The organism is Actinoallomurus rhizosphaericola, from assembly GCF_024055675.1.
Lineage (GTDB): Bacteria > Actinomycetota > Actinomycetes > Streptosporangiales > Streptosporangiaceae > Actinoallomurus > Actinoallomurus soli.
In genome coordinates, this window is record NZ_JAMXMW010000011.1 from 227,875 (window position 1) to 282,764 (window position 54,890).

General features: G+C 73.0%; 59 protein-coding genes and 2 riboswitches (2 of these 61 only partly in view). Of the genes, 39 read left to right on the forward strand and 20 right to left on the reverse strand.

Annotated features, from left to right (window positions below):
• From metK to NE234_RS24705, 8 genes are all read left to right on the forward strand, one after another.
• Nucleotides 1-497: the end of a methionine adenosyltransferase gene (gene metK / locus NE234_RS24670; protein WP_252782946.1), read on the forward strand. The gene continues 697 nt to the left of window position 1, outside the view; 497 of the gene's 1,194 nt are visible here — the last part of the coding sequence; its start codon lies off the left edge, out of view; the stop codon is at nt 495-497.
• Nucleotides 498-538: 41 nt separating this feature from the next.
• Nucleotides 539-2,044, forward strand: coding sequence for a cytochrome P450 family protein (locus NE234_RS24675; protein ID WP_252782948.1), 1,506 nt, complete (start codon nt 539-541; stop codon nt 2,042-2,044).
• A gap of 78 nt (nt 2,045-2,122) precedes the next feature.
• Nucleotides 2,123-2,320 (forward strand): hypothetical protein, encoded by a 198-nt coding sequence (locus NE234_RS24680; RefSeq protein ID WP_252782949.1) that lies wholly within the window; start codon nt 2,123-2,125, stop codon nt 2,318-2,320.
• A 35-nt stretch (nt 2,321-2,355) separates the two neighbouring features.
• Nucleotides 2,356-2,697 carry an MmcQ/YjbR family DNA-binding protein gene (locus NE234_RS24685; protein WP_252782950.1) on the forward strand — a complete coding sequence of 114 codons (342 nt, stop codon included), beginning with the start codon at nt 2,356-2,358 and terminating at the stop codon, nt 2,695-2,697.
• Nucleotides 2,698-2,808: 111 nt separating this feature from the next.
• Complete coding sequence (locus NE234_RS24690; protein WP_252782951.1) at nt 2,809-5,097, forward strand: primosomal protein N' family DNA-binding protein; 2,289 nt, start codon at nt 2,809-2,811, stop codon at nt 5,095-5,097.
• Nucleotides 5,098-5,164: 67 nt separating this feature from the next.
• Nucleotides 5,165-5,710, forward strand: a complete 546-nt coding sequence (def, locus tag NE234_RS24695) for a peptide deformylase (RefSeq protein ID WP_252782952.1) — start codon at nt 5,165-5,167, stop codon at nt 5,708-5,710.
• 19 nt (nt 5,711-5,729) lie between these two features.
• Nucleotides 5,730-6,656, forward strand: coding sequence for a methionyl-tRNA formyltransferase (gene fmt, locus NE234_RS24700; protein WP_252782953.1), 927 nt, complete (start codon nt 5,730-5,732; stop codon nt 6,654-6,656).
• Nucleotides 6,656-8,041, forward strand: coding sequence for an RsmB/NOP family class I SAM-dependent RNA methyltransferase (locus NE234_RS24705; RefSeq protein ID WP_252782954.1), 1,386 nt, complete (start codon nt 6,656-6,658; stop codon nt 8,039-8,041). Before fmt ends, NE234_RS24705 begins: the two co-directional genes overlap by 1 nt.
• A gap of 198 nt (nt 8,042-8,239) precedes the next feature.
• Here the strand turns inward: NE234_RS24705 and NE234_RS24710 are convergent, their stop codons facing one another.
• A complete protein-coding gene (locus NE234_RS24710; RefSeq protein ID WP_252782955.1) occupies nt 8,240-8,854 on the reverse strand; it encodes a hypothetical protein in 615 nt (204 codons plus the stop codon).
• 439 nt (nt 8,855-9,293) lie between these two features.
• Nucleotides 9,294-10,577 (reverse strand): pyridoxal phosphate-dependent aminotransferase, encoded by a 1,284-nt coding sequence (locus tag NE234_RS24715; protein ID WP_252782957.1) that lies wholly within the window; start codon nt 10,575-10,577, stop codon nt 9,294-9,296.
• Nucleotides 10,578-10,705: 128 nt separating this feature from the next.
• Between NE234_RS24715 and NE234_RS24720 the strand changes: the two genes are divergently transcribed.
• Both NE234_RS24720 and rpe read left to right on the forward strand, forming a co-directional pair.
• Nucleotides 10,706-11,632: a LysR family transcriptional regulator gene (locus NE234_RS24720; RefSeq protein WP_252782958.1), complete on the forward strand. Its 927-nt coding sequence runs from the start codon at nt 10,706-10,708 to the stop codon at nt 11,630-11,632.
• A gap of 13 nt (nt 11,633-11,645) precedes the next feature.
• A complete protein-coding gene (gene rpe / locus NE234_RS24725) occupies nt 11,646-12,311 on the forward strand; it encodes a ribulose-phosphate 3-epimerase (protein WP_252782959.1) in 666 nt (221 codons plus the stop codon).
• A gap of 1 nt (nt 12,312) precedes the next feature.
• Here rpe and NE234_RS24730 read toward each other — a convergent pair whose 3' ends face one another.
• Nucleotides 12,313-13,338, reverse strand: a complete 1,026-nt coding sequence (locus tag NE234_RS24730; protein WP_252782960.1) for an MBL fold metallo-hydrolase — start codon at nt 13,336-13,338, stop codon at nt 12,313-12,315.
• A gap of 187 nt (nt 13,339-13,525) precedes the next feature.
• A riboswitch (FMN riboswitch) is annotated at nt 13,526-13,656 on the forward strand.
• A gap of 67 nt (nt 13,657-13,723) precedes the next feature.
• Here NE234_RS24730 and ribD point away from each other — a divergent pair.
• From ribD to NE234_RS24765, 7 genes are read left to right on the forward strand one after another with little or no spacing between them, the layout of a single operon-like run.
• Complete coding sequence (gene ribD, locus NE234_RS24735; protein ID WP_252782961.1) at nt 13,724-14,866, forward strand: bifunctional diaminohydroxyphosphoribosylaminopyrimidine deaminase/5-amino-6-(5-phosphoribosylamino)uracil reductase RibD; 1,143 nt, start codon at nt 13,724-13,726, stop codon at nt 14,864-14,866.
• On the forward strand, nt 14,867-15,466 hold the full coding sequence (locus NE234_RS24740) for a riboflavin synthase (protein WP_252782962.1): 600 nt from the start codon (nt 14,867-14,869) through the stop codon (nt 15,464-15,466).
• Entirely contained in the window at nt 15,463-16,110 is a 648-nt protein-coding gene (gene pnuC, locus NE234_RS24745) for a nicotinamide riboside transporter PnuC (protein ID WP_252782963.1), read from the forward strand. Before NE234_RS24740 ends, pnuC begins: the two co-directional genes overlap by 4 nt.
• Entirely contained in the window at nt 16,107-17,315 is a 1,209-nt protein-coding gene (locus NE234_RS24750) for a bifunctional 3,4-dihydroxy-2-butanone-4-phosphate synthase/GTP cyclohydrolase II (protein ID WP_252782964.1), read from the forward strand. The genes pnuC and NE234_RS24750 overlap by 4 nt, the downstream gene beginning before the upstream one ends.
• A 13-nt stretch (nt 17,316-17,328) precedes the next feature.
• A complete protein-coding gene (gene ribH / locus NE234_RS24755) occupies nt 17,329-17,841 on the forward strand; it encodes a 6,7-dimethyl-8-ribityllumazine synthase (RefSeq protein ID WP_252782967.1) in 513 nt (170 codons plus the stop codon).
• 47 nt (nt 17,842-17,888) lie between these two features.
• Complete coding sequence (gene hisG / locus NE234_RS24760; RefSeq protein ID WP_252782968.1) at nt 17,889-18,764, forward strand: ATP phosphoribosyltransferase; 876 nt, start codon at nt 17,889-17,891, stop codon at nt 18,762-18,764.
• 19 nt (nt 18,765-18,783) lie between these two features.
• Complete coding sequence (locus tag NE234_RS24765; RefSeq protein ID WP_252782970.1) at nt 18,784-19,212, forward strand: PH domain-containing protein; 429 nt, start codon at nt 18,784-18,786, stop codon at nt 19,210-19,212.
• Nucleotides 19,213-19,557: 345 nt separating this feature from the next.
• Here NE234_RS24765 and NE234_RS24770 read toward each other — a convergent pair whose 3' ends face one another.
• Entirely contained in the window at nt 19,558-20,169 is a 612-nt protein-coding gene (locus tag NE234_RS24770) for a TetR/AcrR family transcriptional regulator (RefSeq protein WP_252782972.1), read from the reverse strand.
• Nucleotides 20,170-20,292: 123 nt separating this feature from the next.
• Between NE234_RS24770 and NE234_RS24775 the strand changes: the two genes are divergently transcribed.
• Nucleotides 20,293-20,679, forward strand: a complete 387-nt coding sequence (locus tag NE234_RS24775; protein ID WP_252782973.1) for a nuclear transport factor 2 family protein — start codon at nt 20,293-20,295, stop codon at nt 20,677-20,679.
• Nucleotides 20,680-20,984: 305 nt separating this feature from the next.
• Here the strand turns inward: NE234_RS24775 and NE234_RS24780 are convergent, their stop codons facing one another.
• Nucleotides 20,985-21,827 (reverse strand): helix-turn-helix transcriptional regulator, encoded by an 843-nt coding sequence (locus NE234_RS24780; protein WP_252782975.1) that lies wholly within the window; start codon nt 21,825-21,827, stop codon nt 20,985-20,987.
• A 248-nt stretch (nt 21,828-22,075) separates the two neighbouring features.
• Between NE234_RS24780 and NE234_RS24785 the strand changes: the two genes are divergently transcribed.
• Nucleotides 22,076-23,098 carry an aldo/keto reductase gene (locus tag NE234_RS24785; protein ID WP_252782976.1) on the forward strand — a complete coding sequence of 341 codons (1,023 nt, stop codon included), beginning with the start codon at nt 22,076-22,078 and terminating at the stop codon, nt 23,096-23,098.
• A gap of 117 nt (nt 23,099-23,215) precedes the next feature.
• Here NE234_RS24785 and NE234_RS24790 read toward each other — a convergent pair whose 3' ends face one another.
• Nucleotides 23,216-23,770, reverse strand: coding sequence for a NuoB/complex I 20 kDa subunit family protein (locus NE234_RS24790; RefSeq protein ID WP_252782977.1), 555 nt, complete (start codon nt 23,768-23,770; stop codon nt 23,216-23,218).
• Nucleotides 23,771-23,854: 84 nt separating this feature from the next.
• Between NE234_RS24790 and NE234_RS24795 the strand changes: the two genes are divergently transcribed.
• Nucleotides 23,855-24,754 carry a LysR family transcriptional regulator gene (locus tag NE234_RS24795; RefSeq protein WP_252782979.1) on the forward strand — a complete coding sequence of 300 codons (900 nt, stop codon included), beginning with the start codon at nt 23,855-23,857 and terminating at the stop codon, nt 24,752-24,754.
• 112 nt (nt 24,755-24,866) lie between these two features.
• Here NE234_RS24795 and NE234_RS24800 read toward each other — a convergent pair whose 3' ends face one another.
• Complete coding sequence (locus NE234_RS24800) at nt 24,867-25,253, reverse strand: PPOX class F420-dependent oxidoreductase (protein WP_252782980.1); 387 nt, start codon at nt 25,251-25,253, stop codon at nt 24,867-24,869.
• A gap of 103 nt (nt 25,254-25,356) precedes the next feature.
• Here NE234_RS24800 and NE234_RS24805 point away from each other — a divergent pair, with 103 nt between their 5' ends.
• Nucleotides 25,357-25,809 (forward strand): winged helix-turn-helix transcriptional regulator, encoded by a 453-nt coding sequence (locus NE234_RS24805; protein ID WP_252782981.1) that lies wholly within the window; start codon nt 25,357-25,359, stop codon nt 25,807-25,809.
• A gap of 24 nt (nt 25,810-25,833) precedes the next feature.
• On the opposite strand, the gene NE234_RS24810 is transcribed toward NE234_RS24805, so the two are convergent.
• Complete coding sequence (locus tag NE234_RS24810) at nt 25,834-26,460, reverse strand: NADPH-dependent F420 reductase (protein ID WP_252782983.1); 627 nt, start codon at nt 26,458-26,460, stop codon at nt 25,834-25,836.
• Between the two features lie 65 nt (nt 26,461-26,525).
• Here NE234_RS24810 and NE234_RS24815 point away from each other — a divergent pair, with 65 nt between their 5' ends.
• The 7 genes from NE234_RS24815 (at nt 26,526) to NE234_RS24845 (ending at nt 31,456) form a co-directional block, all read left to right on the forward strand.
• Entirely contained in the window at nt 26,526-26,891 is a 366-nt protein-coding gene (locus NE234_RS24815; protein WP_252782984.1) for a winged helix-turn-helix transcriptional regulator, read from the forward strand.
• 44 nt (nt 26,892-26,935) lie between these two features.
• Entirely contained in the window at nt 26,936-27,847 is a 912-nt protein-coding gene (locus NE234_RS24820; RefSeq protein ID WP_308206921.1) for an AAA family ATPase, read from the forward strand.
• 2 nt (nt 27,848-27,849) lie between these two features.
• Nucleotides 27,850-28,950, forward strand: a complete 1,101-nt coding sequence (locus tag NE234_RS24825) for a vWA domain-containing protein (protein WP_252782986.1) — start codon at nt 27,850-27,852, stop codon at nt 28,948-28,950.
• Nucleotides 28,943-30,040, forward strand: coding sequence for an XdhC family protein (locus NE234_RS24830; protein ID WP_252782987.1), 1,098 nt, complete (start codon nt 28,943-28,945; stop codon nt 30,038-30,040). Before NE234_RS24825 ends, NE234_RS24830 begins: the two co-directional genes overlap by 8 nt.
• A 128-nt stretch (nt 30,041-30,168) precedes the next feature.
• Nucleotides 30,169-30,306 (forward strand): hypothetical protein, encoded by a 138-nt coding sequence (locus tag NE234_RS24835; protein WP_252782989.1) that lies wholly within the window; start codon nt 30,169-30,171, stop codon nt 30,304-30,306.
• A gap of 98 nt (nt 30,307-30,404) precedes the next feature.
• Nucleotides 30,405-30,989 (forward strand): nucleotidyltransferase family protein, encoded by a 585-nt coding sequence (locus tag NE234_RS24840; protein ID WP_252782990.1) that lies wholly within the window; start codon nt 30,405-30,407, stop codon nt 30,987-30,989.
• A gap of 143 nt (nt 30,990-31,132) precedes the next feature.
• Nucleotides 31,133-31,456: a hypothetical protein gene (locus NE234_RS24845; RefSeq protein ID WP_252782992.1), complete on the forward strand. Its 324-nt coding sequence runs from the start codon at nt 31,133-31,135 to the stop codon at nt 31,454-31,456.
• A 19-nt stretch (nt 31,457-31,475) separates the two neighbouring features.
• On the opposite strand, the gene NE234_RS24850 is transcribed toward NE234_RS24845, so the two are convergent.
• From NE234_RS24850 to NE234_RS24860, 3 genes are all read right to left on the reverse strand, one after another.
• Nucleotides 31,476-32,672, reverse strand: a complete 1,197-nt coding sequence (locus NE234_RS24850) for a DUF6986 family protein (RefSeq protein WP_252782993.1) — start codon at nt 32,670-32,672, stop codon at nt 31,476-31,478.
• Between the two features lie 153 nt (nt 32,673-32,825).
• Complete coding sequence (locus NE234_RS24855) at nt 32,826-33,731, reverse strand: aldose 1-epimerase family protein (RefSeq protein ID WP_252782995.1); 906 nt, start codon at nt 33,729-33,731, stop codon at nt 32,826-32,828.
• Nucleotides 33,732-33,758: 27 nt separating this feature from the next.
• On the reverse strand, nt 33,759-34,691 hold the full coding sequence (locus NE234_RS24860) for an oxamate carbamoyltransferase subunit AllH family protein (RefSeq protein ID WP_252782997.1): 933 nt from the start codon (nt 34,689-34,691) through the stop codon (nt 33,759-33,761).
• 225 nt (nt 34,692-34,916) lie between these two features.
• On the opposite strand from NE234_RS24860, the gene NE234_RS24865 reads away from it, so the two are divergent.
• The 3 genes from NE234_RS24865 (at nt 34,917) to NE234_RS24875 (ending at nt 38,726) form a co-directional block, all read left to right on the forward strand.
• Nucleotides 34,917-36,656, forward strand: coding sequence for a PucR family transcriptional regulator (locus NE234_RS24865; protein WP_252782999.1), 1,740 nt, complete (start codon nt 34,917-34,919; stop codon nt 36,654-36,656).
• 95 nt (nt 36,657-36,751) lie between these two features.
• Nucleotides 36,752-38,158: a uracil-xanthine permease family protein gene (locus NE234_RS24870; RefSeq protein WP_252783000.1), complete on the forward strand. Its 1,407-nt coding sequence runs from the start codon at nt 36,752-36,754 to the stop codon at nt 38,156-38,158.
• A gap of 169 nt (nt 38,159-38,327) precedes the next feature.
• On the forward strand, nt 38,328-38,726 hold the full coding sequence (locus tag NE234_RS24875) for an NUDIX hydrolase (protein ID WP_252783001.1): 399 nt from the start codon (nt 38,328-38,330) through the stop codon (nt 38,724-38,726).
• A gap of 109 nt (nt 38,727-38,835) precedes the next feature.
• Here NE234_RS24875 and NE234_RS24880 read toward each other — a convergent pair whose 3' ends face one another.
• The 4 genes from NE234_RS24880 to NE234_RS24895 form a co-directional block, all read right to left on the reverse strand.
• Nucleotides 38,836-39,576, reverse strand: a complete 741-nt coding sequence (locus NE234_RS24880) for a sulfite exporter TauE/SafE family protein (RefSeq protein ID WP_252783003.1) — start codon at nt 39,574-39,576, stop codon at nt 38,836-38,838.
• Between the two features lie 16 nt (nt 39,577-39,592).
• The gene (locus NE234_RS24885) at nt 39,593-40,066 is read right to left on the reverse strand and encodes a GNAT family N-acetyltransferase (RefSeq protein ID WP_252783004.1); all 474 of its coding nucleotides are present in this window, start codon (nt 40,064-40,066) and stop codon (nt 39,593-39,595) included.
• 167 nt (nt 40,067-40,233) lie between these two features.
• Nucleotides 40,234-41,241 (reverse strand): LysR family transcriptional regulator, encoded by a 1,008-nt coding sequence (locus NE234_RS24890; RefSeq protein WP_252783006.1) that lies wholly within the window; start codon nt 41,239-41,241, stop codon nt 40,234-40,236.
• 127 nt (nt 41,242-41,368) lie between these two features.
• Nucleotides 41,369-42,853: an MFS transporter gene (locus NE234_RS24895; protein WP_252783007.1), complete on the reverse strand. Its 1,485-nt coding sequence runs from the start codon at nt 42,851-42,853 to the stop codon at nt 41,369-41,371.
• Between the two features lie 528 nt (nt 42,854-43,381).
• Between NE234_RS24895 and NE234_RS24900 the strand changes: the two genes are divergently transcribed.
• From NE234_RS24900 to NE234_RS24920, 5 genes are all read left to right on the forward strand, one after another.
• Nucleotides 43,382-44,233, forward strand: coding sequence for an oxidoreductase (locus tag NE234_RS24900; RefSeq protein WP_252783008.1), 852 nt, complete (start codon nt 43,382-43,384; stop codon nt 44,231-44,233).
• Between the two features lie 143 nt (nt 44,234-44,376).
• Nucleotides 44,377-44,460, forward strand: a riboswitch (ZMP/ZTP riboswitch).
• A gap of 23 nt (nt 44,461-44,483) precedes the next feature.
• Nucleotides 44,484-45,362, forward strand: a complete 879-nt coding sequence (locus tag NE234_RS24905) for a bifunctional 5,10-methylenetetrahydrofolate dehydrogenase/5,10-methenyltetrahydrofolate cyclohydrolase (protein ID WP_252783009.1) — start codon at nt 44,484-44,486, stop codon at nt 45,360-45,362.
• A 150-nt stretch (nt 45,363-45,512) separates the two neighbouring features.
• Nucleotides 45,513-46,457 (forward strand): deoxyribose-phosphate aldolase, encoded by a 945-nt coding sequence (gene deoC, locus NE234_RS24910; protein ID WP_252783011.1) that lies wholly within the window; start codon nt 45,513-45,515, stop codon nt 46,455-46,457.
• Nucleotides 46,458-46,461: 4 nt separating this feature from the next.
• Nucleotides 46,462-47,886, forward strand: coding sequence for an aldehyde dehydrogenase family protein (locus NE234_RS24915; protein ID WP_252783012.1), 1,425 nt, complete (start codon nt 46,462-46,464; stop codon nt 47,884-47,886).
• Nucleotides 47,883-48,737: an aldehyde dehydrogenase family protein gene (locus NE234_RS24920; protein WP_252783014.1), complete on the forward strand. Its 855-nt coding sequence runs from the start codon at nt 47,883-47,885 to the stop codon at nt 48,735-48,737. The genes NE234_RS24915 and NE234_RS24920 overlap by 4 nt, the downstream gene beginning before the upstream one ends.
• 98 nt (nt 48,738-48,835) lie before the next feature.
• Here the strand turns inward: NE234_RS24920 and NE234_RS24925 are convergent, their stop codons facing one another.
• From NE234_RS24925 to NE234_RS24940, 4 genes are all read right to left on the reverse strand, one after another.
• Nucleotides 48,836-49,399 (reverse strand): PadR family transcriptional regulator, encoded by a 564-nt coding sequence (locus NE234_RS24925; RefSeq protein WP_252783015.1) that lies wholly within the window; start codon nt 49,397-49,399, stop codon nt 48,836-48,838.
• Nucleotides 49,400-49,481: 82 nt separating this feature from the next.
• Nucleotides 49,482-50,339, reverse strand: a complete 858-nt coding sequence (locus NE234_RS24930) for a polysaccharide deacetylase family protein (RefSeq protein ID WP_252783016.1) — start codon at nt 50,337-50,339, stop codon at nt 49,482-49,484.
• Between the two features lie 97 nt (nt 50,340-50,436).
• On the reverse strand, nt 50,437-51,258 hold the full coding sequence (locus tag NE234_RS24935) for a polysaccharide deacetylase family protein (protein ID WP_252783018.1): 822 nt from the start codon (nt 51,256-51,258) through the stop codon (nt 50,437-50,439).
• 105 nt (nt 51,259-51,363) lie between these two features.
• Nucleotides 51,364-51,945: a TetR/AcrR family transcriptional regulator gene (locus tag NE234_RS24940; protein WP_252783020.1), complete on the reverse strand. Its 582-nt coding sequence runs from the start codon at nt 51,943-51,945 to the stop codon at nt 51,364-51,366.
• Nucleotides 51,946-52,050: 105 nt separating this feature from the next.
• On the opposite strand from NE234_RS24940, the gene NE234_RS24945 reads away from it, so the two are divergent.
• Nucleotides 52,051-52,686: an NAD(P)-dependent oxidoreductase gene (locus NE234_RS24945; protein ID WP_252783023.1), complete on the forward strand. Its 636-nt coding sequence runs from the start codon at nt 52,051-52,053 to the stop codon at nt 52,684-52,686.
• Between the two features lie 72 nt (nt 52,687-52,758).
• Here the strand turns inward: NE234_RS24945 and NE234_RS24950 are convergent, their stop codons facing one another.
• Nucleotides 52,759-53,133, reverse strand: coding sequence for an FKBP-type peptidyl-prolyl cis-trans isomerase (locus NE234_RS24950; RefSeq protein WP_252783025.1), 375 nt, complete (start codon nt 53,131-53,133; stop codon nt 52,759-52,761).
• Between the two features lie 106 nt (nt 53,134-53,239).
• On the opposite strand from NE234_RS24950, the gene NE234_RS24955 reads away from it, so the two are divergent.
• Together NE234_RS24955 and NE234_RS24960 are read left to right on the forward strand one after the other, a co-directional pair.
• On the forward strand, nt 53,240-53,857 hold the full coding sequence (locus NE234_RS24955) for a DsbA family oxidoreductase (RefSeq protein WP_252783026.1): 618 nt from the start codon (nt 53,240-53,242) through the stop codon (nt 53,855-53,857).
• A 301-nt stretch (nt 53,858-54,158) separates the two neighbouring features.
• Nucleotides 54,159-54,890: the 5' portion of an APC family permease gene (locus tag NE234_RS24960; protein ID WP_252783028.1), read on the forward strand. It continues 642 nt past the right edge of the window; 732 of the gene's 1,374 nt are visible here — the first part of the coding sequence; the start codon lies at nt 54,159-54,161; its stop codon lies off the right edge, out of view.

Below are 54,890 nucleotides of genomic sequence, written 5' to 3' on the forward strand. Positions count from 1 at the left end.
ACCGCCTGCTGGTCAACCCGACCGGCCGCTTCGAGATCGGCGGCCCGATGGGCGACGCGGGCCTCACCGGCCGGAAGATCATCATCGACACCTACGGCGGCATGGCCCGCCACGGCGGCGGCGCCTTCTCCGGCAAGGACCCGTCCAAGGTGGACCGCTCCGCCGCGTACGCCATGCGCTGGGTCGCCAAGAACGTCGTCGCCGCCGGTCTCGCCGACCGCTGCGAGGCCCAGGTCGCCTACGCGATCGGCAAGGCCCACCCGGTCGGCCTGTTCATCGAGACCTTCGGCACCGAGAAGCTCCCGGTCGAGAAGATCCAGGAGGCCGTCCTCGAGGTCTTCGACCTCCGCCCGGCCGCGATCATCCGCGACCTCGACCTGCTGCGCCCGATCTACTCCCAGACCGCGGCGTACGGCCACTTCGGCCGCGAGGAGCCGGACTTCTCCTGGGAGCGCACGGACCGCGCCGACGCCCTGAAGTCTGCCGCCGGTCGCTGACCCGCTCCGCTCTCGTACGAGGCCGCTCCGGACACCCGTCCGTGGCGGCCTCGCCGTTTCCGGGCCGGAAGGGCCCGGCGGACGGCTCCGGAGTCGTCGCCGTGGGCCGCCGCCCGCACATTCCCCTGCCCGATCACGTCGGCCGCGACCGAGATCGAGGCGAGGCTCCGAAACGGTCGGTCACCGCCCTCGCCACGGGCCCGAAGCTTGAGGGCCGGTCCGGGCGGGGAGACCAGGTCGTACGGGCGGCGGACCTCGCCGTCGTGACCGGGTCGGGGGGCCGGATGAGCGAGTCGATCGTGTTCCCGTACGAGGATCCGGCCTTCGTGGCCGACCCGTACCCGTTCTACCGCCGGCTCCGCGAGGGCGGCCCGGTCCGCCGGGTCGTCACCGTGCGCGGGCTGGAGGCGTGGCTGGTCACCCGCTACGACGACGCGCGCGAGGCGCTCACGGACCCTCGGCTGAGCAACGACCTCCGCCTGGCGACGGACCCCCGGCTCCTGGAACAGCTGCCCGCCGCGGAGCGGGACGGCGCGATGCGCAGCATGATCCGCCTCGACCCGCCCGATCACACCCGGCTGCGCCGTCTCGTGTCCCAGGCGTTCACGGCACGCCGGGTCGCGGAGCTCGAACCACGCGTGCAGGAGATCGCCGACCGGCTGCTGGACGCGATCGTGCCGGCCGGGCACGCCGACCTGATCGAGGACTTCGCGCTGCCCCTGCCGGTCACCGTGATCAGCGAACTGCTCGGCGTGCCTCCGGAGGACCGTGACGGTTTCCAGGAGTGGACGAACGTCATGCTCGCCCAGCACCCCGACCGGCCCGACCTCGCGGCGATGGACCGGGCCTGGCGGCGCATGTGGTCGTACCTGGAAGGGCTCCTGGCGGCCAAACGGAACGATCCCGCCGACGACCTGCTCGGTGCGCTGATCACCGCCAGGGACCAGGACCGGCGGCTCGACGAGGACGAACTGGTCGCGATGGCGTTCCTGCTGCTGGTCGCCGGCTACGTCACGACCGTGAACCTGATCGGGAACGGGATCGCGGCACTGCTCGCCCACCCGGGTCAGCTCAAGCTCCTCCGCGACGACCCCGCTCTGCTGCCGGGCGCCGTCGAGGAGTTCCTGCGCTGGGACGGGCCGGTGGACCCGGGCGTCCTGCGCGTCGCGGCGGAGGATCTGGAGATCGGCGGAGTGCGCGTTCCACGGGGCGCGACGGTCATCGTCGCGACGGCGATCGCCGACCGCGACCCCGTCGAGTTCCACGACGCGGACCGCCTCGATGTCGCACGTCAGGCCGGCGCCCATCTGGGGTTCGGGCACGGCGTCCACTACTGCCTCGGCGCGCCCCTGGCCCGGCTGGAGGGGCGGATCGCCATCGGGACGGCGCTGCGCCGGCTCGACGATCTCGCCCTCGCCATGCCGTACGGGGAGCTGCCCCGCCAGGTCGGCGGCCTGCGCGGCCTGCGGCAGCTGCCCGTGACGTTCACGGCGTCCCGCGAGAAGAAGACTGAAGATTCATTCACTTATCGGAATATCCACGAATGATCTTGTGCTGTGGGGTATTAGAGACACATGTGACCCCTTTGTGGTCGCTGTGACGTTCCCCACCCCTGGAGGTCATCGGTGAACAGCAGCATCCCCGAGCGCCGGACCCGGTCGGGCGGCCCCCGACAGAGTCTGGTGAGAACGCACTCCCTGCGGGCGCTGGCCGTCGCCGCCCGGCTCGAACGGCCTCACGTCCCGGAGGGACCGCCGGGCCGGTCCCGCGTCGACGAGGCCGCGCAGGACGTCGAGCTGACCTGCGCCGCGCCGGACTGTTAGCCCGAAACGGACCGTGCGGGAGAGGCGGGGCGGGATTGGTCACGGTCGAGGACGTACGGCGCGTCGGGTCGGCGCTGCCGCGCACCGAGGAACATCTCATCAGGGACCGCGTGAAGTTCCGCGTCGGGAGGATCGTGTACGTCGCGATCTCCGCCGACGAGGAGTGGATGGGCTTCGCGTTCCCGAAGGAGGAGCGCGCCGCCCTCGTCGCGGGCGAGCCGGAGAAGTTCCGCCTGCCCCGCCTCTCCGACCAGCGTTTCAACTGGGTCGAGGTAAGCCTGGCCGTGATCGACGAGCGGGAGATGCGCGAGCTCGTCGTCGATGCCTGGCGCATGGTCGTGCCCAAGAAGCTGGCCGCCTCCGTCTCGGGCGGCTGACCGGACCCGGGACGCGCCCGGCGCGCGGCGCCGGGTACGCCCGGGGTCTGGTAGGACGGGGGAGTGGCGAACGACGGCGGGGGCTCCGGGACCACTCCCCAGATTCCCGGCATGGACGGCCTGACGGCCGTCGTCCGGCCGCCCGGGCGTAAGAGCTCCGGAAAGGCACGGAAGGGCGCGCGGCGGCCCGCGGAGACGCTCAAGGTCGCCAGGGTGGTCGTGGACGTGTCCCTGCCGCACCTGGACCGGCCGTTCGACTACCTGGTCCCGTCCGACCTGGACGAGAAGGCCGTGCCCGGCTGCCGGGTGCGCGTGCGGTTCGCCGGCCAGCTGGTCGACGGGTTCCTGCTGGAGCGCGCCGAGGACAGCGACCACGACGGGCGGCTGTCCTTCCTCGAACGCGTGATCTCTCCCGAGCCGGTGCTCACCCCCGAGATCGCCGCGCTCGCCCGCGAAGTGGCCGACCGGTACGCGGGCACCCTGTCCGACGTGCTGCGCCTGGCCGTCCCGCCCCGGCACGCCCGCGTCGAGGCGGAGCGCCCCCCCGCAGTCGCCCGCCCCGAGACCGCGGGCCCGAACGCGGAGACGCCGGGCACTGACGCCGACCCCGCGGGCCCGGACGGGGAGACCGCAGACCCGGCCGCCGCGATCGGAGGTCCGGTCGCCGCGACCGCGCACCTGGACGCGGAGACCGTACGCCCGGACACCGCGATCGCGGGTCCCGTCACCGAGGGCGCGGGTCCGGCCGCCGAGGCCGTCGTCTCGGACGCGGGGACCGTACGCCCGGACGCCGCGACCGCGGGTCCCGTCGCCGAGATCGTCGCCTCGGATGCCGACGGCGCGGGCGTGACCGGTGACGATGGGCTCGGGGCGTGGGAGGCGTACCGGGCGGGGCCGTCGTTCCTCGCCGCCCTGAGGGAGGGGCGCGCGCCTCGCGCGGTGTGGACCGCGCTGCCCGGCGCGGACTGGACCGGCGCCGTCGCACGCGCCGCGCGCGCCACCCTGGACGGCGGTCGCGGAGTGCTGATCGTGGTCGCCGACGGCCGCGACGTCGCGCGGGTCGACGCGGCCCTCGGGACCATCCTGCAGCCGGGCCGTCACGTCGCGCTCACCGCCGAGCTCGGCCCGGCCGAGCGCTACCGCCGCTGGCTCGCCGTCCTGCGCGGCGAGGCGACCGCGGTCGTCGGAACGCGCGCCGCGATGTTCGCCCCGGTGCGGGACCTCGGCCTCGTCGTGCTCTGGGACGACGGCGACGACGTCCATGCCGAGCCGCACGCGCCGTACCCGCATGCCCGCGAGGTGCTCGCGCTGCGCGCCCACCGGGCCGGGGCGGGCGCGCTGATCGGCGGGTTCACACGCACCACCGACGCCACGCAGCTCCTGGAGACCGGCTGGGCGCATCCGCTGGTCCCGGACCGGGACCGGCTGCGGCGGTCGATGCCGTACGTCCGGCCCGCCGGGGACGACGCCGAGCTCGCCCGCGACGAGGCCGCCCGCACGGCGCGGCTGCCGCACCTGGCGTTCCGGACGGCCCGGCAGGGGCTTGAGAAGGGGCCGGTGCTCGTGCAGGTGCCGCGCCGCGGCTACGTCCCGGCCCTGGCCTGCGCCCGCTGCCGGGGGCCGGCGCGCTGCCCGGAGTGCGAGGGGCCTCTCGCCCTGACCTCGGGGCACGCCGCGCCGTACTGCCGGTGGTGCGGCCGCATCGCCGGGGCCTGGCGCTGCCCGGAGTGCGGGAGCGGGCACGTGCGGGCGGTCGTGGTGGGCGCCCGGCGGACCGCGGAGGAGCTGGGCCGGGCGTTCCCCGGCGTGCCGATCCGCACCTCGGGGCGGGACGGCGTGCTCGCCACCGTGGGCGCCGAGCCCGCGCTGGTCGTCGCGACCCCCGGTGCGGAGCCCGTGCCGGCGGAGGGGTACGCGGCGGCGCTCCTGCTCGACGGCTGGGTGCTGCTCGGCCGCGCCGACCTGCGGGCCGGTGAGGAGACGCTGCGCCGGTGGACGGACGCCGCCGCCCTCGTACGCCCCGGCGGCCCCGTCGTCGTGCTCGCCGACGGCGCCCTGGCCCCGGTGCAGGCGCTGATCCGGTGGGACCCCGCGACGTTCGCCGAGCGGGAGCTGGCCGAACGCCGGGAGCTCGGCTTCCCGCCCGCCGTCCGCATGGCGTCCGTGACCGGCACGCCGCAGGCCGTACGGGACCTGCTGGAGGCGGCGGCCCTGCCGCCGGAGGCGGAGGTGCTGGGGCCGGTCGAGGTCGGTGACGGTCAGGAGCGCGCCCTCGTCCGGGTGGACCGCGCCCGCGGCGCCGTGCTGGCCCGGTGCCTCAAGGCCGCCCAGGCCGCGCGGAGCGCGCGCAAGGTCACCGAGGCCGTTCGCGTGCGGATCGATCCGCTGGAGCTGATCTGAGCGCTTCCGGTGGCGCGACCTCCGTAGACTGGATCCTCCAGCCCCAGAACGTCGAACGGAGCCGTACGTGGCAGTCAAGCCCATCCGCCTCTTCGGTGACCCGGTCCTGCGGACCCCGGCGGATCCGGTGAAGGACTTCGACAAGGAGCTCCGGACGCTGGTCAAGGACCTGTCGGACACCATGCTCGATGCTCCGGGTGTCGGGCTGGCCGCGCCGCAGCTCGGTGTCGGCCTGCGGGTCTTCACCTACTACGTCGACGATCAGCTCGGCCATGTCGTGAACCCGACGCTCGACCTGTCGGAGGAGCAGCAGGACGGCGACGAGGGGTGCCTGTCGCTGCCCGGGCTGGTCTTCCCGACCAAGCGCGCCTTCGGCGTGGTCGCCAAGGGCTTCAACATGTACGGCGAGCCGATCGTGCTGGAGGGCACCGAGTTGCTGGCCCGCTGCGTCCAGCACGAGACCGACCACCTCGACGGCATCATCTTCATCGACCGGCTCGACCCGGAGCAGCGCAAGGCCGCGATGAAGGCGATCCGGGAGGCCGAGTGGTTCGGCGAGCCGAAGCCCATCGTGAAGGACTCCCCGCACCGCACGTTCGGCAAGGCCCTGTGAGCGCGGACGGAGACCGCTAGTGCGCCTGGTATTCGCCGGAACCCCGGACACCGCGGTGCCCGCCCTCGAGGCGCTGCTGGAGTCCCGCCACGAGGTCGTCGCGGTCGTCACCCGCCCGGACGCGCCCGCCGGGCGCGGGCGCCGGCTCACGCCGAGCCTGGTCGCGCAGCGGGCGGCCGAGGCGGGCGTGGAGGTGCTCAGGCCCGCCAAGGTGAAGGACCCGGAGTTCCTCGACCGGCTGCGGGAGATCGCGCCGGACTGCTGCCCGGTCGTGGCGTACGGCGCGCTGATCCCGCGTTCGGCGCTGGACATCCCGCGGCACGGCTGGGTCAACCTGCACTTCTCGCTGCTGCCCGCCTGGCGCGGTGCCGCACCCGTCCAGCACGCCGTGCTGCACGGCGACGACATCACCGGCGCGGCGACGTTCCAGATCGAGGAGGACCTCGACACCGGGCCCGTGTACGGCGTGGTGACCGAGCCGATCCTGCCCGAGGACACCAGCGGAGACCTGCTGGGCCGGCTGGCGCGGACCGGCGCGCACCTGCTCGTCGCCACGATGGACGGCATCGAGGACGGCTCGCTGGAGCCGCGCCCGCAGCCCGCCGACGGCGTCTCGTACGCCGCCAAGCTCACCCCGGACGACGCCCGGGTCGACTGGTCCAAGGCCGCCCTGCACGTCGACCGGCGCGTGCGGGCCTGCACGCCCGCGCCGGGGGCCTGGACGACCTTCCGCGGCGAGCGGCTCAAGCTGGGCCCGGTCCGGCCCGCTCCGGACGCCGGACCGCTCGCGCCCGGCCGCCTGCGGGTCACCAAGCACGAGGTCTTCGCCGGGACGGGCACCCATCCGGTGCTGCTCGGGCAGGTCCAGGCGCAGGGCAAGCAGCGCATGGACGCGGCCGCCTGGGCGCGCGGCGTTCACCCGACCGATGAGGACGTACTGACCTGATGCCTGCCCGGCAACCCCGTCGCGAGCCCGGCCAGGGAGGCCGGCCGAACCGCCCGCCGCAGCGCCGCCGCCCGCGCGATCCCGTCCGCCGCACCGCCTACGACGTCCTGCAGGCGGTCGACGAGCGCGACGCCTACGCCAACCTGCTGCTGCCCTCCCTGCTGCGCGAGCGCGGTCTGACCGGCCGGGACGCCGCGCTGGCGACCGAGCTGACCTACGGCACGCTGCGCGGGCGCGGCACGTACGACGCGGTGCTCGACGTGTGCAGCGACCGGCCCGTCGCCAAGATCGACCGGCCGCTGCTCAACGTCCTGCGGCTCGGCGTCCATCAGCTGCTGCGCACCCGCATCCCCGCGCACGCCGCCGTCGGCACGGCCGTGGACCTGGCCCGGTCGGTGGCGGGTCCCGGTCAGGCCAAGTTCGCCAACGCGGTGCTGCGCAAGGTCTCCGCCCGCGACCTCGACACGTGGCTCGGCATCGTCGCGCCCGAGGACGAGACGGGGCGGCTGGCGGTCGTGCACAGCCACCCGCGCTGGATCGTGAACGCGCTGCGCGACGCGGCCGGACCGGCCGAGGTCGAGGCGCTGCTGGCCGCCGACAACGAACGCCCCCGCGTCACCCTCGTGGCCCGCCCGGGCCGCGCGACCGTCGCCGAACTCGGCGGCGAGCCCGCCGCGTACTCCCCGTACGCCGCGTACCTCGCCGAAGGCGATCCCGGCTCGGTCCCCGCGGTGGCCGAGGGCCGCGCCGCCGTCCAGGACGAGGGCAGCCAGCTCGTCGCCCTGGCCCTCACCCGGGTCGCGGTCGAGGGCCCGGACCGCCGCTGGCTCGACCTGTGCGCGGGACCCGGCGGGAAGGCCGGCCTGCTGTCGGGGCTGGCGGGGGAGCGCGGCGCGCACCTGCTCGCCTGCGACGTCCAGCCGCACCGCGCCCGGCTCGTCGCCGGCAGCGTCGACGCGGCGGGCGCGGCGGCGGTCGTGGACGGCACCCGGCCCGCCTGGCGGCCCGGCTCGTTCGACCGGGCGCTCGTCGACGCGCCCTGCACCGGCCTGGGCGCGCTGCGCCGCCGCCCGGAGGCGCGCTGGCGGCGCGGACCCCAGGCGGTCGCGGAGCTCGGCCCCCTGCAGCGGCGGCTGCTCACGTCGGCGCTGGAGTCCGTACGGCCCGGCGGCGTCGTCGCGTACGTCACCTGCTCCCCGCACCTGGCCGAGACGCGGGTCGTCGTCGACGACGTGCTGCGCGGCCGCGACGACGTCGAACGGCTGGACGCGCCCGCGCACCTGAAGGAGGTGCCGGGCCTGGGCGACGGCCCGTACGCCCAGTTCTGGCCGCACCGGCACGGCACGGACGCGATGTTCCTCGCCCTCCTGCGCCGCCGCCACTGACCGCCCCCCCCGCGCCGCCGCGCGTGAACGGGGCCGATGGCGCGGGCTCGCCGCCACGAATCAGGCGTGGCAGGACGGGGTGCCGTCGTCATCGATGGCCCGAGCCGTCGATGGCCCCGCACCTGCGCGAGCAGGTGCGGGGCCATCGCGGGATCGTCTCCCGGCGGAGCGGCGGACCGATCCGCAGGGCGGTCAGAGTCAGAAACCGGGGAGGCTCGGCGGTTGCCAGTTGTCGGTGCCGGTCGCCCAGAGCGGCCGGCCGTCACTGGCATAGATCACCAGGTTCTTGTCCGCCTGGAGGACCAACGTCGCCGCGGGGTTGCCGTCCGTTCCGGACGCCCAGACCGGCTGGTCGTCACGGTCGTAGACCACGAGGTTGCCGTCGGTCTGGAACACCGCGTGGCCTCCAGGGGCGCGCGTGTCAGTGTCCCACATCGGGCCGCGGTCGCCGACGAGCGTGAGGACGCCTGCCTGATCCATGGAGAGGGCGAGGTTCTTCGTCTTCACCGCGCCCGGATACCGGTTCCCGTACGGTCCGAAGGAGAAGTAGTGCGGGGCAAGCACCACGAGCGCTCCCGCCCCGGACCCGTCCGGTTTCTCCGGCCCGGCGAGTTCCACGCCGGGACCGGTGAGGTCGTCGAACTTCGGATAGGACACGGTCTCGACGCTCGTCGACGACTGCGCGGCAGCGGACGTCGACGCGGTCCGGCTCGCCGTGTCGCGATGGGATCCGGTGCCGGTCAGCAGGACCGCACCGGCCAGCAGGGCCACACCGCCGGCCACCGCGGCCGCCAGGACCGGTCGCCTGGCCATCGGCCGAACCGGCGAGTGCCCAGGGCCGGAACCCCCGGCGGGCGGCTGGTTCCTCTCCGTAGGGAAGCCGACGTCCGGCGCCGGATCGGCGGCCGTACGGGGGTGTTCAGCGGACAAGATCGTTCTCCTTAACTTCCGATCGCGGCGCGAGTGCTCGGGGAAGGCCACCGGGCGGTGTCCTGAAGAACGTCTGAACAAGGCCGTGGTCATCGAGCCGTGCACCCGCGGTACTCGGTTGACGTTATCGGTCAGCGCCGGTCACTCAGATGGTGAATCCGCCAAATGATCTTAGGACCGTGAGACCGCACGTCGGGGGTGACGACCCGGCCATTCGCGGTTCAGATCCGGCTACCGGATTCGGCGGCCGCCTCAGCGGTCGCCGTGGTCGGTCCGCGCCGTTGACCCCTGACCGTCGCATCCGGCCGTTCCGGCGGTGAGGTCAGGCGGACACCGGGAGCGTCGCGTGAACCCGGGCGGTCAGCTGCGTGAGCACCTCGGTGGCGCGGTCGAGGGCGTCGGCGATCCAGGGCACGGCGAGCGGGTCGGGTGCGCCGAGAGCGGCGTCGCGCTCCTCTGGGCCGTCCCCGTACAACAGGCTGGTCGCCACCCGGAGCCGCAGTGCCTCCGGCGGGTCGCCGAACGCGCTGCCGGGCAGCACGCCGACGCCGTGTTCTTCGAGGAGGAGGTCCGCCAGGTCGGCGGAGGTCCGGATCCCGAAGCGGTCGCGCAGGTGGTCGCGGACCGGCCCGGCGAACTCCGGGTAGCAGTAGAACCCGCCCTGGGGCGCTGCCACACGGGCCCCGGCGCTCGCGAACCGCTCCGCCATCGCGGTCGCCACGGCCGCGTGCAGGCGGCGGCTGGCGGTGATCCGGTCGGCGATCTCCGGCGGCTCGGTGAAGGCGTAGGCCGCCGCCTCCTGGACCGGGCCGGACGCGCTCGACCAGATCTCGCTGGCCACTCCGGCGAGCCGGTCCCGCAGGCCGTGCAGCTCTCCGGGCAGCCGCGCCACGCCGATCCGCCAGCCTCCGAGCGCGAGGCTCTTGCTCAGGGCCGTGGTGATCACCGTGCGCTCCGGCGCGAAGCGCGCGGGCGACGGGAAGTCGCCGCGCTGGTCGAAGACGAGGTCGCGGTAGATCTCGTCGGCGATGATCACCAGGTCGAGCTCGCGGGCGACCTCGCAGAGCCGGCGGACCGTGTCCGAGGGCGCCAGCGTGCCCGTCGGGTTGTCGGGGAGCGTGACGACGACGCTGCGGACCACGTGGCCGGCGGCCCTCGCCCGTGCCACGGTCCCGGCCAGCGCGCCGGGATCGGGCACACCGCCTTCGCCGGGGCGGATGGGGACGAAGACCGGCTCGGCGCCCATCAGGCGGGTCTGGGCGGCGTAGCTGACCCAGCTGGGCCGTGGGACGACGACGCTTCCGCCGATCGCCAGCAGGAGGGCGTACAGGAGGGGCTTGCTGCCGGGGCCGGCCACGACCAGGTCGGGGTCTGCGGACAGCCCCCGGCGGCGCCAGTACCCCGCCGCGGCGTCCCGCAGGGTGGCGCTGCCCGCGACCGGGCCGTAGGCGCCGCGGCCGGCCGCCGCGCCGAGCCGGCGCTCCAGGCCCGGGTGGACGTTGAGCCCGGCCTCCCCGAAGGCCAGGGGAAGGACGGGGAGGCCCGCGCGACGGCGGCGGTCGAGCGCCTCGTTGGCGGCGAGAGTCGCGGAGATTGCGACTGACATATCGAACGACTCCAAGGGAGCTTCCGGTCGGAAAGGTGGTCGTGCGCGGCGCCGTGCCCCTTCATCGTTCAGCGTTCCCCGGCATCATCACAAGCGAGGCTTTCCGCTGGTCTGCATAAGATGTGCTTATGCTCGACGTCCGGCGGCTCCGCCTGCTGCGCGAGTTCGCCGAGCGCGGCAGCATCGCGGCCACCGCGAAGGCCCTGGGCTACACCGCGTCGGCCGTGTCCCAGCAACTGGCCGTGCTCGAGCGGGAGGTCGGCGCGACCCTCCTCGACCGCACCGCGCGCAGCGCCGAGCTGACCGACGCCGGCCGCCGGCTCGTCCGGCACGCCGAGCGCATCCTGCGGATGATCGAGTTCGCCGAGGCGGACATGGCCGAGCCCGAGCCCTCCGGGCACGTGGTCCTCACCGCGTTCCCCACCGCGGCGGTGGCGTTCGCGCCCGCGCTGGCGCACAGCCTGCGTCGGCACTCGGGCCTGACGTTCCAGCTCCGCCAGAGCTCCGGCGACGGCCTGCCGCAGGTGCGGTCCGGCGAGGTCGACGTCGCGCTGATCGACGACTGGACGGGCCGGCTGCCGACGCGCGGGGGCGGCAGCCTGCGGTTCACGCTCCTCATGCACGACCCGGTCGTGCTGGTCGTGCCGTCCGACCACTGGGCGGCCGACCCGGACGTGCGGCTCGACCTGCGGCGGCTCCGGGAGGAGCCGTGGATGGCGGCGCCGCCCGGCGAGCCCTCGCGCGAGGCGTTCGACCGGCTCCTGTCCGACGTCGGCGGCGCCCCGTCGGTGCCGTGGGAGTTCGAGGGGCTCGGCACGATCCTCGGGCTCGTCGCCCGTGGCGTCGGCGTCGCCGCCGTCCCGAGCCTCGCCCTCACCGTGGGCGTGCCGGGGATCGCGGTGCGCCGCCTGCCCCGTTCGATGACCCGCTACGTCTACGCGGTCGTGCGGACCGCGAGCGTACGCCGCCCGTCCATCGCGGTCACCGTCGAGGCGCTGAGGTCCGCCGCCGCCGACCTCGACGCCGCCCGCCCGCCCGAGGACGGCCGTCTCTAGACTTGTCGGCATCATGGCCGTGCAAATCGCTCCCAGCATCCTGTCCGCCGACTTCTCCCGTCTCGCCGACGAGGTGACGGCGGTGTCCAACGCCGACTGGATCCACGTCGACGTGATGGACAACCACTTCGTGCCCAACCTCACGCTCGGGCTTCCGGTGGTCGAGTCGCTGCTCAAGGTCACGCCTCTGCCGCTGGACTGCCACCTCATGATCGAGGACCCCGACCGGTGGGCGCCCGGCTACGCGGAGGCGGGCGCGGGCAGCGTGACCATCCACGCGGAGGCCGCGAGCGCGCCGATCCGTACGCTCCGGGCGATCCGCTCGGCGGGCGCACGGGCGGGGCTGGCGCTCAACCCCGGCACGGCCGTCGAGTCGTACGCCGACCTGCTCGCCGAGATCGACATGCTGCTCGTCATGACGGTCGAGCCCGGCTTCGGCGGCCAGTCGTTCCTCGACGTCGTCCTGCCGAAGGTGCGGCGCGCCCGCGACCTCATCAAGGGCCGCGACCTCGACGTCTGGCTGCAGGTCGACGGCGGGGTCAACGCCGAGACGATCGAGCGCTGCGCCGAGGCGGGCGCGGACGTCTTCGTGGCGGGTTCGGCGGTCTACTCCGCCGACGACCCCGCCGAGGCCGTCCGCTCCCTGCGCGAGCGCGCGAGCGGCGCGTACGCCTCCTGACTCACGCCGTCTCGTAGATCACCACGCCGTCGCCGTCCGCGCTTCCGCGCAGACGGCCCTGCGTGACGAGCACCTCCAGGTGCGCCTGGGTCTCGGTGGTCGCCAGCATCTGGTTGAACAGGTCGAGGTCGTCGAAGGCACGGCCCCGCCGGGTCCAGGTGAGCGCGCGCGCCGTCTCGTACGCGGTGCCCGAACCCGCCGTGACGGCGGCGGCGCTCGCGTCGAGCCGCTCGGCGTGGTGCTCCAGGAGGGCGTCGACGCGGGCGTGGACGCTGTCGGTGACCGGTCCGTGCGCGGGCAGCAGCCGCAGGTCGGGCATCTCGCGGACGAGCCGGAGGGAGTCGAGGTACGCCCCGAGCGGGGAGGTGTCCGGGGCGCTCTCGAAGCCGATGGACGGCGTGATGTGCGGCAGGACGTGGTCCCCGGCGAACATCAGCCCGGCGCCGAGGTCGGCGAAGACGAGGTGTCCGCGCGTGTGGCCCGGCGTGGGGACGGCGAGGAGCTCGCGGTCGCCGAGCGGCACGGCGGTGCGGCCGTCGATCCAGTCGTCGGGCATCTCCCAGTCGAGGCGGTCCTGGCCGCCCTCCTTCCAGGCGGCCTTGAGGCGTTCGACGAGGGGGCCCGCGCCGCAGGCGAGGAGGCGCGCGAGCTGCGGGGACTCCTCCCGGCGCACCGGCCGGGTCAGCAGTTCGAGAGTGTGCCGCTCGCCGAGGCCGAGGCTGACCCGCGTGCCGAACTCCCGGCGCACGGCGACCGCCTGCGTGTAGTGGTCGCGGTGGACGTGGGTGACGAGGAAGCGGGTGATGTCGCCGAGGCCGTGCCCGAGCTCCTTCAGCGCCGCCTCCAGCCGCCGCCGGGACTCCTCCAGCGCCCAGCCGCCGTCGATCAGCACCAGGCCGTCCTCGCCGGTGATCGCGTAGACGTTGACGGCGCGCAGGCCGTCGTTGGGAAGCGGCAGCGGGATCCGGTGCACACCAGGCGCGACCTGGAACGCTCCAGGCTCCATCCACTCCGTTCGCTGCGTCATCGGCCCCGCCTTCGTCTCTCCACTAGAACCACATTCGACCCCTATGGAACCAGAAGGGCGGGACCCGCCATCGCCTCGGTCTCGCCGGGCTTGCCAAGCAAGCGATTGGTTGGCAGAATTCGAGGCGTGTGCATGCTCACATGTGGCGCGGAATGCCCGGCATGGCACACTGGTTGTGGGTCAGTGAAAGCGTGCTCCGGGGTCGGTGAAAGTCCGAACCGGCGGTGACAGTCCGCGACCCGGCCGAAACCATCGGCCGGTTGACCCGGTGGAATTCCGGGACCGACGGTTAAAGTCCGGATGGGAGGCAGCACGCGGCCGTGCCCTGTCGGGCATGGCCACTGCGGCCTTGCCGCGCACCCGGAGCCTGATCAGGGAGGCCCGGGTGATCGTTCATCCCGCGCAGGAGCGGGCGATGCGCCGGGCGCTGGCGCTCGCCGCCCGCGCCCGCGGTGAGACCAGCCCGAACCCCGTCGTCGGCTGCGTCGTCCTCGACGCCGACGGACAGGTCGCGGGCGAGGGACACCACGCGTACGCCGGAGGTCCGCACGCCGAGGTCGTGGCGCTGCGCGAGGCCGCCGGCCGCGCCGAGGGCGGCACCCTCCTCGTCACCCTCGAACCCTGCGACCATCAGGGCCGTACCGGGCCGTGCACCGAGGCCATCATCGAGGCCGGCGTCCGGCGCGTCGTCTACGCGGTCGCCGACCCCGATCCCGTCGCGGGCGGCGGCGCCCGCCGGCTCGCCGAGGCGGGGGTCGAGGTGGAGGAGGGGCTGCTCGCCGCCGAGGCCGAGCGCGTCAACGCCGAGTGGCTCACCTGCACCAGGCTGGGCCGGCCCCACGTGACCTGGAAGTACGCCGCGACACTGGACGGCCGGTCCGCCGCCGCCGACGGCACCAGCCGGTGGATCACCGGCCCTGAGGCCCGGCACGACGTCCACGAGCTGCGCGCCCGCTGCGACGCGATCGTCGCCGGATCCGGCACCGTGCTCACCGACGACCCCCACCTCACCGTGCGCGGGGTCCACCGGCACGACCACCGGCGCACCCCCCGCAGGCCGTTGCGCGTCATCGCCGACACCCGCGCGCGTACGCCGCTGACGAGCCGGGTCCTGGACGACGAGGCCCCCACTCTGGTCGCCGTGGCCGAGGACGCCGCCGCCACGGCGCTGGAGGCTCGCACCGCCGTCGTGCGCCTGCCGTACGGCGACGGCGGTCTCGACCTGACCGCGCTGCTCGCCGAGCTGTACGACCGGCAGATCGTCTCGGTCCTCCTCGAGGGCGGCCCGACGCTGGCCGGCTCGTTCGTGGCCGCCGGCCTGGTCGACCGGATCGTCGCCTACCTCGCCCCCCGCCTGCTCGGCTCGGGCCCGGCCGCCCTCGGCGACGCCGGCGTCACCACGCTCGCCGAGGCCCACCACCTCCAGATCGACGACGTCACCCGGATCGGCGACGACCTGCGGGTCACCGCGGTCAGGCCGGCCGTCGAACCCCCCACCCGGCCGGTAGCGGCCCGAAGGGAGAGCTGAATGTTCACCGGAATCGTCGAGGAACTGGGCGAGGTGGTCGCGCTCGAACCGGCGGGGGACTCCGCCCGGCTCACCGTGCGCGGCCCGCTCGTCGTCTCCGACGCCGCGCACGGCGCGTCCATCGCGGTCAACGGGGTCTGCCTCACCGTGACCGACCTCAAGGGCGACGCCTTCACCGTCGACGTCATGAAGGAGACCCTGGACCGGTCCAGCCTCGCCGCGCTGGAGCCGGGGTCGCCGGTCAACCTCGAACGCCCCGTCCGGCCCGCCGACCGCCTCGGCGGGCACATCGTCCAGGGCCACGTCGACGGCGTCGGCCGCATCGTCTCCCGCGAGCCGGGCGAGCGCTGGGAGGTCGTGACCGTCGAGCTCCCGCCGCGGCTCGCCCGCTACGTCGTCGAGAAGGGCTCGATCACGGTCGACGGCGTCAGCCTGACCGTCGTCGAGGCGCGCGACGACGCCTTCACCATCGCGCTGATCCCCACGACGCTGGAGCTGACCACTCTGGGCCGCAAGGGCCCCGGCGACCCGGTGAACCTCGAGGTCGACGTCGTCGCCAAGTACGTCGAGCGGCTCGTCACGGCGGGAGCGGTCGAGTGAGCTCCTGGACACAGGCGGGGATCACCGTCCTCGGCGAGAAGGTCCTGTGGACCGACCTGGTGGGCAACGTCCTGTCCCTCGGGACGGTCTGGCTGGCGATGCGGCGCACGATCTGGACCTGGCCGGTGCAGCTCACCGGCGCGGTCCTGCTGCTGGTCGCCTCGGTCAGCGCGCACGCGCCCGGCAACGCGCTCAAGCAGGTGATGTTCCTCCTGCTCGCCTCGTACGGCTGGGTCCGGTGGCTGCGGGGCCTGCGGGAGAGCCGGGAACTGCCGGTGCGCCCCGCGACCGGGCGGGAGCGCCTGGCGCTCGTCGGAACGCTCGCGGTCGGCACCGCCGCCGTGGCCCTGCTGTTCGCGAACATCCCGTGGCTGCAGATCTCCTGGTCGCCGCTGGCGAACGCGTACATCTTCGTCGGCAGCGCGGTGGCGACGTACGCGCAGAGCCGGGCGCTCGTCGACTTCTGGGTCATCTGGGTCCTCGTCGACCTGGTGGGCGTCCCCCTGGCCTTCAAGTCCGGGCTGTACGTCTCCGGCGCGGCGTACGGCATCTTCTTCGTCCTCGTCATGGCCGGTCTGCGCGACTGGCTGAAGCAGTACCGCCGGCAGCGGCGGGACACCGAGCCCGAGGTGGTGGCGGCATGAGTCTGGACAGCGTCGAAGAGGCGATCGCGGACATCGCGGCCGGCAAGGCCGTGGTGGTCGTCGACGACGCCGACCGGGAGAACGAGGGCGACATCATCTTCGCCGCGTCGAAGGCGACGCCGGAGCTGGTCGCCTTCACGATCCGGTACAGCAGCGGCGTGATCTGCGTGCCCATGGAGGGCGAGGACCTGGACCGGCTGCAGATCCCGCTGATGACCGCGCACAACCACGAGCGCATGCGCACGGCGTACACCGTGAGCGTCGACGCCCGCGACGGCGTCACCACCGGCATCTCCGCCACCGACCGCGCCCACACCATCCGCACGCTCGCCGACTCGGCGACCGAGCCGTACGAACTGGTCCGCCCCGGGCACATCTTCCCGCTGCGCTACCGCCAGGGCGGGGTGCTGCGTCGCCGCGGGCACACCGAGGCCGCCGTCGACCTGGCCCGGCTGGCCGGGCTCACCCCGGCCGGGGTGCTGGCCGAGGTCGTCAACGACGACGGCACGATGGCGCGGCTGCCGCAGCTGGAGATCTTCGCCAAGGAGCACGACCTCAAGCTGATCTCGATCGAGCAGCTCGTGGAGTACCGCAAGCGCACCGAGCGGATGGTCGAGCGGGCCGCCGAGACCCGCATCCCGAACCGTCACGGCACGTGGCGCGCGATCGGGTACTCGAGCCACCTGGACGACGGCGAGCACGTCGCGCTCGTCTACGGCGACGTGGGCGACGGCGAGGACGTCCTCGTACGGGCGCACTCCGAGTGCCTGACCGGCGACGTGCTGGGTTCGGAGCGCTGCGACTGCGGCACCCAGCTCGACTCCGCGATGGCCGCGATCGCCGCCGAAGGCCGCGGCGTCGTGCTGTACCTGCGCGGGCACGAGGGGCGGGGCATCGGCCTGGTGGCCAAGCTGCGGGCGTACCAGCGTCAGGACGACGGCTCCGACACCGTCGACGCCAACCTGGAACTCGGCCTGCCGGTCGACGCCCGCGAGTACGGCAACGCCGCGCAGATGCTGCTCGACCTGGGCGTCCGGTCCGTCCGGGTGCTGACCAACAACCCGGCCAAGGTCGCGGGACTGGAGCGCTTCGGCGTCGAGGTGCGCGGGCGCGTCTCACTGCCCGTCCTCGTCACCGAGCACAACCGGCGCTACCTCACCGCCAAACGCGACCGGCTGGGCCACGAGATCGGAGACCTGGGATGAGAGAGGTTCGTCAGTGAGTGGGATCGGACGGCCGGGGGAGACCTTCGTCGACGCCTCGGGGCTGCGGCTGGGGATCGTCTGCACCCGGTGGCACGCGCGGATCACCGACCGGCTGCTGGAGCGGGCCGTCGCCACGGCCAAGGAGTGCCGGGTCGCCGACCCGGTCGTCGTACGGGTCGCGGGCGCGCTGGAGATCCCGGTCGTCGCCCAGCAGCTCGCCCGCGACAACGACGCGGTCGTCTGCCTGGGCGCGGTGATCCGCGGCGAGACCCCGCACTTCGACTACGTCTGCGACTCCGTCACCGCCGGCCTGACCAGGGTCGCCCTGGATGAGGGCACCCCGGTGGGCAACGGGGTACTAACATGTGAGACGCTCGACCAGGCATTGGACCGCTGCGGGCTGGATCACAGCCACGAGGACAAAGGGATGGAGGCGACCGTGGCCGCACTCGATACGGCACTGACCCTGCGAGGTCTTCGGCACCACGGTCACACGCGGCACGACGCGGAGCATCTGGGCTCCTGAGCGTCGACGCCGCGAAACCCATCATCCGAAGAAAGGTCTGCTGAACCGTGCTGTCACTCGTGCTGCCCAAGGGCTCCCTGGAGAAGGCGACGTTCGAGCTGTTCGACGCCGCCGACCTGACCGTCCGCCGGGCCTCCGACCGCGACTACCGTGCCTCGATCGACGACCCGCGGATCGACCGGGTCCGCGTCCTGCGCCCGCAGGAGATCCCGACCTACCTCGAACAGGGCCTGTTCGACCTCGGCATCACCGGCCGCGACTGGATCACCGAGACCGACGCCGACGTCGTCTCCCTCGGTGAGCTGAAGTACTCCAAGGCCACGTCCAACCCGGTGCGCGTCATCATGGCCGTGCCGAACGACGCGCCCTGGCAGACCGTCTCCGACCTGCCCGAGGGCGTGCGGATCTCCACCGAGTTCCCCGCCCTCACCGAGCGGTTCCTCACCCAGCACGGCGTCAAGGCGCGGGTCGTCCCGTCGTACGGCGCGACCGAGGCGAAGGTCCCCGACATCGTCGACGCGATCGTGGACCTCACCGAGACCGGGTCGTCGCTGCGCAAGAACGGCCTGCGCATCCTCGACACCCTCCTGACCAGCTACACCGAGCTGGTCGCCAACCGCGAGGCGTACGAGGACGCCGAGAAGCGGGCGGCGATGGAGGACATCGCGCTGCTGCTGCAGGGCGCGATCCGGGCCCGCGGCAACGTCCTGCTCAAGCTGAACGTCGAGAACGGCGCGCTGCAGAGCGTCCTGGACATCATCCCGTCGATGTCGTCCCCCACCGTCACGCCCCTCGCCGGCGGCGAGATGCACGCGGTGGAGAGCGTCGTCGCCAAGCACGGCGTCAACACCCTCATCCCGGCGCTGAAGGCGGCGGGCGCCCGCGACATCCTCGAGATCCCGATCAGCAAGATCGTCGACTGATCCGTAAGGCGGCTCCTTCATGACCACGGCGACGTGGCGACCCCGGCGGGCCAGGATCGTCCCGTACGTCCTCGCGGCGGTGGTCGTCCTCGGGATGATCCTCCTCGCCGTGGCCATGCCGTCGCCCTGGGGCCTCGGCGACCGGATCGGCCTGGTCGTGATCGGGCTGGCCGTCGCCGGGGTCCTGCACATCCTCGCCCGCAGCCGGGTGACCGCCGACGACGAGGGCGTCACGGTCGTCAACGGCCTGCGCACGCACGAGTACGAGTGGGCGGAGCTGCTCGGCGTGACGATGTCCGAGGGCGCGCCCTGGCCCACCCTCGACCTCGCCGACGGCTCGACCGTCGCGATCCTGGGCATCCAGGCCTCCGACGGTGAGCGCGCCAACCGCGCCCTCGCCGAGCTGGCCGCCCTGATCCACGAACGCGGCGAGGCCGCCGACCACTGAGCCCGCGGCGGGTCGTACGGGAGTGCTCCGTCGCCGCCGCGTCACGGCCGATCAACGTCACCGTCACCCGGACGCCTTCCTCATCCGGGCGTCACCCTCAGCCGGCCACTGTCCTCATCCGGGCGTCACCCTCAGCCGGCCACTGTCCTCATCCGGGCGTCACCCTCGCCTGGACCTCGTCCTTACGAGGGCGCCTCCCTCACCCGGTCGGCGTCGCCGCCCTGATCAGCGGCCTGAACGTCCTCCTTCTCGCCCAAACCCTGACCGGCTGACCACCCGCCGTACGATCGGGGCCCCGCCCCGGAGAACTCACGCCGCCGTGTGAGCCGACCGGTGCGGCGATGTTCACCGGGGCTGGGATCGTAGCCCGTCGAGGATGAGCCCGGCGAGGTGTGCTGAGCGTTCGGGACTGGTCTCCGCGCCGGCGTGGCGGATCGCGGCGAAGGCGCCGGCGACCAGTGCCATCACCTCGTCAACGGTGAGGTCGTCACGCGCGGCACCGGAGGCGTGCGCGCGACTGAGCAGGTCCGCGACATGGCGTGTGAGGTCTGCTGCGACGCTCGGGGCGGCGATGCGCAGGTCGAACTCGGCGGCCGCGAGCGCGCTCTTGACGGCCGCGTTCTCGGCGCCGTTGGCCACCATCCGGGAAAGCAGCGTGAACAGGGCCGCGGGGTCGTCTGTTGCGGCGATCGCTTCCGCCTCCGCGACCAACTGTTCAAGCTGATCGGTCGCGACGGCGAGATAGAGCGCTTCTTTGGTAGGGAAATGCCGATGGACGGTGCCGGGACCAACGCCCGCACGCCGGGCGATCTCGTCCAGCGAGACGCCGAGACCTTCCGTCGCGAACAGCCGTTGCGCGGTCTGAAGCACCCGGTCGCGGTTGCGGCGCGCGTCGGCGCGCAGCCCGCGGTTGCTCCCGGGAGCCGCCGGGACGGCCTTGTGAGAGGGGTTGGACATGTCGATATCAGCATAACCGGGGCGGAGCACCGCTTATTATCGAAATCGTAACCGGGGCGGCGCACCGGTTGCGGGACCGCGCCGCTCACTACGACCGGACCATCAGCCGTGAGGAGATCGCCGGTGACCGCACACGATGACGTCAGCGCCCTGATCCAGCGGATGCAGGAGTGCTTCAACACCCGGCAATTCGATCAGGCCGCCGACCTGCATACGCCTGGCTTCTTCAGCCATCCGCTGGGCACCACCGGATTCGCGGCGGGTAAGGACGCCTGGCGCACGCTCACCGCCCGGTTCCCCCGCATGCGTGTCGTCGCCCAGGACGTTCTGGTCGACGGCGACAAGGCCGCCGTCCGCTCGACCGTCGAAGGGATCGAGGCCCCGGACGGCGCACAGCCCATGCTGTTCGAGATCTTCCGCGTCGACGATGGCCGGTTCGCGGAGATGTGGGGTGCCAGCACGGGATTCCCGCCTTCGATCAGCCCCGAGGATGTGCTCGGCCGGCCCTGAGGGTTTCGACGAACTCGTCATCGCCGGACAGGTCCCGCCCGAGTGGCTCGACAAGCGGCTCGTGGTCGAACGCCGGGCCATGTCACGCTGTCATTCGAGTCGACCGTGATCCCGGGCCTGTTGCAGGTCGAAGTGTTCCGCGCGGAGTACGGCCAACGGCGGTGACTGCGTCGAAGTGGCCGTGGTCGAGTGGGCCGGAGAGAACGACAGCCGTGAGTGCCGAGGATGTTCGTCGCTGGAACGACGAACATCCTCGGCACTGACGGTGCTGATCGCGGTCACGGTGGCGGACCCGGCGACGCGGCTCAGCCCGGGGTCAGCCTCTGGAGGCCGACCACGCGCAGCAGTTCCAGGCGCTCGTAGGACGTGCTGCCCGGACGGGCGGTGTAGACGACCAGCCGCTGGTCGTGCTCCGGGCTCAGCATCACCTCGCAGTCCAGCTCCAGCAGGCCGACGACCGGGTGCACGAAGCGCTTGACGTCCGTGCGGCGCACGGCGACGTGGTGGGCGTCCCACAGCGCCGAGAACTCCTCGCTGCGGGCGCGGAGCCGGCGTACGAGCCCGGCCAGGCGCGCGTCGTCCGGGCGGCGGGCGAGTGTGGCGCGCAGATCCGCCACCGCCGTGCGGGCGGCACGGTCACGGTCCTCGGCAGGGAAGAGCTCCCGCGCGGAGGGGTCCGTGAAATAGCGCCAGACGACGTTCTGATCCGCCTCGGGGCGGGCGGAGGCGTCCCCGTGGAGCAGCCCGGCCATCGCGTTCTGCGCGAGGACGTCGCCGCGGTCGCTCACCACCCGGGCGGGAACGTCGGTCAGCCGGTCGAGGACGAGGAGCAGGCCGGGGCGGACGTGGTCCGTGGTCGGCCGGTTGCGCGGGGGCTCCTCGCCCGCCAGATGGAAGAGGTGATCTCGTTCGTCGCCGGTCAGCCGCAGGGCGCGGGCGACGGCGGCGAGCATCTGGCGGGACGGGCGTGAGCCCCTGGCCTGCTCCAGGCGCGTGTAGTGGTCGGTGGACATGCCCGCCAGCTGCGCCACCTCCTCGCGGCGCAGTCCCGGAGTGCGGCGCCGCGCGCCCTGCGACAGCCCCACATCGGCCGGGGCGAGCCGGGCGCGGCAGTGGCGCAGGAAGTCGGCCAGTTCGCTTCGGTCCACGCCTCCACCATGCCCTGGACCGCCGGGCGCAGCCAGGGACGGCGCGTCCCCGGATAAGGACGTCTCTCCCGCCGGCGCCCGCACCACCGCACGCTGGAAGCCGGCTCGGCGGACCGGCGGCCCTCCGCAGGTGCGCCGAGCCGAGCACGAGAGAGACGCCGTGACGTACGGCATCCGCCCGACAGCCGCATCCGCCTTCCGCGGAGTCGCCGGCGTCACAGCCCATTGAGACCGGAGGAGAATTCCGCATGCAGTACCGCACGCTCGGCCGGACCGGGATCAAGGTCAGTCCTTATGCGCTGGGCGCATTGATGTTCGCCACGTCCGTCGGCAATCCCGACCCCGACGACTCGGCCCGGATCATTCACAAGGCGCTGGACGCGGGGATCAACCTCATCGACACCGCCGACGCCTACGGCGACTCCGAAGAGATCGTCGGCAAGGCGCTCAAGGGGCGACGGGACGATGTCGTCCTCGCGACCAAGGTGAGCCGCCCGATCGGCGACGACCCCAACCGGCAGGGCGCCTCACGGCGCTGGATCGTCACCGCGGTCGAGAACTCGCTGCGCCGCCTGCAGACCGACCACATCGACCTCTACCAGATCCACCGGCCGGACCCCACCACGGACGTCGAGGAGACGCTTTCCGCGCTCTCCGACCTGATTCACAGCGGGAAGGTCCGTGCGATCGGGACGTCCAACATGCCGGCGTCCGACATCGTCGAAGCGCAGTGGGTCGCCGAACGGCGCGGTCTGGCGCGGTTCCGTACGGAGCAGCCGCCGTACTCGCTGCTCAGCCGCGGCATCGAACGCGAGGTGCTGCCGGTCGCCCAGCGCTACGGGATCGGCACGCTGGTGTGGGGCCCGCTCGGGCAGGGACTGCTCACCGGGCGCGTCCGCAAAGGCCGGCGGAACGAACTCCGCCGCGCCGGCTTCGTCAAGCACGTCAACGACGAACGCCGTCTCGAAACCGTCGAGCGGTTCATCGTGCTGGCCGAGGAGGCGGGCCTGCCGCTCACCCACCTGGCCATGGCGTTCGCGATCGCTCATCCCGGCGTGACCAGCGCGATCGTCGGGCCGCGCACGATGAGCCACCTCGACGACCTTCTCGCCGGCATCGACGTTGCGCTCACCGACGACATCCTCGATCGGATCGACGAGATCGTCCCGCCGGGCACCGACGTCGGCACGCTCGACCAGGCCTACGTGCCGCCGACCCTTGAGCAGGCGAGCCTCCGCCGCCGGCCCGCCGGCGAACGCACCGCCGTCTGACCCGCCGCCGCCGACGACGGGCCCGGGCCCGGGCCCGTCGGACAGCCGTCACTGCCGAGGATGTTCGTCGTTCCGACGACGAACATCCTCGGCGCTCACGACGTTGATCGCGGTCCCTCAGTGCGGGGTCGGGCAGGCGTCGGCCAGGGGGAGTCCCGTGAGACGGGCCCGTTCCTCGGCCACGATCTCCGCGCGCCGGTGCGCGCCCAGCTTCGTGCCGCCGACCTTGTCGTGCAGCTTGACGATGGCGTCGAGCAGCATCTCCGGGCGCGGCGGGCAGCCGGGCAGGTAGATGTCGACCGGCACGATGTGGTCGACGCCCTGGACGACGGCATAGTTGTTGAACATGCCGCCCGACGAGGCGCACACGCCCATCGCGATGACCCACTTCGGCGCGGCCATCTGGTCGTACAGCCGCCGCAGCACCGGGGCCATCTTCTGGCTCACCCGCCCGGCCACGACCATGAGGTCGGCCTGCCGGGGCGACCCCGAGGGGCGCTCCATGCCGAACCGCGAGAAGTCGTGCCGCGGGTCGCCGACGGCCATCAGCTCCATGCCGCAGCACGCGAGCCCGAACGTCATCGGCCACATCGACGACCTGCGCGCCATGCCGGCCACCGCCTCGACGGCCGTGAGCAGGAAGCCGCCGGGAATTTGCTCTTCGAGTCCCATAGCCCTTCCAGGCTGGCCGCGCCGGGAAGGGTGATCAATGACGGATCGCGCCACGATCGTTAAGTCAGGCGTCACAATGAGCGCATGGAGATGCGGGAGATCGAGGCGTTCCTGGAGGTCGCCCGCGAGCTGCACTTCGGTCGTGCGGCGGCGCGACTGGGCGTGTCCACGCCGCGCGTGAGCCAGGCGGTGCGCGCGCTGGAGCGCCGGGTCGGCGCTCCGCTGTTCGAGCGCACGAGCAGGCGGGTCCGGCTCACGCCGCTGGGCGAACGCCTGCACGCCGAACTCCGGCCCGCGTACGACCGGATGGAACGGGCGCTGGAGGAGGCGCGGCGCGGCGCGAGCGCCGAGGTGCTCCGCGTCGGCGTCGCGACCAGCCTGCCCGGCACGGCGGTCGACGGGCCGATCCGGGCGTTCGAACGGGCCCACCCGCACTGCGCGGTGGTGCGCTCCGGGCTTCCCAACACCGACCCGACCCGCTGGGGCGACGACTGGCCGGTGGACGTCTTCGTCGGCTGGCTGCCCGCCGATGCCGCGCCGATCCGGGCGATGGGGTTCGCCGTCGGCCCGGCGTGGCTGCGCGAGGAGCGGGCGGTGCTGGTGGCGGCCGGGCACCCGCTGGCCCGCCGCGCCGTCGTCGACGCAGAGGAACTGGCCGGCCACGACATCCTGTATCCGCGTGGCATGCCGGAGCAGATCGCCGACCTGTGGATACCGCCGGCCACTCCCGGAGGCGTCCCGCTCCGCCGGGTGCGCCGTCACACGTCGGCGTCCCTGGAGGAGGCGATCGTCCTGGTCGCGGAGGGCGACGTGGTCCATCTGACGGTCGCCTCGCTGCGCCCGGACAATCCCCGTGTCGTCACCGTGCCGGTGGCCGGGCTGCCGCCGGTCGTCTGCGCCCCGGTCTGGCCCGCCGGCGCGGACGACGTGCTGATCCGGGACTTCGCCCGGGTCACCGGGATGAGCGGAGCCCGAGCGAGATGACCGCTCCGCTCGGATCGCTCCGTCCCCTCGTCGGCCGGCCCCCGGAGTTCCCGTGATCGACCTTTGATCCGGGCCGCCGGCGCGGCGTGGTGGCGTCATGGGACGACGCGTCTCAGCCGGCGCTCTGCCGATCGGGCTCGATGAGCGCGACGACCCGTTCCTCGTCGCGTGAGTAGGGACCGCCGATGTACTTCGTCGCGATCCGGTCGATGATCTCCCAGGCGGCGTCGCCCTCCAGCCACTCGACGACTCTGCCGCGGACGATGACCGGCTGGAACGGATCGTCGGCCGGTGTCAGGGACAGCGCGACCCGCGGGTCGCGCCGAAGGTTGCGGGCCTTGCGGGAGCCCGGGCCGGTGAGGATCGCGACGTGGTCGCCCTCCGTGCCGACCCAGACCGGAACGGAGTGGGGAGCGCCGTCGGGGAGGACGCTGGCGAGGTGGGCGAGCGAGGTGCCGTCGAGCACGCGGCGTACGTCGGGGTCGAGCATCGTGGTCATCTCCTGGCGTTGGTTCTGTCGGGCCGTGGAAGTTCCTTCAAGAGACTCCATGACCGTAGCAGGCTAAGTTCCGTAAGGGAACTCCGATCGTTAGACTGCTTCCATGCAACGCACGAACTTCGGGGAGATGGCCTGCTCCATCGCGCGCACCCTCGACGTGATCGGGGAGCCGTGGTCGCCGCTGATCCTGCGTGACGTGTGGGTCGGGTTGAGCCGGTTCGACCAGCTCCAGGCCGACCTCGGGATCTCACGCAAGGTGCTGACCGAGCGGCTCAACCACCTCGTCGACCAGGGCGTGCTCGAGCGCCATCCGTATGACAGGCGGCCGCGCTACGAGTACCGCCTGACCGCGAAGGGCGCCGAGCTCGTCGACCTGCTCATGGTCATGGTCGCCTGGGGGGACAAGTGGCTCGCGGGCGAGGCCGGCCCGCCGGTGCTCTACCGCCACCACGCGTGCGGTGAGATCAGCCGTGTCGACCTGCGCTGCGCCCACTGCGGCGAGCCCATGCACGCGGGCGACGTCGACCTCCTGCCGGGCCCCGGCGCGGCCGCGTGACCGGGACGGGGCCCGGAGCTCCCGTCATGAGAGCGGGGGCAGGGCAGAGCGCGGGTCGATTCCGGCGATGTGCAGGCCGATGACGTAGGCCGCGGTGGCCTCCAGGACGCCGGCCCGGTCGAGGTCGCCGGCGTCGGCGGGGACGCAGCCGAGGTCGTCGATCAGCGTCCGTGCCGTCGCCAGGGCGCCGGAGTCGTCGCCGCAGACGGGCACGGTCAGCGGGCGACCGTCGATCCGGGGCGGCGTCATCCGCCACATCGCGTCGGGGCACAGATTGAACGCCTTCACCACGTGGGCGCCGGTCGCGTCGGCGATCCGCCGGGCGACGGACGGGCCGATTCCGGTGGCGAGCGTGACGCCCGGATGCACGATGCCGTTCACGCAGTCGATCACCGTCCGCCCGCGCAGGACGTCCCCGACCTGCCCGAGGACGTCCGCCACGCCCTCGTACGCCACGGCGAGCAGCGTCGCCTCTCCGAACGCGGCCGCCTCGCGCAGGCCGCCCGCGCGGGAGCCCGGCCCGATCTCCGCGGCGCGCCGCACCGCCTTGTCCCGATCCCGCGCGCCGACGAGCACCTCGTGCCCCGCGCGTGCCCACTGGGCGCCGAGCGCGCCGGCCATGTTCCCCGCTCCGAGGATTCCGATTCGCATGGGCGCGACGTTAGAACCTCCGATGGGCACCGAACGGTGCCCGGCCGATGCGGTAAGGACAGGGGATGGACCGGGATCTCCTCGCCGACTGCCAGACGCGGCTGGCGTTCGACCTGCTGGCCAACACCTGGAACGCCGTCGTCATCTACGCGCTGCGCCACGGGCCCAGGCGACCGGTCGAGCTGCGCAGGGTGATCGGCGGCATCAGCGGCAAGGTCCTCACCGAGACGCTGCGGCGGCTGGAGGACGACGGGCTCGTGCTCCGGCGCGCGTACACCGAGGCGCCGCCCCGCGTGGAGTACGAGCTGACCGCGCCCGGTCGCGGCCTGCTCGAACCGATCGAGGCGCTCGGCCGCTGGACCGAGGAGCACGCCGACGCCGTCGTGGCGGCCCAGGAGCGCGCCGCCGGCCGCCGGCAGGGAGACGGCTGAATCGGGCGCGGGGCGAGATCCCGTCGGCGAAGTAGCCTTGAGGCGTGCCGCATTCCACCGCGTTTCCGGCGTCCGGCTTCGCTTCGCCGGCGGCCTTGGGCGAGGCGCTGGACCGGCATGCGTACCTCGCCGACGAGGGGCTCGCCACGGCCTGCTTCCTGAGCCTGCGCATGAGCCGCCCGCTGTTCCTGGAGGGCGAGGCCGGGGTCGGCAAGACCGAACTCGCCAAGACGCTCGCCGCCGTGCTCGACGTTCCCCTCATCCGGCTCCAGTGCTACGAGGGACTGGACGCCGCGCAGGCGCTGTACGACTGGGACTTCCCGCGCCAGCTGCTGCACCTGCGCGCCGCCGAGGCCGCCGGCGTGACCGACGTGCAGCGGCTGGAGTCGGAGCTGTACGACCGGCGGTTCCTCGTCGCCCGGCCGCTGCTGCGGGCGCTGGAGACCTCCTCGGCGGAGCGCCCGAGCGTGCTCCTGGTCGACGAGATCGACCGCGCCGACGACGAGTTCGAGGCGTTCCTGCTGGAGGTGCTGAGCGACTTCACCATCTCGATCCCCGAGCTGGGCACCGTACGGGCCGAGCGCCCGCCCGTCGTCATCGTCACCTCCAACCGCACGCGGGAGGTGCACGACGCTCTGAAGCGCCGCTGCCTCTACCACTGGCTGGAGCATCCGGCGTTCGACCGCGAGGTCGCGATCATCCGGCGGCGGCTGCCGGAGGCGTCCGAACGGCTCGTCCGCCAGGTCGCCGGCGCGGCGGCCCGGCTCCGGGGCCTCGACCTGCTGAAGACGCCGGGGATCGCCGAGAGCCTCGACTGGACCGAGGCCCTGGTCGCGCTCGGCGCCCGGGAGCTCGATCCCGACACCGCGGCCGTGACGCTGGGCGCCGTGCTGAAGTACCGGGAGGACACCGAGCGCGTCGCCAAGGGCCTGGACGTGCTGCTCGACGGGTCCTGACCATGGACGTGCCGCGCGACCTCGTCGAGACGCTGACCGGCTTCGCCCGTACGCTGCGCGCCGCCGGAGTGAACGCCGACCCCGAGCGGCTCCAGGCGATGATCGGCGCGCTCGACCGCCTCGACGTGCGGAACCCGCGCGACGTGTACTGGGCCGGCCGGCTCACCCTGTGCGCGGACCCCGCGGACCTGCCGCGGTACGACCGCTGCTTCGCCGCGTACTTCTCCGGGGAGACCGCCTCCGTGCGCCGCGCGCCCCGGCGGCCGGTCCCGGTCGCCCGGCCCGCCGCCGGGTCCGAGGCGGCCGGGGCGGAGGGGGGCGGCGACCCGAGCGGAACGGCCGCGAGCGCGGCCGAGATCCTGCGCAGACGTGACGTCGCCCGGCTGAGCACGGCGGAGCGGGACGAGGTGCGGCGGCTCGTCGCCCTGCTCGACAACGTCTCGGCGCGCCGCCGGTCCCGGCGGTTCGCCCCCGCGAGCCGCGGACGCGTCGACGCCGCCCGTACGGTCCGGGCGATCCTGCGGCGCGGCGGGGAGATCTCCCGGCCGCACCACCGCGCGCACCGGACCCGTCCCCGCCGCGTGGTCCTCCTCATCGATGTCAGCGGGTCCATGAGCCCGTACGCCGACGTGCTGCTGCGGTTCGCGCACGCGGCCCTGCGCTGCGCCCCGCGCAGCACCGAGGTCTTCACGGTCGGCACGCGGCTGACCCGGGTCACCCGCGAACTGCGGCACCGCGAGCCCGACGCGGCGATGGCGGCGGTGTCGTCCGCGATCCCCGACTGGAGCGGCGGTACGCGGCTGGGCGAGGAGCTGAAGGAGTTCCTCGACTGGTTCGGGCAGCGGGGAATGGCACGGGGCGCGGTCGTCGTGGTCGCCTCGGACGGCTGGGAGCGCGGCGACGCCACGCTCCTGCGTGCGCAGATGGCGCGGCTGCGGCGGCTCGCCCACCGGGTCGTGTGGGCCAACCCGCACAAGGCCCGGCCCGGATACGAACCGCTCACGGCCGGGATGGCGGCGGCCCTGCCGCACGTCGACGACTTCGTGGCCGGCCACAGCCTGGCCGCGCTCGAAGAACTGGCGGGAGTGATCGGCGATGCGTGATGTCCTCGGCGAGATCGGCACCTGGTACGCGGCGGGGGAGACGTTCGGCCTTGCCACCGTGGTCGACACGTTCCGCAGCGCGCCACGGCCGCCGGGCGCCGCCATGGCGGTCTCGGCGGCGGGCGAGGCCGTGGGGAGCGTGTCCGGCGGCTGCGTCGAGGGCGCGGTGTACGAGGTGGCGCGGGAGGTCATGGACACGGGACGGCCGGTGGTGCGGCGGTACGGCGTCAGCGACGACGACGCCTTCGCCGTCGGTCTCACCTGCGGCGGCATCCTCGACGTGCTGGTCGAGCCGGTCGGCCCGGCGACCTACCCGGAGTTCGCGGACGTCGTGGCGTCCGTCGAACGCCACGAGCCGGTGGCGGTCGTCACGGTCGTCGCGGGCCCCCGGGAGATCGGCGCGCGGCGGGTCGTCTGGCCCGACCGCGCGGCGGGCTCGCTCGGACTCGAACGCCTGGACGCCGCCGTGGACGACGACGCCCGCGGGATGCTCGCCCAGGGCCGCACCGGCGTCCGGCGCTACGGACCGGACGGCGAGCGCCGTGGGGACGAACTGTCCGTCTTCGTGCACTCCTTCGCGCCGCCGCCGCGGATGCTGGTGTTCGGGGCGATCGACTTCGCGGCGGCGGTCGTGCGCGTCGGCAGGTTCCTCGGCTACCACGTGACCGTCTGCGACGCCCGGCCGGTCTTCGCGACCGCCAAGCGCTTCCCCGACGCGGACGAGGTGGTCGTGAAGTGGCCGCACCGGTTCCTGGCCGAGACGGAGGTGGACGAGCGCACGGCGATCTGCGTGCTCACCCACGACCCGAAGTTCGACGTTCCCCTGCTGGAGGTGGCGCTGCGCACCCCGGCGGGCTACATCGGCGCGATGGGCTCCCGGCGCACCCACGACGAGCGGCTGAAACGGCTCCGCGAGACCGGCGTGACCGAGGACGAGATCGCCCGGCTGCGCTCGCCCATCGGCCTGGACATCGGCGCCCGTACCCCGGAGGAGACCGCGATCTCGGTCGCGGCCGAGCTCATCGAGCTCCGCTGGGGCGGCACCGGACGCCCCCTCAGCGAGACGGAGGGCCGGATCCACGGGGAGTGATCTCCGGCGAAGGGGTTCAGGGGGGCTGCCACCACCGTCCAAGAGTCGACCTGACCCTACTGCGCGGGCGCGCGCCCGGCCGCAGACTCGGAAGAGCCCGGAGAAACCGAGGAAGAAGGCCGAACATCATGCAGAACGCCCGGAAGACCGTCGTACGCCGGCTCGTCGTGACGGCGCTCATCGGCGCGGCGGTGGCCGGGGGAACGGCGGCGGCCCCCCACTCCGCCGCCCACGGCGTGCTCCCGCCCGTCGCGGCCCACCGCTGACCGAGAGGGAAGGCACCGTGGTGCGGACCCCGGCGGGCCGTTCCGGACGCCACGGTCGTCCGCGTGACGTGGGCCACACGGGCGGATACCCTCCCGAGATGGGGATCAGGCACGCGGGCGCACCGGCCGGGTTGCTGCTGGCCGCCGGAGAGGGGCGGCGGCTCGGCACGCCGAAGGCGCTCGTCGAGATCGGCGGGGAGCGGCTCGTCGACCGTGGGGTCCGGATGCTCCACGAGGCGGGATGCACTCCGATCGTCGTCGTCACCGGCGCCGCCGCGATCGACGTGGCCGGCGCGGTGATCGTCCACAACCCGGACTGGCGCACGGGCATGGCCTCGTCGCTGCGCCTGGGGCTGTCGGCGCTGGCGGACGACTGCCCGGCCGTCGTCATCGCCCTGGTGGACCAGCCGCGGGTGACCGCGGAGGCGGTGCGCCGCCTCCGCGCGGCGTACGCCGCCGGGGCGCGGGTCGCGGTCGCCACCTACGCGGGCCTGCCGCGGAACCCCGTCCTCATCGCGCACGAGCACTTCGCGGAGGCGGCGGCCGGCGCCTCCGGCGACGCCGGCGCCCGCGCCTTCCTCCGCGCCCGTCCCGACCTGGTCGTCACCGTGCCCTGCGAGGACGTCGCCGCCGCCGACGACATCGACACCCCCGAGGACCTCAGGCGCCTCGGCCGGCCGTGAGGGCGCGCCGCGGCGGCCGGATCAAGATCTCCGACAGGCCAACCGGGGACGGGGCTCGCGCGTCATACTGACGCGCGGGGACGTGTACGGTCCGACAAGATCGCCGGGTCGGGGGCTCCGGCTGGAGAGGTGAGCAGCCCGCTATGACGTCTGCCTGGCCGGAGGAACCCGGCTACCACTGGGTGACGCACAATGACAGCGCCGCCTCCCACCTGCTCAAGGCCGAGAACGCCCTGGCCCGTACGCCTCCGGACACGGCGGCGGCCCAGGTCCACGCGACGCTCGCCCAGGCGGAGGCCACGCTGGTCGTCGTCCACACGCTCCGCGACATCATGGCCAAGATGCGCGAGCAGACCATGGCGATCGAGGATCTGCGGCAGTTCATGGGCGCCGGCGACCGCGGCGACGACCGGCTCGTCGACGACGGCGTGCCGCTGCCCCGGCCGGGCGCGGTGGTGGACCGGTAGGGCGGCCCACCACCCGCGATCAGCCGATCAGGTCGCTGACGTCCTCCCGGTCGATCGCGCCGCAGTCGACGGCGTGCCGCAGCCGGGCGGTCACCGCCGCGGCCGTTCCCGGCCCGTCGAAGGCGCCGTCGGCCTGTCCGGCGCGGTCGGCCCGCAGGCGCTCGACGGCGTCGTCGAGGCCGTTCAGCAGAGAGGCGTACACCGCGGCGTAGCGGCTCGGCAGCTGCGCGACGTGCAGGTCGCAGCCCTGTGGGAAGCCGTTCATCAGGGAGTAGCGCACGAGACCGGCGTGCAGCCGCCAGGCCTTGTACACGTCCTTGGTCCCGTCGCCGGCCGGAGCGATCTTCGTCGCCCCGTCGGACAGGCGGACGCCGGTGCCCGCGAGGGTCACCTGCATGACGTGGCGCGCGTGGTCGCAGACCGGGTGGTCCAGCCGCTGCTCCGACGGCGGCAGCCCGCACGCGGCCGTGTAGTCGTACACGCCGAGCTGTGCCGCGCCGAGGCGGTCCCCGGCGGCGGCCACGATCTCCGGGAGACGGGCGACCGACTGCGGGGTCTCGATCTGGACCTCCAGGCGCAGCAGCCCCTCCGGCAGGCCGATCTCCGCCTCGAAACGGGTGAGGAAGTCGGCGAAGATCCGCACGTGCTCGGGCGTCACGATCTTGGGGAAGGTCACCAGGAAGCCGCCCGGCAGGCGGCCGAGCCGCTCGGCCAGCCCGGTGAGGAAGCCGTCGAGGGTCCGCATCGCCCGGCGATGCCCGCCGTCCGCGAACGACTTCACCCGCAGCCCCCAGTAGTAGGGGAGGGAGCGCGCCTCGTACGCCTGGGCGACCGCCTCGACGGCCGCGGCGACGTGGCCGTCCTCCTCCGCGTCGTCGCGGACGCCGTACCCGTCCTCGAAGTCGATGCGCAGGTCCTCCACCGGCTCGCGGGCGAGCTTCGCGGCGACCCGCTCCCGCACGGTCTCGGCCAGAGTCGCGTCGATGCCGAAGGCGCCCGCCGCCGAGGCCCCGTCCGCGACGTGGGTCTCCAGCAGTCGCAGCGCTTCTTTGCCCAGGTCGGCGGGGGTGGTCGCGGTGAACCGGTCGGCCGGGACGTACAGGGTGTGCACCGGGCGGCGCTGGTCCGGCCGGCCGCGGTACCGGCGGTCGTGCTCCGCGCGCGCCTCCTCCACCCGGGCGCTCAGGTCGTCGACGGAGGACAGGGTCAGCTTCATGAATACCTTCCAGAGACACCGCGTCGGATGAGGAACGTTACCGATCCGGGCCCGCCCGCCGGCGGCGATCGCCGCTGACGGGCCCGGGCCGGTGCAACGCCTTCGGGAGATGTGATCGCCGCTCGCGCCGGTCGGTTCGCGCCGGCGCGAAGATCAGTCGCCGACGATCCCCCAGGAGCCGCCGAACTCCGCGCCCGGCTCGAGCGTGATCAGGTCCGTTCCGGTGACGAACGCGTTCGGCGGGCAGGTCATCGGCTCGGCTCCCACGCCCGCGCGGCGCATGTCCCCGGGCGCCGTGTCGGCGGTGAAGATCTCCAGCCACGGATGCGCCTCGTCGGCCCAGAGCGCGACCGCGCGGGTCCCGTCCTCCAGGCGCACCCACGCGCGCCCGTCCGCGTCCCGGCGCAGGCCCGTGAAGGGGTTGTCGATCTTGGAGTCCCCGAGCCGCCGCCCGTCCCGCAGGTCGTACGGGGTCCCGGCGACGTCCCGTGCGGCGGACTCGGGAACGGCGCGCTCGTCGACCTCCAGGTACCGGTCGGCGGTGACGGTCAGGGAGCACTCGTCGAGCGGGCGGCCCAGGGTGAGGTACGGGTGCGCGCCGTGCCCGTACGGCGCGGGCCGCGAGCCGGCGTTGCGGGCCGACAGGCGTACGGTCAGGCCGTCCTCGGCGTCGAGGGAGTACTCGACGGTCAGATCCAGCCGGAACGGATAGCCGGAGTGGCCGAGCAGCCGGTACGCGAGGAGCACCCGGTGCGGCTCGTGCTCGGCGGCCGTCCACGCGCCCTCCCGTACGAGGCCGTGGATGGCGTTGTCGAGCGCCCGCTCGTTGATCGGCAACTGGTACGCCTCGCCGCCGAACTCGTAGCGTCCGCGGTCGATCCGGTTCGGCCACGGCGCCAGCAGCTGCCCCGACGCGGCGGGCGGCTGCACGTCCGCGTCGTGCGAGAGGACGAGGGGCCGGCCGTCCCTCGACAGTGCCCGCAGCGAACCGCCCTGCTCGGTGACGACGGCGGCGTACGGGCCGGCGGCGATCTCGTACTGGTTCCCGGAAAGTGTCATGGGTCGATTGTGGCCACCGGTCCCCGGTCACGGCTCACCGGGAGCGGCGGTCCGCCCGTCCCGGTGCGGGCCGCTCAGCGCGAGGGCGGCGCGGCAGCCGGTCAGCAGGCCCCAGGCGACGTCGCTGCCGGAGGTGTGACCGACCTCGACGAGGCGGCGTGCGGCGGGTGCGAGGTCCTCCTGGCCGGCGATGCCGCGCAGTACGGCCGCGGCCTCCACGCTCGCCTGCCCTCGCGCGGCGCACTGCAGCAGGGTCGCCGCCAGGGCGGTCGTGCGCTCGCACGCGTACGCGGTGACGGCGGCGCCGATCCAGTCGGCCAGCCGTACGGCCCGGCTGCCGCCGGGGACCGCCCCGCCGAGCAGGCGCAGCGCGAGCAGGAGACCGGCCAGCGCGTCGTCGCCGCTGGGGGTGAGGCCCGGGCCGAGCCCGACGATCCGTTCCGCCGCGTCGACGGCGTGGGCGAGGTCCCCGGCCGCGCAGCTGTCGGCGAGGACGTCCGGCACGGGATGCCCGCTCAGCCCCCAGGGCCCGGTGAGGTCGCCGAGCGCGCGGGCCCCGTGCGCCAGCCGGGCGAGCGACAGCGGGCCGAGCACCGGGGTCGGGTCCCACCAGCGCCGGATCCGTACCCGGAGCCGGGCCGCGACCTCCACGCCGCCCTCACCGACGAACGCCACGTCCCCCTCCCGGACGCCGCGGAAAGGCTCCTGCCGCGCGGGGACGGCCAGGACCACGGCGTTCGGCGGTCGCACGGCGTCCGTGGTGACGAGCGCGACGACGATCGGCTCGGCGGGCCCGTCGACCCTCAGGTAGGTCGTCGCGGGGAACACCGCGACCGCGCGGGCGGCGCGCCGGGGACCGCCGAGCACGGCGCGGACGCCGAGGCTGGCGGCGCCCGGCAGGCTCAGGGCCGGGGCGGTGCGCGGGCCGCGTCGCCGCCCCGTGGTGGTGGACGCCCTCATCCGGACCTCCCGCGGCGCGATGGGTCGGACCGCCCCGCCGGCCCGCCGGACGCGGGTCGCTCAGGCCCGGTCGCGGCTCCGGCCGGGGTCGGTCACGGTCGTGAACGTAAACCGGTCCGGGCCATGGCCGTATGGAGAATCCTGACAAGGATGGTTGCCAGCGTTCGTATTTCTCGTCATCGTGTGATCGTTACTCGGGGGTCAACTTCGGCAGATTGGGCGGCTATGTCGTCTTCGTGCGGATCTCGTCCTCCGGCTCTGCGTTCCACCGGCTCCGGCACCCCGGCGTACGGACTGTCCGTCGAAGAGGTTCTGGGCCTGTCGGCACTGGCGGGCGCCCGGCTCGTCGCCGGCGCGGGCGGTCTCGACCGCGTCGTGCAGCGCCTCAACGTCATAGAAGTCCCCGACGTCCGCGGCTGGGTCAAGCCGAACGAACTCCTGCTGACCACCGGCTATCCGCTGCGGCACAGCCCCGAGAACCTCGGCCGGCTCGTCGCCGACCTCGACGCCTGCGACCTGACGGCCCTCGCCGTCAAACCCGGCCGCTACCTCGACCGCCTGCCGGACGAGATGCTCGAACAGGCCGACCGGCTCGACTTCCCGCTGATCCGGCTGCCCGAGGACGCCGGGTTCGACGACATCCTCAACCAGGTCCTCGCCCGCATCCTCGACCGCCAGGCCGCCGTCCTGGCGCGCGGCGAGGAGGTGCACCGCGCCCTCGTGCAGATCGTGCTGTGCGGCGGCGGCCTGCAGGAGGTGACGGACGAGGTCGCCGAGCTCCTGGGCGCCGCGGTGACCGTCCTCGACGGCGACGGCCGGCAGCTCGCGGCCTCCGGCGACGACGCGCTCCTCGCCCGGCTGCGGGACGCGCTCTCGGACCTCCCACCGGCCGACGAGCCCGAAGCGCCGGCCGGCGTCGATCACGCCCCACCGGCCGGCGCCCCCACGGCGTGGCCCGCCGGCGCCGCGCGGGGGGAGACCGCGCCCGTACCCGGCGGCCCGGTCACGGACGGCGACCCGGGGACCGGAGCCGGCGGGCCCATCATCGTGCCCGTCGTCGCAGGCGGGTTCACCCACGGGCGGATGGCGGTGCTCGGCGTCCCGGCGGCCGACGCCGGCATCCTCGAACGCGTGGCCACCATCGTCGCCCTCGTCCTCACCCGGCAGCACGCCGTGTCGGCGGTCGAGAGCAAGTACCGGGCCTACTTCCTGCGCGACGTGCTCACCGGCCGGTCCGGAGCGGACGAGCGCGTGATCGCCCACAGCGCGAGCTTCGGCTGGGACCTCGGCCGCCCCGCCAGCGTGGTCATCGCCGAACTCGACCACGGACCGGCACGCGGGCCGGAGGAGCGCGTCCTCCAGGACCGCCTGGTGGCCGCCTGGACCTCGGCGGTCCGGCGCCGGGACCGCAAGGGCGCGGTGGCCGGCTTCTCGGGCGTGGTCGCCGCGGTCGTCGCCGCCGACGCCTGCGACGCGCCGGCGCTGGCCAAGGACGCCGCCGCCGTCTTCGCCGACCAGGACCGGACCTTCTCCACCGGCGTGAGCCGCGTGGCCCAGCAGCCCTCCGGGCTGCCGTCCGCGTACGACCAGGCGCTACGGGCGGTACGCGTCGGGCGTCAGATGAACGGCGACGGGGCCGTCGTCCACTTCGACGAACTCGGCGTCTTCCGGCTGCTCAGCCTGGTCGAGGACACCGCCGAGCTGCACGCCTTCGTCCAGGAGACCCTCGGCGAGCTCGCCGGCGACCAGGACTCCGAGGCCGTCGACCTGCGGCGCACCCTCCAGGTGCTGCTGGAGACCAACCTCAACGTCGCCGAGACCGCCCGCCGGCTGCACTTCCACTACAACACGCTCCGTTACCGCATCGGTAAGCTGGAGCGCCTGCTGGGCCCGTTCACCGACGACGCCCATCTGCGCCTCAACCTGACCCTCGCGCTGCACGTCCTGCGGATGCGGGGGATCTGAGGCCCGACCGCCCGCACACGGGCCGGGCAGGCGTTCGGCTCCACAGCGCGGGCGGGCCGGTGCGCCACGCCCGCGGTGACCCCCCGGGAGGACTGATGGCGATCGGCTGGAAACTGCACGGCGACGGGCGCACCCCCGCGCCCGGCGAGGTCGTCGGACCGGACGAGCGCCTGACCTGGGGCCGCACCGTCGGCATCGGCGCCCAGCACGTGGTCGCCATGTTCGGCGCCACGTTCGTGTTCCCGGTCGTGATGGGACTCGACCCGAACCTGGCGATCCTGATGTCCGGGATCGCGACCATCCTGTTCCTGCTCGTCTCCGCCGGGAAGGTGCCGAGTTACCTCGGGAGCAGCGCGTCCTTCGTCGGTGCCGTCGCGTCCATCCGCGCGGCCGGCGGCGGCACCGCCCAGGTGACCGGCGCGATCCTCGTCGCCGGCGCGGTCCTGGCCGTCGTCGGCGTGGTCATCCACGTCCTGGGCGCGCAGGTCATCCACCGGATCTTCCCGCCGGTGGTCACCGGCGCGGTGGTCATGCTGATCGGCTTCAACCTCGCGCCCGTCGTCGCCGACACCTACTGGCCGCAGGACCAGTGGGTCGCGCTCGCCACCCTGGGCGTCGTCGTCCTGTGCGCCGTGGTCCTGCGCGGGTTCTGGTCGCGGATCGCGGTCCTCATCGGCCTGGTCTTCGGCTTCCTGCTGTCGTGGATCCTGGACAGGACGGCCGGCCGGATCACCGCCCCCGACGGCACCGGCAAGGTCACCTCCCACTTCCGCGTGAACCTGAGCGGCGTGAAGGGGGCGGACTGGTTCGGCCTCCCGCACTTCCACGCCCCGGACTTCAAGACCTCGGCCATCCTCGTGGCGCTGCCCCCGGTGATCGCGCTGATCGCGGAGAACACCGGCCACGTCAAGGCCGTCGCCGCGATGACCGGCGCCGACCTCGACCCGTACCTCGGCCGCGCCATCGCCGCCGACGGCGCCACCACCGTGCTCGCCACCGCGGTCGGCGGCGCCCCGACCACGACGTACGCCGAGAACATCGGCGTCATGGCCGCCACGCGGATCTACTCGACCGCCGCCTACTACGTCGCCGCGATCGTCGCGATCCTCGTCGGCCTGTGCCCGAAGTTCGGCGCGCTGGTGGCCGCCACCCCCGGCGGCGTCCTCGGCGGCATCACCGTCGTGCTGTACGGCATGATCGGCCTGCTCGGCGCCAAGATCTGGATCGAGAACCGCGTCGACTTCGGCGACCCGGTCAACCTCGTGCCCGTCGCGGCCGGACTCATCCTGGCCATCGGCAACGTCACCCTGAAGATCACCGGGGACTTCCCGCTGCAGGGCATCGCCCTCGGTACCGTCGCCGTGCTGCTGGGTTACCACGTCCTGAACGCCGTCCAGCGCACCCCGCGCGACACCGGCGCGGGCATCATCGCCCCCGGCGAGCGCGACGCCGTCCCCGGCGCCCCGGAGCGCCGCCCCGGGACCGGCGGAGACGCACGATGACCCGGTAGAGGCTCGGGGCGGCCGGCGACGCGCCGGAGGGCATGAGACGCCCGCGCGGCCCCGAGCCGCCCGCCCCCGCCCGGTTCGACGCCGACCGCCGCCGAACGGCGGGTTCCCCGCTCGGTAGATTCGGGCGGGTCAGGGTCGTCCGGGGATCGGAGCAGGCGAGATGTCGGTCATCGACAAGGTGGCGTGGGTCAGGGTCGAGGACGGCAGGGTCCTCAGCACGCGTTCGCGTGGCAAGGACGCCTACTACTTCCCCGGTGGGAAGCGCGAGGCCGGGGAGAGCGACGCGCAGACCCTGGCCCGCGAGGTGCGGGAAGAACTCACCGTCCTGATCGTGCCCGAGACGGTGGCGCACCTGGGCACGTACGAGGCGCAGGCGCACGGCCACCCGGACGGCATGACGGTGCGGATGACCTGCTACACCGGCGACTACCGCGGCACCCTCGCGCCCAGCAGCGAGATCGAGGAGGTCGTCTGGCTCTCCTACGCCGACCGCGACCGGGTGTCCCCGGTCGATCAGCTCATCTTCGACGACCTGCGAGCGTCCGGCCACCTCCGCTGAGCGGCCGCGACGCCGCGTCGGCCATCTGCGCTGAGCGGTTGCGGCGCCGCGCCGGCCGACCGGTCGCCGGCGGTCGCCGACTGCCGGAGGACGCGGCGACCGCCCACGATCAGTGAGCGGTGAGCTCCCACAGGCCCTTGGCCGCCGTGGTGAGGCCGCCGGCGAGCGCGAGCAGCAGCACGAGCCGGCGCGCCCGTGCCTCCGGTATCCGGTCCGCGAGCGCCTTCCCGGCGACGGCGCCGCCCGCGATGCCGGCCGCGACCAGCAGCCAGACCGGGGAGGTGAGCCGAGGGGCGCCCTTGACCAGGAGGGACAGGGCGTTGACGGTGACGCCGTAGAACTGGGCGTTCGGCACGAACTCGCGCACCGGCCAGTCGGCGTTGACCGCGTACAGCGACATCGCGGGTCCGCCGACACCGGCCGCGGAGTTCATGAAGCCGCTGGCGGCCCCGGCGGCCAGCGCCCCGGAGGATCCGCGCAGGGCGGACAGCCGGGCGCCGTACGCCACGAGCAGCACCGCCGCGCTCACCAGCGCGCCCATCCCGGCGAGCAGCACGTCCTGCGGAAGGCGGGCGGCCACCCACGCCCCGGCGGGAACGGCGCACGCGGCCGCGGCGACCAGCGGCACCATGGCCCGCAGCCGCACCCGCCGCCATCCGTCGGCCAGGCCGATCAGGCTGATGGCGCCGGACGCCGCGTTCGACAGGAGGACCCCCTGCGCGGGGCCGAGGAGCAGCACGAGCGCGGGCGCCGCGACCAGTGCGAAGCCGATGCCCGCGAGCCGCTGCACGGACGCGCCCGCCAGGACGATCCCGCCCAGGACCAGTTCGGCCGTCCAGCCACCGCTCATGCCGCGTCCTCGCTCCTCAGCGGCCGAGGTGCTTCTCGAACCAGTGGTCGGCGTACGGGCCGTGGTTGTACGGCTCGATCTCCCGGTATCCGGCGGCGGCGTACAGGGCGCGGGCCTCGACCAGGTCGCGGCGGGTGTCGAGGCGCATCGTGCGCGCGCCGAGCCGGACGGCCGCGTCCTCCGCCGCCTCCAGCAGAGCGCGGCCGCCGCCGGTACGCCGCGCCGCCGGGAGGACGTACAGCCGGGTCAGCTCCGCGACGTCCGGGGCGATCAGCCGCAGGCCCACGCAGCCCGACGGCACCCCCTCGTACCGCCCCACCAGGAAACAGGCCAGATCGTCGCTGGGGTCCTCGGCCATCGCGGCGTCGACCTCGGCCTCGGTGGCCGGCCTGCCGTAATAGCGCGAGGCGACGTCCGTGAAGTAGGTCCGCAACAGCCCCGCCGTCCCGACCGGTTCGGGCCCGATCACCCAGGTCGCTCCAATGATCACCCGGCAACCGTACTGAGCCGTTGAGGAGACGCGAACCGATTATCGAGCCAGGACGATTTCACTGGCGTCCGCTGCCGCCTATCGGCAGTGACCGCAGTGATCATCGGAGCGCCGGCCACCGCGGGGTCGACCGGGACGAGGCACGTCAAGCCGAACGGCGGCAGACTTCACGACGTCGCGTCGGCTCCCCGGAACATGTCGTCTTCGCGTGGCAGCAGCCAGTCGTACTGTTCGGCGACCAGGCGGGTGCACTCGACGAAGGCTCTGACCTGAGGCGTGTTCTCGACGGCAGGTGCGATCATCATGGCCCAGCTGAACACCGGCACAGGCTCGACGAGCGGGCGGAACACCACGTCGGCAGGCGGTTCGTTCCAGCGCGTCGTCGGTGTGACGCAGAGCCTCTCGCGCAGCACGTCCGCCGCGCCGTGCGGGCCGTAAGTGACGCCCGGCCACCTGCGCACTCGGATGCCCGCCTGCCGGCAGAACTGCGCGACGAACTCGACCCACTCGACGGCCACCTCTTCGGTGGGCAGCAACAGCTCAAAGTCGGCCAGCCGCGCCACCGGCACGACCTCCAGATCCGCGAGCGGATGGTCGGCGGCCATGCCCAGAATGATCGTCTCGCGCCGGATCACCTCGGCCCGAATCTCGATCGGACAGTGGGTGGCCAGCCCGAGCAGCACGTCGAGGCGGCCCTCCTGCAGGGCCACCAGGCCGTGGGTGACGCCCTCCTCGATCTGCAACACCGGTATCCGCGGGTGCAGTTGCCGGAAGTGGCGCAGCAGGACCGCCCCGGTCTGCAGGCCGCTGGAGGAGATGTCGACCCGCAGCGAGCGCTGATACCCGTCGTCGCCGGCCCGCTGGGCGGCCTTGAGCGCGTCCTCGGCCGCGGCGATCGACTGCCGCGCGGGGCCGAGCATCGCCTGACCCGCGGAGGTCAGCCGCACGCTGCGGGTGGTGCGCTCGAACAGCTTGACGCCGAGCTGGTGTTCGAGTTGCTGGATGATGCGGCTCAGCGCCTGCTGCGAGACATAAAGCCGCCGGGCGGCCCCGGAGAAACTCAGGTCCTCCGCCACGGCGACGAAATACCGGAGATGCTTGAGTTCCGGTCCCATGTCAACTGGCAACTTTACCCACCAGGCATGATCGGTGCCACCGACCTTCCCGACGGCCACGGCCAGGGCACACCCGCAGTCGCATCGACCCGGAAGCCGGCGCAGGTCACGGGAGCCGCCGAGTGGACGAGGCCTTCGTCGCGCGGCCGGGGGCGGGCTTATTTCACGGAGGTGCTCAGGAGGGGGTCTACGCCGTCGCCGCCTGCTCTTGTTCTTCGGCGACCGCCTCGGGGGCGTCCATCCGGCCGAGGAGGGTGACGACCGCGCCGAGCAGTGTGATGACGGTACCGACGATGGCGCCGACGTGCAGGGCGGGGATGTAGTCGTCCGGGTCGGTCCTGCCGTCGAGCGAGGCGCTCACGCCGGTGGCCACCAGGGCGAGGCCGAGCCCACCGCCGACCTGGAGGGAGGTCTGCTGGATGCCGGCCGCCAGACCCTGCCGTGAGATGCCGACCCCGGTCACACCGCCGATGGCGTAGGTCGGGTAGGCGTTGCCCACGCCGAGACCCAGGCAGATGATCGATGAAGGCAGCAGCACGGTGGCGTAGCCGGTGTCGACGTCGACAAGGGCCAGCATGAGGAATCCGACGGCGACCAGGAACAGGCCGGCGAGGCTGCCGGTGATGCGCATGCCGTAGCGGCGGATGAGGGCCGGCGCCATGTAGCGGGATACGAGGGCGGACACCACTGCCGCCGGCAGCAGCGCCAGACCGGTCTTCAGCGGCGAGTAGTGCAGAACCTCCTGCGTGTAGAGGGTGACCACGTAGGAGTAGCCGAACGGGGCGGCCAGCACGGCCAGCGATGAGATGTCGGCGTTGCGGAGGGTCGGCATCCGGAAGATTCCCAGAGGCAGGAGGGGATCGGGGTGCTTGGCCTCGTTGACGACGAACGCGATCAGCAGGACCACGGCGGCGACCGCGGAGGCGATGACCAGAGGCACCGGGACGGTGGGGTCGGCGATCTGCGTGACGGCGAACGCGATGAGCAGTAGACCGGCGGTGCCGAGCACGCCGCCGAGCAGATCGTAGCTGCGCGAGCGGTCAATGGTCTCGGTGCTGCGGGGGATGACGCGGACCGCGATGATCAGTGTGGCGGCCACGATCGGGACCTTCACGAAGAAGATCCATCGCCAGTTGAGCAGGTCGGTGAGGACGCCGCCGAGGATCAGTCCGGCGGAGAACCCGGAGGCGGCGGCCGCGGAGAAGACACCGAAGGCGCGGTTGCGCTCAGGGCCCTCGGCGAACGTGCCGGCGATGATCGCGACGCTGGAGGGCACGGTGAGAGCGGCGCCGATGCCCTGGATGGCGCGGGCGAGGATGACCACGACCGCGTTCGGCGAGAGCCCGGCGACCAGTGACATGACGCCGAAGACGGTCAGGCCGAAGAGGAAGACGCGGCGGGCGCCCAGCAGGTCGGCGGCGCGGCCACCGAAGAGAAGGAAGCCGGCGTAGGTGAGGACGTAGGCGTTGACGGTCCACTGCACGCCGGACGTGGACAAGTCGAGGCTTCTGCGAATGTCGGGGAGCGCGACCTGAGTGATGGACAGATCCAGAGCGTCGAGCAGGATCGCCGTGGACACCACGAGCAGGACCAACGAGGAGTGCCGGCCGGCTCGCTTCTCGGAAGGGACGCCCCTGACACCGCCGCCGGCCGAGGCCGTGCCCTGACTCATGACAGTTCCTCGTTCACGATATTCCCTCGGTTCCGATTGTCATCAATTGAATGTCGGTTGCTGGAGAAGGTATAGGCAGAAGTGCATGGTGGGGGTGGCGCCCGTGCGGCCAAGGTGAAATGGGGGCTCCTACGCTAGCGGCCTGATCGGCCGTGCACACCACCCACATGACACGGTTTCGGTGTGAATTAACACGGGATCATTGTTATTCGCGGGCACGGCGACGGGAGCGCGGCCGGCCGGCGGGAGCACGGCGCCCCGACCGTAGCGACTTGAGAGTCGCGCTCAGGTCGAGCGCCGAACCGAGCGGGATCGTCGACGCCTGTTAGGTCTTGACCGAGGCTTCATCTCAACAAGCGGTGGGCGTCGACCCACAATTAAGTTGGATCAATCTCCTCCGCGGATATCCGCTCGGGGTGACGGCCTCTGAGTAACCTGACCCGGGAAGTTCGTCAGTCGATTGGCGTGAGGCGACGGTGGAAATGCCGTGGTCGTGTCGCCGTCTATCGCGAACAAGGGGACCTGACAATGGCAGAGACCAGTGATGGCCGGGTCTGGCTGATCACCGGCACGTCCAGTGGCCTGGGGAGGGCGCTCGCCGAGGCGGTGGTGGCCCGGGGCGACCGCCTTGTGGCGGCGGTGCGGCGGCCGGAGACCAACGATGACCTGGTGGCCGAGGCGCCAGACCGGGTCAAGGTGGTCAGGACGGACGTGACCTCGACGAAGGACGTGCACGAGGTCGTCGAGGCCGCCGCGCAGGGGTTCGGCCGCATCGACGCCGTGGTCAACAACGCGGGCTTCGGCCTGCTCGGCGGCGTTGAGGAGGCCACCGAGGACCAGATCAGGTCGCAGCTCGAGGTGAACACCTTTGGCGTCTTCAACGTGACCCGCGCCGTGCTCCCGGTGCTGAGGGCCCAGCGCTCCGGGCACATCTTCATGATCTCCTCGGTCGCCGGCCAGTTCGGCGCGCCTGGCCTTGCCTGGTACGACGCGAGCAAGTTCGCCTTGGAGGGCTTCTCCGAGGCGCTGGCCGCGGAGGTGCGGCCGATCGGCGCCAAGGTAACGATCATCGAACCGGGTAACTTTCGTACCAAGTGGGCGGGTGACTCGATGGTGATGGCCGCGGCGCGGATCGGGGACTACGCGCCGTCCATCGACCCGGTTCGCGCGTTGTTCTCCGGGCTCAACGGCAACCAGCCCGGCGACCCGGCGAAGGCCGCCCAGACCATCATCCGAATGCTCGATGAGCCCGAGCCGCCGCTGCGGCTGGTGCTCGGCGGCGACGCTCTCGAGCTGATCCGCCAGAAGCTGGCCCGGCAGACGGCGGAGCTGGACAAGTGGGAGTCGGTCACCTTCTCCACCGACTTCGACAAGGCCTGACACGGCGAGGCGTCCGGTCTGACATGACGGCGGCCGGCGCGAGAGTGCCCGGTGTGGCATGACGGCGCGGGAGCGGTATCACCGGCGCCCACTGCCGCCTATCGGCAGTGGCCGCCAGTGATCATCGAGGGGCGGTACGGTACGACTCGGGTCGCGACTGGCGCTGAGGTGGAGCACCACCGGGGAGCGGCCCGCACACATGTTGGTCGTGCGCCTGGGCCGAGTCACTTCGACCGTTCAGGAGCAGCCCATGACCCAGCCGCAGACCGCCCGTCTCATGGACGGCACCGGCCCGGCCCGCCGCATCGTCGAGCGCAGCGCCGCCAGGGCCGCGTGGATCACCCGGGAGGCCGGCACGCCGCCGTGCCTGGCGACCGTGCTGGTCGGCGACGACCCCGCGTCCGTGACGTACGTCCGCATGAAGCGCGCCCGGTGCGAGAAGGCCGGCATCGCCTCGCGGCACGTGGGACTGCCGGCCACGACCACCACGGCCGAACTGGTCGACGCCGTCACCGCCCTTTCGCAGGACCCCGGGGTGCACGGCATCCTGCTGCAGCACCCGGCCGGGCCGCACATCGACGAGCGCGCCGCGTTCGAGGCCATCGCGCCGCACAAGGACGTCGACGGTCTCACCCTGCAGTCGTTCGGCGCGATGAGCTTCGGGCTGCCGGGCTTCGCGTCCTGCACCCCCGGCGGCATCATGCGGCTGCTGGAGGAGTACGGCGTCGACCTGGCCGGCCGGCACGCCGTGGTGGTCGGCCGCAGCGCCATCCTCGGCAGGCCGGTCGGGATGATGCTGCTGGCCGGGGACGCCACGGTCACGTACTGCCACTCGCGCACCGCCGGCCTGGCCTCGATCGTGCGGCAGGCCGACATCCTGGTCGCCGCCGTCGGCCGGCCGCGGTTCATCCGGGGCGAGGACGTCAAGCCCGGAGCCGTCGTGATCGACGCCGGGTCCAACCCCGGCAACGTCGGGGACGTGGACTTCGAGACCGCCCGGACCCGCGCGGGCCTCATCACCCCCGTGCCCGGCGGCGTCGGCCCCATGACGATCGCCGTCCTGCTCGAGCAGACCGTTGACGCGGCGGCCCGCCAACTCGGCGTGGACCTCGGTGAAGAGACGGGGTGAGCGCACGCCTGCGGCTCTGAGGCCGGTCGTCGTGGTGTTGCCGTCCGTTATGCGTAGGTTGTTGAATCTTGGGGGATCGCGCGACTCCCGGTGGTCAACATCCGCACGGCGGCGCTTATCCTCGATCGACACTCGAACACAGGGGGAGACGTGCCTGACCTGTCGACCTTCGCGGACACGGCCGTATCACCGGCCGAGCTCCGCGGCTTCCTGCACGGTCTGCCGCCGGTGGACCAGGTGGGAGCGGAGGAGCGGGCCGCGCGGTTGGCGACCCGTTCGATCAAGAAGTCGGCGAAGGCGTACGCGATCGACCTGGCGATCTCGATGGTCGATCTGACGACGCTCGAGGGCGCGGACACCCCCGGCAAGGTGCGGGCCCTGTGCGCGAAGGCGGCCCATCCGGACCCGGCCGACGCGAGCGCGCCGAAGGTCGCGGCGGTCTGCGTCTACTCCGATCTCGTCGGCGAGGCGGTGCGCGCCCTGGACGGCACGGGGATCGGGGTCGCGAGCGTCGCGACCGCGTTCCCGTCGGGGCGGGCGCCGCTCGACGCCAAGCTCGCCGACACCCGCCGGGCGATCGACGACGGCGCCTCCGAGATCGACATGGTGATCGACCGCGGCGCGTTCCTCGCCGGCGATTACCGCAAGGTGTCCGACGAGATCGTCGCGGTCAAGGCCGAGTGCGGCGACGCGCACCTGAAGGTCATCCTGGAGACCGGCGAACTGGCCACCTACGACAACGTACGGCGCGCGTCGTGGCTGGCGATGCTGGCCGGCGCCGACTTCATCAAGACGAGCACGGGCAAGGTGAGCCCGGCCGCCACCCTGCCGGTCACCCTGGTCATGCTGGAGGCCGTGCGCGACTTCCGCGCGGCGACCGGCCGCCAGGTGGGCGTCAAGCCGGCGGGCGGCATCCGTACGACCAAGGACGCCGTGAAGTACCTCGTGCTCGTGAACGAGACGGCCGGGCCGGACTGGCTCACGCCCGACTGGTTCCGGCTCGGCGCGTCCAGCCTCCTCAACGACCTGCTGATGCAGCGCCGCAAGCTCACGACCGGCGTGTACGGCGGTCCCGACTACTTCACCCTGGACTGATCGGATGAGTTTCGAGTACGCCCCCGCGCCGGAGTCACGGGACATCGTCGACCTCAAGCCGTCGTACGGCCTGTTCGTCGACGGGGAGTTCGTCGAGGCGAAGAACACCTTCAAGACGATCAACCCGGCCACCGAGGAGACTCTGGCGGAGGTCGCCGAGGCCGGCGCCGACGACGTCGACCGCGCCGTCGCGGCGGCCCGCCGCGCGTACGACACGGTCTGGGGCCCGATGCCGGGCGCCGAGCGGGCGAAGTACCTCTTCCGGATCGCGCGGCTGATCCAGGAGCGGTCCCGCGAGCTGGCGGTCCTGGAGTCCATCGACAACGGCAAGCCGATCCGCGAGTCACGGGACGTCGACCTGCCGCTGGTCGCCGCGCACTTCTTCTACTACGCGGGCTGGGCCGACAAGCTCCCGTACGCCGGGTTCGGCCCCGACCCGAGGCCGGTGGGCGTCGCCGGGCAGGTCATCCCCTGGAACTTCCCGCTGCTCATGCTCGCGTGGAAGATCGCGCCGGCGCTGGCCTGCGGCAACACGGTCGTCCTGAAACCGGCCGAGACGACGCCGCTGACGGCGCTGGCGTTCGCCGAGATCTGCGCGCAGGCGGAGCTGCCGCCCGGCGTCGTGAACATCCTCACCGGGGCGGGCGAGACGGGCCGCGCGCTGGTCGAGCACCGCGGCATCGACAAGGTCGCCTTCACCGGCTCCACCGACGTCGGCCGGCAGATCGCCCGCTCCGTCGCCGGCACGGACAAGAGGCTCACGCTGGAGCTGGGCGGCAAGGCCGCGAACATCGTCTTCGACGACGCGCCCCTCGACCAGGCCGTCGAGGGCATCGTCAACGGGATCTTCTTCAACCAGGGCCACGTGTGCTGCGCCGGATCGCGGCTGCTCGTGCAGGAGCCGGTCGCCGACGAACTGCTCGACCGGCTGAAGGCGCGCATGGCGACGCTGCGGGTCGGCGACCCCCTGGACAAGAACACCGACGTCGGCGCGATCAACTCGGCCGCCCAGCTCGCGAAGATCCGCGAGCTGTCCGACAGCGGTGAGGCGGAGGGCGCGACCCGCTGGTCCCCGGCCTGCGAACTGCCCGAGCGCGGGTTCTGGTTCGCGCCGACCGTGTTCACCGGGGTCGCGGCCTCACACCGGATCGCCCGCGAGGAGATCTTCGGGCCGGTTCTGTCGGTGCTGACGTTCCGCACCCCGGCCGAGGCGGTCGAGAAGGCCAACAACACCCCGTACGGCCTGTCGGCGGGCATCTGGACCGACAAGGGGTCGCGGATCCTGTGGATGGCCGAGCGGCTCCGGGCCGGGGTCGTCTGGGCGAACACCTTCAACAAGTTCGATCCCGCCTCGCCCTTCGGCGGGTACAAGGAGTCCGGTTTCGGGCGCGAGGGCGGACGGCACGGACTGGAGGCGTACCTGCGGTGAGCGAGCGGTTGAGTGTTCGCAAGACCTACAAGCTGTTCATCGGGGGAGCGTTCCCCCGGTCGGAGTCCGGCAGGACCGTCATCGTGAACGACGCCAAGGGCAGGTTCCTCGCCAACGCCGCGCGGGCCTCGCGCAAGGACGTACGGGACGCGGTCGTGGCCGCGCGCAAGGCGCAGGCCGGCTGGGCGGCGCGGACCGGCTACAACCGCGGCCAGATCCTCTACCGCGTCGCGGAGATGCTGGAGGGGCGGCGCGGCCAGTTCGTCGAGGAGCTGCGCGGCGCCGGCCTCGGCAAGACGGCCGCCGCCACGGAGGTGGACGCGGCGATCGACCGGTGGGTCTGGTACGCCGGGTGGGCCGACAAGATCGCCCAGGTGACGGGGGCGGCCAACGCCGTCTCCGGCCCGTTCTTCAACTTCTCCACGCCCGAGCCCACCGGCGTCGTCGGGGTGATCGCCCCCGACTCGCCGCTGCTCGGGCTGGTCTCGGTGCTCGCCCCGGTCGTCGTGACCGGCAACACCGCGGTCGTCGTCGCCTCGGAGCCCGCGCCGCTCCCGGCGATCACCCTGGCCGAGGTGCTCGCCACCTCCGACGTGCCCGGCGGCGTGATCAACCTGCTGACCGGCCACCGCGCCGAGCTGGCCCCCTGGCTGGCCTCGCACCAGGACGTCAACGCGATCGATCTGACCGGCGCGCCCGGCGACCTGGCGGTGGACTGCGAGCGGGCGGCGGCGGACAACCTCAAGCGGGTCCACCGCCCCGGCGACGCCGACTGGTCCGCCGATCCCGGCACCGCGCGGATGACCGCGTTCCTGGAGACGAAGACCGTCTGGCATCCGGTCGGCGTCTGAACACGCCCCCCGTCTGAACGCGCCGCCCGTCTCGGCGGGCCGTCGTCGTCCCGGCGGGCCGTCGTCTCAGGGCGCGGGCTCGCCTGGGCACGCCGGGATCAGTTGTCGCGCCAGCGGTCGCGGGGGGACGGGTCCGGAAGCTCGTCCTCGTCGTCGGCCGCGGCGGCGATGGTCTCCCAGAAGGCGGCGTGCGCCTGCTCGTGGAGGATGCCGAGGGAGAGCGTGTGGTCGCAGGACCGCCCCGGCCCGTCGGCGTCCAGTGCCGCGCGGCGCCGGCGGTACCGCTCGACCTTCTCCCGGTGCCGCTCGGCCTGGCTGCGGGCGAGTCGCAGGAGATCCTCCGGCTCACCGAGGTCGGCGAACGCCAGCCTGAGCTGCGCGGGGTCGCGGTTGTCGGCCGGGGGCGCCTCGGGCGCGGCCAGCCACGCGCGCAGCGCCCGTTCGCCCTCGGGGGTGAGGTGGAAGAAGCGCCGCCGTCTGCCGCCCTCCTCGGCCTCCTCGCGCAGCAGGCCCAGCTCCGCGAGCCGGGGCGGATCCCGGTAGAGCTGGGCGTGGGGGATCGGCCAGAAGAACCCGACGCTCTCCTCGACCCGCGCCTTCAGCTCGTACGGGGTCATGGGGCCGTGCCGGGCGATCAGGCCGAGCACCACGTAGGCCGACATGCTCAACTCCACCCGCGCCTCCTGGCGGCCGTCGTCCGCGAGACCGTCTCGTCGTCTCTCCCCCATACCCCGGCCCATCGCGCTACTCGAAATATTGCGGGGGGAGATGGTCACGTACCGCGGCCGGAGTGAACCCCTGCTTCTTGATCGAGCGGAGCATCCGCTTGAAATCGGCGGTCATGTTGGGGTTGAAGTGCACCAGGATGATGTCGCCCCGGTGCAGCTTGCCGGCCACCTGGTAGGCGATGCTCCCGTTGCTGACCACCTCGCGCCAGAAGAAGATGGCCTTCATCCCGCAGTCCCGTGCGGCCCGCAGCGTGTCGTGGTCGGTCGAGCCGTACGGCGCGCGGAACAGCGTCGGGCGCGCGCCGTACTGCTTGGTATAGATGTCGGCCGAGTCGCAGATCTCCTGCTTCTGCCGCTTGTACGACAGATTGGGCATGTACGGGTGCGTCATCGTGTGGTCCTCGATGAGCGCGCCCGCCTGCTGGAGTTCGCGGAAGTATCCGTAGTCCTTCTTGACCGCCATGTTCGCCAGGAACAGCGTCACGGGGATCCGCTCGTCGCGGATCAGCCGGACGAAGTCGGCGTCCTTCTCCCAGCCGTCGTCGATGGTGATGAAGACGATCTTGTCCTGGGTCGGGATGCGGCTGATGACCGGGGGCAGTCCGTCGCGCGATCGGGGGATCGGCGAGGGGGAGGTCGCGGTGGGCGATCCGCTCGGCGTCGCCGATGCCGAAGGCGACGCGGAGGGGGACAGGGGAGCCGGAGAGGACGGCGGCCCGTTACCCGGAGTCTGGCTCGGTGCGCCGTCACCCGCACCTCGTGAGGCGACCGGCGCGGCCGCCCTGGTGCGGGTGGCGCCGTGTTGGCAGCCCGCCAGGGCGCCCGCGGTGAGCACGGCGAGGGCGGCCGCGGTCAGAGTACGCAGTTGTGGCATCGGATGTTCCTCTGGAACGGCGATACGTCGGTTACCAGGCTGTCCCGATTTGAGGGGGTACCAACCTGTTCATGCCGGGGCGTGGACGTGGGATGGCTCACCCCGCCGCCTCTCCGCCCAGCGAACGGGGCAGGTAGTTCTGCAGCGCCGCGGGCCGCAGTCCCGCCTGCCGGATCCAGGTGAGCAGGCGCTGGAAGTCGCCGGCGAGGCCGGGGCGGAAGTGCATCAGGATGATGTCGCCGGCCCGCAGGTCCGAGCCGCCGTCCATGCGGGCCAGCTTCCCGGACAGACCGTTGTAGAACTCCACGGACCAGATGACGACCGACTTCATCCCGCAGTCACGGGCCGCCGTCCGGGTGACCTGGTCGTACGATCCGCCGGGCGGCCGGAAGATCTGCGGCCGCCGCCCGTACTGCCGGGCGTCGATGTCGGCCGAGTCGCAGATCTGCCGGTGCTGCGCCTCCGAGGAGAGCCGCCGCATGTCGTTGTACGGCGCGGCGTGGTCCATGGTGTGGTCCTGGATCGCCGCGCCGGCGTGCTGCAGCGCCCAGAAGTACTCGTAGCCGGTGCGGGCCGCCTGGTCGGTGAGGAAGACCATGACCGGCACTCGCTGGGTCCGGACCTCCTCGACGAAGCGGGTGTCGTGCTCCCAGCCGTCGTCGATGGTGATGAAGACGACCTTGTCGTTCGTCTTGATCCGGTCGACCACCGGCGGCAGGCCGTCGCCGCGCCGCTCGTACGCCACCTGCCAGGTGCCGGGCTTCGGCGCGGGCCAGCGCGGCGGCGCCATGACCTGCGCCATCGCGGGCGGACCCGCGGGCTGCGAGGGAGAGCCCTCGACCCGTCCCCGGACGTCGGGCCACACGCCGGAGGCCACTCCGATCGCCGCCGCCAGCACGCACGAGGCGATCAACCGCATTTCACGCATCCATCCCAGCTTCCCCTCAGTGGATCTTAAGTATCCGCATAGGGGTTGATGCCCGAAAGTGGCGATCAGGTTCGGGTGAACCTTCTTCGTTGTGGTTCAGCCCACGCCCAGGGAGCGCAGCAGCGTGGTGCTCACGGCGGTCACCGTCGCGTCCGGCACCGGCCTGGCGCCGGGGCCCTCGGCGAAGTACTGGAGGAACGCCTGCTGGAAGCAGGCGCCGGTGAGCAGGGCGGCGGCCGCGTCGGTGTCGGCGCCGGCCGGGATCCGCCCGAGGTCGCGTTCGGCGCGCAGGTAGTCGGCGAACCGGCGGACCAGGTGCTCCGGCCCGGCGCCGTACTGGCGCAGCGACTCGCGCTGGGCGGCCATCAGCCGCGGATCGCCCAGCAGGGAGCCGAGCATCGGCAGGGCCTCCAGGTAGAAGTCGGCGATGGCCCGCGTCAGCGCGGCGACGGTCTCGGCGACGCTCCCGGTGCCGGGGCGCGGGGCCATGCGGGCGAAGCCGGGCATCCGCTCGCGCAGGACGGCGAGCATCAGTTCCGTCTTGTCGCTGAAGTGCTTGTACAGGGCCGCCTCGGACAGGCCGGCCGCCTTGGCGATCTCCTTTGTGGTGGTGCGCGCGACGCCGCGTTCGCGCATCAGGCCGGCGGCGGCGTCGAGGATGCGATCCCGGGTCGTCACGGTCCCCCTTGGTCTACGAGCTTCGCTCCATTATGGTGGTTAGTAAGCACTCACTCACCTGACTCACCCACTCTACGCTCACCGACCGCGAAGGGCGGACGATCCATGAGACTCACGATCTTCGGGGCGACCGGGGGAACCGGCACCCACCTGGTCCGGCAGGCGCTGGAGCGCGGTCACGAGGTGACGGCCGTGGTACGCGACCCGTCGCGGCTCGACGTCCCCGCGGGCGACCGCCTCGACGTGGTCACCGCCGACGTGATGGACCCGGCCGCCATCACGCCCGCCGTCGCCGCGGCCGACGCCGTCGTCTCCGCGCTCGGCCATCGCGGCACCGGCCCGACGACCGTCTGCCAGGACGCCGCCCGCGGCATCATCGCGGCGATGACCAAGACCGGCGCCCGCCGTTTCCTCATGGTCAGCGCCGCGGGCATGGTCACCGACCCCGGCGACGGCCCCCTGACGCGCTACGTCGCGAAACCGATCCTGCAGCGGATCCTCCGGAACAACTTCGCCGACATGGGCCGGGCCGAGGAGGAGGTCCGCGGCAGCGACCTCGACTGGACGATCGTCCGGCCGCCGCGGCTCACCGACAAGGAGGGCGCCGGGCGGTACCGCACCGCGACCGACCGCAGCATCCGGGGCGGGGTGCACATCTCCCGCGCGGACCTCGCCACCGGCATCCTCGCGATGATCCCCGACGACGCGACGGTCCGGCGGCACGTCTGGATCGCGCATTGACCGCCGGACGCGCCACGGCCCCGCCACCGGGGTTCCGGTGACGGGGCCGTGGTCCGGGCCTGCGGGAGAGCGTCAGCTGACGCCCAGCAGGTCGACGACGAAGATCAGCGTCTCGCCCGGCTTGATCGCGCGGCCGGCGCCGCGGTTGCCGTAGCCCAGGTGCGGTGGGATGACGAGCTTGCGGCGCCCGCCGACCCGCATGCCGGCGACGCCCTGGTCCCAGCCCTGGATGACGCGGCCGGCCCCGAGCGGGAAGCTGAAGGCCTCACCGCGGTTCCACGAGGCGTCGAACTCCTCGCCGGTCGAGTGCGCCACGCCGACGTAGTGCACCGAGACGGTCGACCCGGGGGTGGCCTCGGCGCCGTCGCCGACCGTGATGTCGGTGATCTGCAGGTCGGCGGGCGGCTCGCCCTCGGGGAAGTCGATCTCGGGTCGCTCAAGCGCCATGGGGATGTCTCTCATTGTCGGTGATATCGAGTTCCCAAGCGTATCCACCTGTGACCGCTGTGGGGCCTGTGGAATGCGCGCCCCGCCGGGCCGGTTGCGATCCTTTGTGAACGTCGAGATTTTTTCGGATGTCGTATGCCCCTGGTGTTACCTGGGCCGGGCGCGGTTCGCGGCGGCCGCCCGCGAGTTCGGCGGCGAGGTGAACGTGACCTGGCGGCCGTACCAGCTCGATCCCGGCGCCTCGGGCGGCGGGCTGATGAACGACAGCCTCGCCGAGAAGTTCGGCGGCGCCGACCGCGTCGCCGAGGCGCACGCGCGGATGCGGGAGCTGATGGCGGCCGAGGGCCTGCCGTATGCGCCGGAGAAGGCGCTGAGCGCCAACACCCGCGACGCGCACCGGGTGATCGCGCTGGCCGGTGAGGCGGGCGTCCAGGACGCCGTCGTGGGCCGGCTGTTCCGCGCCCACCACGCGGAGGGCCGGGACCTGAACGACCACGGGACGCTCGCCGAGCTCGCCGCCGAGGCCGGGATGTCGGGCGTTGCGGAGCGCCTCGCGGCGGGGGAGGGCGACGCGGCGGTCGGCGCGCAGCTGGAGGTGGCGCGGACGATCGGCGTCACCGGCGTCCCGTTCTTCGTCTTCGAGGGCACCTGGGCGGTGTCCGGGGCGCAGTCACGGGAGTTCTTCGGCAACGCCCTCGCGGAGGTGGCCGCCAAGGCCGGCTGACCCGCCGGCCGGAGATCGCTTCCGAAGACGGCCCGATGCCGGCGACCCGTCGGCCGGGGATCGCTTCTGGAGGTGGTCCGAGGCCGGCGACACGCCCACCGGGAGCCGCCTTCCGGAGGTGGCCGCCGAGGACCGCCGACCCGCCGGCCGGGCGCGGGCGGGTCGGCTGGGACTGACGGGGGCGATGAGGCGGTTCCAGGTCATGTCAACCCTTTGACCTGGTAAAACGCTTTGGGCTCCCGAATGGTGGGCGGATACATTCCGACATACGGATACATCCGATTCCCCCGGGAGACCTTTCTTGGAGCCGCAGGCACTTCGCCGCAGCCTGTCGTTGCGCGACCTCATCGTCTACGGACTGCTCTTCATCGGCCCGCTCGCGCCGGTGGGCGTCTTCGGCGTCCTCGACGCCAGGAGCTCCGGGGCGGTCGCCCTGGTCTACCTGGTCGCGACGATCGCGATGGGCTTCACCGCCCTGTCGTACGCGCAGATGTCGCGGCGGGTCCCGAACGCCGGCTCGGTGTTCGCCTACGCCAGCGCGGGGCTCGGCCGGCCCGCGGGCCTGCTGGCCGGCTGGATGGCGATGCTGGACTACCTGCTGATCCCCGCGGTGGCGTACCTGTTCTGCGGCATCGCCCTGCACTCACAGGTGCCCTCGGTGCCCGCCTGGGTCTTCACCGCGGTCGCGTTCGTCCTGACCACCGCGTTCAACCTGGCCGGCGTGCGCGTCGCGGCGCGGGTCGGGTTCGTCGTGCTGGTGATCGAGATCCTGCTCCTCGCGGTCTTCGTGGTCGCCGCGATCGTCGTCCTGATCACGCACGGGCCCTCCCGGCCGTGGACGTCGCCGTTCGGCGGCGCCGGCGGGATGACCGCGCCCGCCGTCATGGGCGCCGTCTCCGTCGCCGTGCTGTCCTTCCTCGGCTTCGACGGGATCGCCTCCTTCGCCGAGGAGAACACCGGCGACGAGCGCCAGGTCGGGCGCGCGGTGCTGTTCTGCCTGGGCCTCGCCGGTCTGCTGTTCGTCGTGCAGACG

What these genes read in the sequence shown, in the direction of transcription:
- NE234_RS24930 (WP_252783016.1), bottom strand. Translation starts at nt 50,339, where the DNA reads ATGCCACAACTGCGTACTCTGACCGCGGCCGCCCTCGCCGTGCTCACC.
- NE234_RS24935 (WP_252783018.1), bottom strand. Translation starts at nt 51,258, where the DNA reads ATGCGGTTGATCGCCTCGTGCGTGCTGGCGGCGGCGATCGGAGTGGCC.
- NE234_RS24950 (WP_252783025.1), bottom strand. Translation starts at nt 53,133, where the DNA reads ATGGCGCTTGAGCGACCCGAGATCGACTTCCCCGAGGGCGAGCCGCCC.
- NE234_RS24785 (WP_252782976.1), top strand. Translation starts at nt 22,076, where the DNA reads ATGCAGTACCGCACGCTCGGCCGGACCGGGATCAAGGTCAGTCCTTAT.
- NE234_RS24835 (WP_252782989.1), top strand. Translation starts at nt 30,169, where the DNA reads ATGCAGAACGCCCGGAAGACCGTCGTACGCCGGCTCGTCGTGACGGCG.
- NE234_RS24850 (WP_252782993.1), bottom strand. Translation starts at nt 32,672, where the DNA reads ATGAAGCTGACCCTGTCCTCCGTCGACGACCTGAGCGCCCGGGTGGAG.
- NE234_RS24840 (WP_252782990.1), top strand. Translation starts at nt 30,405, where the DNA reads ATGGGGATCAGGCACGCGGGCGCACCGGCCGGGTTGCTGCTGGCCGCC.
- NE234_RS24825 (WP_252782986.1), top strand. Translation starts at nt 27,850, where the DNA reads ATGGACGTGCCGCGCGACCTCGTCGAGACGCTGACCGGCTTCGCCCGT.
- NE234_RS24830 (WP_252782987.1), top strand. Translation starts at nt 28,943, where the DNA reads ATGCGTGATGTCCTCGGCGAGATCGGCACCTGGTACGCGGCGGGGGAG.
- NE234_RS24770 (WP_252782972.1), bottom strand. Translation starts at nt 20,169, where the DNA reads ATGTCCAACCCCTCTCACAAGGCCGTCCCGGCGGCTCCCGGGAGCAAC.
- NE234_RS24730 (WP_252782960.1), bottom strand. Translation starts at nt 13,338, where the DNA reads ATGACGCAGCGAACGGAGTGGATGGAGCCTGGAGCGTTCCAGGTCGCG.
- NE234_RS24900 (WP_252783008.1), top strand. Translation starts at nt 43,382, where the DNA reads ATGGCAGAGACCAGTGATGGCCGGGTCTGGCTGATCACCGGCACGTCC.
- NE234_RS24800 (WP_252782980.1), bottom strand. Translation starts at nt 25,253, where the DNA reads ATGACCACGATGCTCGACCCCGACGTACGCCGCGTGCTCGACGGCACC.
- NE234_RS24905 (WP_252783009.1), top strand. Translation starts at nt 44,484, where the DNA reads ATGACCCAGCCGCAGACCGCCCGTCTCATGGACGGCACCGGCCCGGCC.
- NE234_RS24690 (WP_252782951.1), top strand. Translation starts at nt 2,809, where the DNA reads ATGGACGGCCTGACGGCCGTCGTCCGGCCGCCCGGGCGTAAGAGCTCC.
- NE234_RS24790 (WP_252782977.1), bottom strand. Translation starts at nt 23,770, where the DNA reads ATGGGACTCGAAGAGCAAATTCCCGGCGGCTTCCTGCTCACGGCCGTC.
- NE234_RS24855 (WP_252782995.1), bottom strand. Translation starts at nt 33,731, where the DNA reads ATGACACTTTCCGGGAACCAGTACGAGATCGCCGCCGGCCCGTACGCC.
- NE234_RS24895 (WP_252783007.1), bottom strand. Translation starts at nt 42,853, where the DNA reads ATGAGTCAGGGCACGGCCTCGGCCGGCGGCGGTGTCAGGGGCGTCCCT.
- NE234_RS24805 (WP_252782981.1), top strand. Translation starts at nt 25,357, where the DNA reads ATGCAACGCACGAACTTCGGGGAGATGGCCTGCTCCATCGCGCGCACC.
- NE234_RS24860 (WP_252782997.1), bottom strand. Translation starts at nt 34,691, where the DNA reads ATGAGGGCGTCCACCACCACGGGGCGGCGACGCGGCCCGCGCACCGCC.
- NE234_RS24880 (WP_252783003.1), bottom strand. Translation starts at nt 39,576, where the DNA reads ATGAGCGGTGGCTGGACGGCCGAACTGGTCCTGGGCGGGATCGTCCTG.
- NE234_RS24810 (WP_252782983.1), bottom strand. Translation starts at nt 26,460, where the DNA reads ATGCGAATCGGAATCCTCGGAGCGGGGAACATGGCCGGCGCGCTCGGC.
- NE234_RS24870 (WP_252783000.1), top strand. Translation starts at nt 36,752, where the DNA reads ATGGCGATCGGCTGGAAACTGCACGGCGACGGGCGCACCCCCGCGCCC.
- NE234_RS24925 (WP_252783015.1), bottom strand. Translation starts at nt 49,399, where the DNA reads ATGTCGGCCTACGTGGTGCTCGGCCTGATCGCCCGGCACGGCCCCATG.
- NE234_RS24915 (WP_252783012.1), top strand. Translation starts at nt 46,462, where the DNA reads ATGAGTTTCGAGTACGCCCCCGCGCCGGAGTCACGGGACATCGTCGAC.
- NE234_RS24740 (WP_252782962.1), top strand. Translation starts at nt 14,867, where the DNA reads ATGTTCACCGGAATCGTCGAGGAACTGGGCGAGGTGGTCGCGCTCGAA.
- NE234_RS24750 (WP_252782964.1), top strand. Translation starts at nt 16,107, where the DNA reads ATGAGTCTGGACAGCGTCGAAGAGGCGATCGCGGACATCGCGGCCGGC.
- NE234_RS24865 (WP_252782999.1), top strand. Translation starts at nt 34,917, where the DNA reads ATGTCGTCTTCGTGCGGATCTCGTCCTCCGGCTCTGCGTTCCACCGGC.
- NE234_RS24715 (WP_252782957.1), bottom strand. Translation starts at nt 10,577, where the DNA reads ATGTCAGTCGCAATCTCCGCGACTCTCGCCGCCAACGAGGCGCTCGAC.
- NE234_RS24720 (WP_252782958.1), top strand. Translation starts at nt 10,706, where the DNA reads ATGCTCGACGTCCGGCGGCTCCGCCTGCTGCGCGAGTTCGCCGAGCGC.
- NE234_RS24705 (WP_252782954.1), top strand. Translation starts at nt 6,656, where the DNA reads ATGCCTGCCCGGCAACCCCGTCGCGAGCCCGGCCAGGGAGGCCGGCCG.
- NE234_RS24795 (WP_252782979.1), top strand. Translation starts at nt 23,855, where the DNA reads ATGGAGATGCGGGAGATCGAGGCGTTCCTGGAGGTCGCCCGCGAGCTG.
- rpe (WP_252782959.1), top strand. Translation starts at nt 11,646, where the DNA reads ATGGCCGTGCAAATCGCTCCCAGCATCCTGTCCGCCGACTTCTCCCGT.
- NE234_RS24815 (WP_252782984.1), top strand. Translation starts at nt 26,526, where the DNA reads ATGGACCGGGATCTCCTCGCCGACTGCCAGACGCGGCTGGCGTTCGAC.
- NE234_RS24945 (WP_252783023.1), top strand. Translation starts at nt 52,051, where the DNA reads ATGAGACTCACGATCTTCGGGGCGACCGGGGGAACCGGCACCCACCTG.
- NE234_RS24845 (WP_252782992.1), top strand. Translation starts at nt 31,133, where the DNA reads ATGACGTCTGCCTGGCCGGAGGAACCCGGCTACCACTGGGTGACGCAC.
- NE234_RS24875 (WP_252783001.1), top strand. Translation starts at nt 38,328, where the DNA reads ATGTCGGTCATCGACAAGGTGGCGTGGGTCAGGGTCGAGGACGGCAGG.
- NE234_RS24710 (WP_252782955.1), bottom strand. Translation starts at nt 8,854, where the DNA reads ATGGCCAGGCGACCGGTCCTGGCGGCCGCGGTGGCCGGCGGTGTGGCC.
- NE234_RS24765 (WP_252782970.1), top strand. Translation starts at nt 18,784, where the DNA reads ATGACCACGGCGACGTGGCGACCCCGGCGGGCCAGGATCGTCCCGTAC.